This is a genomic window from Comamonas piscis (assembly GCF_014109725.1).
In the GTDB taxonomy this organism is placed as follows: domain Bacteria; phylum Pseudomonadota; class Gammaproteobacteria; order Burkholderiales; family Burkholderiaceae_C; genus Comamonas; species Comamonas piscis.
Window position 1 is genome coordinate 564,435 of sequence record NZ_CP058554.1, and the last position, 57,671, is coordinate 622,105.

Annotated in this window: 49 protein-coding genes (2 of these 49 cut by a window edge); 36 read left to right on the top strand and 13 right to left on the bottom strand. The window is 62.0% G+C overall.

Annotation, left to right across the window (positions count from 1 at the left end; genetic code table 11):
• A protein-coding gene (locus tag HS961_RS02610) for a Zn-dependent hydrolase (protein WP_182326243.1) crosses the window boundary here: on the bottom strand, positions 1-874 show its 5' portion. It extends 380 nt beyond the left edge of the window; the window shows 874 of its 1,254 coding nt (coding positions 1-874); its start codon is at positions 872-874; its stop codon lies off the left edge, out of view.
• Positions 875-1,037: 163 nt separating this feature from the next.
• Here HS961_RS02610 and HS961_RS02615 point away from each other — a divergent pair, with 163 nt between their 5' ends.
• The 6 genes from HS961_RS02615 to HS961_RS02640 all read left to right on the top strand — a co-directional run bounded on the left by HS961_RS02615 (position 1,038) and on the right by HS961_RS02640 (position 8,033).
• On the top strand, positions 1,038-2,708 hold the full coding sequence (locus HS961_RS02615) for an ABC transporter substrate-binding protein (protein ID WP_182326244.1): 1,671 nt from the start codon (positions 1,038-1,040) through the stop codon (positions 2,706-2,708).
• A 125-nt stretch (positions 2,709-2,833) separates the two neighbouring features.
• Positions 2,834-3,784, top strand: a complete 951-nt coding sequence (locus HS961_RS02620; protein WP_182326245.1) for an ABC transporter permease — start codon at positions 2,834-2,836, stop codon at positions 3,782-3,784.
• Positions 3,785-3,811: 27 nt separating this feature from the next.
• Positions 3,812-4,714 (top strand): ABC transporter permease, encoded by a 903-nt coding sequence (locus tag HS961_RS02625; RefSeq protein WP_182326246.1) that lies wholly within the window; start codon positions 3,812-3,814, stop codon positions 4,712-4,714.
• A gap of 3 nt (positions 4,715-4,717) precedes the next feature.
• Positions 4,718-5,767, top strand: coding sequence for an ABC transporter ATP-binding protein (locus HS961_RS02630; RefSeq protein WP_182326247.1), 1,050 nt, complete (start codon positions 4,718-4,720; stop codon positions 5,765-5,767).
• Positions 5,768-5,782: 15 nt separating this feature from the next.
• Positions 5,783-6,799, top strand: coding sequence for an ABC transporter ATP-binding protein (locus HS961_RS02635; protein WP_182326248.1), 1,017 nt, complete (start codon positions 5,783-5,785; stop codon positions 6,797-6,799).
• A 46-nt stretch (positions 6,800-6,845) separates the two neighbouring features.
• Positions 6,846-8,033 (top strand): amidase, encoded by a 1,188-nt coding sequence (locus HS961_RS02640; RefSeq protein ID WP_182326249.1) that lies wholly within the window; start codon positions 6,846-6,848, stop codon positions 8,031-8,033.
• A gap of 3 nt (positions 8,034-8,036) precedes the next feature.
• Here the strand turns inward: HS961_RS02640 and HS961_RS02645 are convergent, their stop codons facing one another.
• The 3 genes from HS961_RS02645 to HS961_RS02655 form a co-directional block, all read right to left on the bottom strand.
• Positions 8,037-8,570, bottom strand: a complete 534-nt coding sequence (locus HS961_RS02645) for an ureidoglycolate lyase (RefSeq protein ID WP_182326250.1) — start codon at positions 8,568-8,570, stop codon at positions 8,037-8,039.
• Between the two features lie 59 nt (positions 8,571-8,629).
• Complete coding sequence (locus tag HS961_RS02650) at positions 8,630-9,001, bottom strand: hypothetical protein (protein WP_182326251.1); 372 nt, start codon at positions 8,999-9,001, stop codon at positions 8,630-8,632.
• A 98-nt stretch (positions 9,002-9,099) separates the two neighbouring features.
• Positions 9,100-9,732, bottom strand: a complete 633-nt coding sequence (locus HS961_RS02655) for a hypothetical protein (RefSeq protein ID WP_182326252.1) — start codon at positions 9,730-9,732, stop codon at positions 9,100-9,102.
• Positions 9,733-10,053: 321 nt separating this feature from the next.
• Between HS961_RS02655 and HS961_RS02660 the strand changes: the two genes are divergently transcribed.
• From HS961_RS02660 to HS961_RS02670, 3 genes are all read left to right on the top strand, one after another.
• Positions 10,054-12,366, top strand: coding sequence for an NADP-dependent malic enzyme (locus HS961_RS02660; protein WP_182326253.1), 2,313 nt, complete (start codon positions 10,054-10,056; stop codon positions 12,364-12,366).
• 165 nt (positions 12,367-12,531) lie between these two features.
• Positions 12,532-12,942, top strand: coding sequence for a ribonuclease domain-containing protein (locus HS961_RS02665; protein WP_182326254.1), 411 nt, complete (start codon positions 12,532-12,534; stop codon positions 12,940-12,942).
• Positions 12,943-13,077: 135 nt separating this feature from the next.
• Entirely contained in the window at positions 13,078-13,503 is a 426-nt protein-coding gene (locus tag HS961_RS02670) for a barstar family protein (RefSeq protein ID WP_182326255.1), read from the top strand.
• Positions 13,504-13,569: 66 nt separating this feature from the next.
• On the opposite strand, the gene rsmA is transcribed toward HS961_RS02670, so the two are convergent.
• The 3 genes from rsmA to HS961_RS02685 all read right to left on the bottom strand — a co-directional run bounded on the left by rsmA (position 13,570) and on the right by HS961_RS02685 (position 18,180).
• Positions 13,570-14,346: a 16S rRNA (adenine(1518)-N(6)/adenine(1519)-N(6))-dimethyltransferase RsmA gene (gene rsmA, locus HS961_RS02675; protein ID WP_182326256.1), complete on the bottom strand. Its 777-nt coding sequence runs from the start codon at positions 14,344-14,346 to the stop codon at positions 13,570-13,572.
• Positions 14,347-14,473: 127 nt separating this feature from the next.
• Positions 14,474-15,856 carry a peptidylprolyl isomerase gene (locus tag HS961_RS02680; RefSeq protein WP_182326257.1) on the bottom strand — a complete coding sequence of 461 codons (1,383 nt, stop codon included), beginning with the start codon at positions 15,854-15,856 and terminating at the stop codon, positions 14,474-14,476.
• Between the two features lie 14 nt (positions 15,857-15,870).
• On the bottom strand, positions 15,871-18,180 hold the full coding sequence (locus HS961_RS02685; RefSeq protein ID WP_412101648.1) for an LPS-assembly protein LptD: 2,310 nt from the start codon (positions 18,178-18,180) through the stop codon (positions 15,871-15,873).
• A 279-nt stretch (positions 18,181-18,459) separates the two neighbouring features.
• On the opposite strand from HS961_RS02685, the gene HS961_RS02690 reads away from it, so the two are divergent.
• Entirely contained in the window at positions 18,460-19,605 is a 1,146-nt protein-coding gene (locus tag HS961_RS02690) for an aminoglycoside phosphotransferase family protein (RefSeq protein WP_182326258.1), read from the top strand.
• Between the two features lie 55 nt (positions 19,606-19,660).
• Positions 19,661-20,395 carry a 16S rRNA (uracil(1498)-N(3))-methyltransferase gene (locus tag HS961_RS02695; RefSeq protein ID WP_182326259.1) on the top strand — a complete coding sequence of 245 codons (735 nt, stop codon included), beginning with the start codon at positions 19,661-19,663 and terminating at the stop codon, positions 20,393-20,395.
• 995 nt (positions 20,396-21,390) lie between these two features.
• On the opposite strand, the gene HS961_RS02700 is transcribed toward HS961_RS02695, so the two are convergent.
• Together HS961_RS02700 and HS961_RS02705 are read right to left on the bottom strand one after the other, a co-directional pair.
• A complete protein-coding gene (locus HS961_RS02700) occupies positions 21,391-21,717 on the bottom strand; it encodes a hypothetical protein (protein ID WP_182326260.1) in 327 nt (108 codons plus the stop codon).
• 5 nt (positions 21,718-21,722) lie between these two features.
• Positions 21,723-26,516 carry a DUF6973 domain-containing protein gene (locus tag HS961_RS02705; protein ID WP_182326261.1) on the bottom strand — a complete coding sequence of 1,598 codons (4,794 nt, stop codon included), beginning with the start codon at positions 26,514-26,516 and terminating at the stop codon, positions 21,723-21,725.
• 283 nt (positions 26,517-26,799) lie between these two features.
• Between HS961_RS02705 and HS961_RS02710 the strand changes: the two genes are divergently transcribed.
• The 13 genes from HS961_RS02710 to HS961_RS02770 all read left to right on the top strand — a co-directional run bounded on the left by HS961_RS02710 (position 26,800) and on the right by HS961_RS02770 (position 38,927).
• A complete protein-coding gene (locus HS961_RS02710; RefSeq protein WP_182326262.1) occupies positions 26,800-27,579 on the top strand; it encodes an IclR family transcriptional regulator in 780 nt (259 codons plus the stop codon).
• 44 nt (positions 27,580-27,623) lie between these two features.
• Positions 27,624-28,364, top strand: coding sequence for a transporter substrate-binding domain-containing protein (locus HS961_RS02715; RefSeq protein WP_182326263.1), 741 nt, complete (start codon positions 27,624-27,626; stop codon positions 28,362-28,364).
• A 65-nt stretch (positions 28,365-28,429) separates the two neighbouring features.
• Positions 28,430-29,098 carry an amino acid ABC transporter permease gene (locus HS961_RS02720; RefSeq protein ID WP_182326264.1) on the top strand — a complete coding sequence of 223 codons (669 nt, stop codon included), beginning with the start codon at positions 28,430-28,432 and terminating at the stop codon, positions 29,096-29,098.
• Positions 29,095-29,871 (top strand): amino acid ABC transporter ATP-binding protein, encoded by a 777-nt coding sequence (locus HS961_RS02725; RefSeq protein WP_272956285.1) that lies wholly within the window; start codon positions 29,095-29,097, stop codon positions 29,869-29,871. Before HS961_RS02720 ends, HS961_RS02725 begins: the two co-directional genes overlap by 4 nt.
• A gap of 10 nt (positions 29,872-29,881) precedes the next feature.
• On the top strand, positions 29,882-30,478 hold the full coding sequence (locus tag HS961_RS02730) for a HutD family protein (RefSeq protein ID WP_238347755.1): 597 nt from the start codon (positions 29,882-29,884) through the stop codon (positions 30,476-30,478).
• Between the two features lie 4 nt (positions 30,479-30,482).
• Positions 30,483-31,880 carry a formimidoylglutamate deiminase gene (locus HS961_RS02735; protein ID WP_182326265.1) on the top strand — a complete coding sequence of 466 codons (1,398 nt, stop codon included), beginning with the start codon at positions 30,483-30,485 and terminating at the stop codon, positions 31,878-31,880.
• A gap of 3 nt (positions 31,881-31,883) precedes the next feature.
• A complete protein-coding gene (hutG, locus tag HS961_RS02740; protein ID WP_182326266.1) occupies positions 31,884-32,711 on the top strand; it encodes an N-formylglutamate deformylase in 828 nt (275 codons plus the stop codon).
• Between the two features lie 133 nt (positions 32,712-32,844).
• Entirely contained in the window at positions 32,845-34,272 is a 1,428-nt protein-coding gene (locus HS961_RS02745; protein WP_182326267.1) for an FAD-binding oxidoreductase, read from the top strand.
• A 240-nt stretch (positions 34,273-34,512) separates the two neighbouring features.
• Positions 34,513-35,745, top strand: coding sequence for an ammonium transporter (locus tag HS961_RS02750; RefSeq protein ID WP_182328089.1), 1,233 nt, complete (start codon positions 34,513-34,515; stop codon positions 35,743-35,745).
• 191 nt (positions 35,746-35,936) lie between these two features.
• Positions 35,937-36,254 (top strand): hypothetical protein, encoded by a 318-nt coding sequence (locus HS961_RS02755; protein WP_182328417.1) that lies wholly within the window; start codon positions 35,937-35,939, stop codon positions 36,252-36,254.
• A gap of 170 nt (positions 36,255-36,424) precedes the next feature.
• Positions 36,425-37,765, top strand: coding sequence for an aspartate aminotransferase family protein (locus HS961_RS02760; RefSeq protein ID WP_182326268.1), 1,341 nt, complete (start codon positions 36,425-36,427; stop codon positions 37,763-37,765).
• A 36-nt stretch (positions 37,766-37,801) separates the two neighbouring features.
• Complete coding sequence (locus tag HS961_RS02765) at positions 37,802-38,371, top strand: carboxymuconolactone decarboxylase family protein (protein WP_182326269.1); 570 nt, start codon at positions 37,802-37,804, stop codon at positions 38,369-38,371.
• Positions 38,372-38,399: 28 nt separating this feature from the next.
• Entirely contained in the window at positions 38,400-38,927 is a 528-nt protein-coding gene (locus tag HS961_RS02770; protein ID WP_182326270.1) for a GNAT family N-acetyltransferase, read from the top strand.
• Between the two features lie 66 nt (positions 38,928-38,993).
• Here the strand turns inward: HS961_RS02770 and HS961_RS02775 are convergent, their stop codons facing one another.
• Complete coding sequence (locus tag HS961_RS02775; protein WP_182326271.1) at positions 38,994-39,512, bottom strand: PepSY domain-containing protein; 519 nt, start codon at positions 39,510-39,512, stop codon at positions 38,994-38,996.
• Positions 39,513-39,728: 216 nt separating this feature from the next.
• Between HS961_RS02775 and tkt the strand changes: the two genes are divergently transcribed.
• On the top strand, positions 39,729-41,768 hold the full coding sequence (gene tkt, locus HS961_RS02780) for a transketolase (protein WP_182326272.1): 2,040 nt from the start codon (positions 39,729-39,731) through the stop codon (positions 41,766-41,768).
• Positions 41,769-41,880: 112 nt separating this feature from the next.
• Here tkt and HS961_RS02785 read toward each other — a convergent pair whose 3' ends face one another.
• Positions 41,881-42,879, bottom strand: coding sequence for a glycosyltransferase family 2 protein (locus tag HS961_RS02785; RefSeq protein ID WP_182326273.1), 999 nt, complete (start codon positions 42,877-42,879; stop codon positions 41,881-41,883).
• Positions 42,880-43,244: 365 nt separating this feature from the next.
• Between HS961_RS02785 and gap the strand changes: the two genes are divergently transcribed.
• Together gap and HS961_RS02795 are read left to right on the top strand one after the other, a co-directional pair.
• Complete coding sequence (gene gap, locus HS961_RS02790) at positions 43,245-44,246, top strand: type I glyceraldehyde-3-phosphate dehydrogenase (protein WP_182326274.1); 1,002 nt, start codon at positions 43,245-43,247, stop codon at positions 44,244-44,246.
• Positions 44,247-44,384: 138 nt separating this feature from the next.
• Positions 44,385-44,792, top strand: a complete 408-nt coding sequence (locus HS961_RS02795; protein WP_182326275.1) for an OsmC family protein — start codon at positions 44,385-44,387, stop codon at positions 44,790-44,792.
• Positions 44,793-44,862: 70 nt separating this feature from the next.
• Here HS961_RS02795 and HS961_RS02800 read toward each other — a convergent pair whose 3' ends face one another.
• A complete protein-coding gene (locus HS961_RS02800; RefSeq protein WP_238347756.1) occupies positions 44,863-45,105 on the bottom strand; it encodes a hypothetical protein in 243 nt (80 codons plus the stop codon).
• 312 nt (positions 45,106-45,417) lie between these two features.
• Between HS961_RS02800 and HS961_RS02805 the strand changes: the two genes are divergently transcribed.
• On the top strand, positions 45,418-46,326 hold the full coding sequence (locus HS961_RS02805; RefSeq protein ID WP_182326277.1) for a pirin family protein: 909 nt from the start codon (positions 45,418-45,420) through the stop codon (positions 46,324-46,326).
• 9 nt (positions 46,327-46,335) lie between these two features.
• Here the strand turns inward: HS961_RS02805 and dinG are convergent, their stop codons facing one another.
• Positions 46,336-48,519 (bottom strand): ATP-dependent DNA helicase DinG, encoded by a 2,184-nt coding sequence (dinG, locus tag HS961_RS02810; RefSeq protein WP_182326278.1) that lies wholly within the window; start codon positions 48,517-48,519, stop codon positions 46,336-46,338.
• A 298-nt stretch (positions 48,520-48,817) separates the two neighbouring features.
• Here dinG and HS961_RS02815 point away from each other — a divergent pair, with 298 nt between their 5' ends.
• The 8 genes in view from HS961_RS02815 to HS961_RS02850 are tightly spaced (at most 38 nt apart) and all read left to right on the top strand, a layout consistent with a single transcriptional unit that may run on beyond the window.
• Positions 48,818-49,171, top strand: a complete 354-nt coding sequence (locus HS961_RS02815; RefSeq protein ID WP_182326279.1) for a DUF2304 domain-containing protein — start codon at positions 48,818-48,820, stop codon at positions 49,169-49,171.
• A 38-nt stretch (positions 49,172-49,209) separates the two neighbouring features.
• Positions 49,210-50,670, top strand: a complete 1,461-nt coding sequence (locus HS961_RS02820; protein ID WP_182326280.1) for a mannose-1-phosphate guanylyltransferase/mannose-6-phosphate isomerase — start codon at positions 49,210-49,212, stop codon at positions 50,668-50,670.
• The gene (locus HS961_RS02825; RefSeq protein WP_238347757.1) at positions 50,667-51,476 is read left to right on the top strand and encodes an ABC transporter permease; all 810 of its coding nucleotides are present in this window, start codon (positions 50,667-50,669) and stop codon (positions 51,474-51,476) included. The genes HS961_RS02820 and HS961_RS02825 overlap by 4 nt, the downstream gene beginning before the upstream one ends.
• Positions 51,476-52,690 (top strand): ABC transporter ATP-binding protein, encoded by a 1,215-nt coding sequence (locus tag HS961_RS02830; RefSeq protein ID WP_182326281.1) that lies wholly within the window; start codon positions 51,476-51,478, stop codon positions 52,688-52,690. Before HS961_RS02825 ends, HS961_RS02830 begins: the two co-directional genes overlap by 1 nt.
• Positions 52,687-53,946, top strand: coding sequence for a class I SAM-dependent methyltransferase (locus tag HS961_RS02835; RefSeq protein WP_182326282.1), 1,260 nt, complete (start codon positions 52,687-52,689; stop codon positions 53,944-53,946). Before HS961_RS02830 ends, HS961_RS02835 begins: the two co-directional genes overlap by 4 nt.
• A complete protein-coding gene (locus HS961_RS02840; protein WP_182326283.1) occupies positions 53,946-56,492 on the top strand; it encodes a glycosyltransferase family 4 protein in 2,547 nt (848 codons plus the stop codon). Before HS961_RS02835 ends, HS961_RS02840 begins: the two co-directional genes overlap by 1 nt.
• A gap of 32 nt (positions 56,493-56,524) precedes the next feature.
• Complete coding sequence (locus HS961_RS02845) at positions 56,525-57,505, top strand: glycosyltransferase family 2 protein (protein ID WP_182326284.1); 981 nt, start codon at positions 56,525-56,527, stop codon at positions 57,503-57,505.
• On the top strand, positions 57,502-57,671 hold the 5' end (the start) of the coding sequence (locus HS961_RS02850) for a class I SAM-dependent methyltransferase (protein ID WP_182326285.1). Its footprint extends 475 nt past the window's final position; 170 of the gene's 645 nt are visible here — the first part of the coding sequence; it begins with the start codon at positions 57,502-57,504; the stop codon falls past the right edge of the window. Before HS961_RS02845 ends, HS961_RS02850 begins: the two co-directional genes overlap by 4 nt.

Consider the following 57,671-nt stretch of genomic DNA (forward strand, 5'->3'; position numbering starts at 1 on the left):
CTACGCTGAACTTGACCTGGCCCGGGATCACATTGCGCGAGTTGGGCAGCACCTGCAGATGGCCGACGGTGCCGCGCCCGTGCGGCGCCTGCTCCAGCGCAATGCGGTTGACGGCATCGACCATGCGAGCAGCGGCCAGCATCGCATCATGGCGCAGGTCCATCGGCGTGGGGCCGGCATGGGCGTCCATGCCGGTTACGGTCACGTCATACCACTGCTGGCCCAGCGCGCCGCTGACGATGCCGATGGGCTTGTCATAGGCTTCCAGCACGGGGCCTTGTTCGATATGCGCTTCAAAGTAAGCGGCAAAGGCGCCACCGGGCACATCGCCACAGGCCACATCGCCCAGGTAGCCGATGCGGGCCAGCTCGTCGCCCACGGTGATGCCTGCACCATCTTGTTGCGAGCGGATGTGGTCTGCACCAAAAATTCCCGCAAATGCACCAGAGCCCATCATCACTGGCGTGAAGCGCGTGCCTTCCTCGTTCATCCAGAAGGCCACTTCCAGTGGCGCAACGGTCTGGATGCCATGGCTGTTGAGCGTGCGCACCACCTCCAGCCCGGCGAGCACGCCGTAGTTGCCATCGAACTTACCGCCCGTGGGCTGGGTATCGATATGGCTTCCGGTGGCCACGGCGCGTGCCTGCGGATCGGTGCCGGGGCGGCGGCCAAACACATTGCCTACTTCATCCACGCGCACCTGCAGGCCTGCGTCGCGGAACCATTGCACGACCTGGTCGCGGCCGGCCTTGTCCTCATCGGTCAAGGCGATGCGGCAGACGCCACCTTTGGGCGTAGCCCCTATCTGGGCCAGGGCCATCAGCGATTGCCAGAGGCGGTTTTCATCAATGCGCAGGCTGTCTATTTGGGTCATGCGGGTACTCCTTGGGTTGGGGCGAACGATGCGCAGAGCGTTCGCATAAAGCATGCCAAAAATATCGATGAATCAATCACTTGTATCGATTATCGATAGCTGTGATGTGGCACGCAGCTTGCTTTGCAGTTGTCATCCCCCCACTCCTTGGAAAGGTCCTGTAATGCAAGCGTCTTCCGGTTTCTCCGTCTCCCGCCCCGCGCTCAAAAGCCTGGCTCTGGCTGTCACCCTGGCGCTGGGCGCTGGTGCTGCCATGGCCCAGGAAAAAGTGCTGCGCATTGCGATGACTGCGGGCGATATCCCGCGCACCTCGGGCCAGCCGGACCAGGGTTTTGAGGGCAACCGTTTTACCGGTATTCCGATGTACGACGCACTGACCCAGTGGGACCTGAGCAAGGCCGACAAGCCCACTGAGCTGGTGCCGGGCCTGGCGCCGTCCTGGGAGGTGGATGCCAAGGACAAGACCAAGTGGCTGTTCAAGCTGCGCCCCGGTGTCAAGTTCCACGACGGTAGCGCGTTTACGGCCGATGCCGTGGTCTGGAACGTGAACAAGGTGCTGGACAAGGAGGCCGAGCAGTTTGACCCGGCCCAGGTAGGGGTGACCGCATCGCGCATGCCTACGCTCAAGTCCGCCAAAAAGATCGATGACCTGACCGTCGAGCTGACCACCACCGAGCCCGATTCCTTCTTGCCGATCAACCTGACCAATCTGTTCATGGCATCGCCCGCGCACTGGGCTAAGAAGCTGGCTGCGGTGCCGGCCTCCGTCAGCGGTAAGGCCGAGCGCAGCAAGGCCGCCTGGACGGCGTTTGCCGCCGACCCATCGGGTACCGGCCCCTTCAAGGGCGCACGCCTGGTGCCGCGCGAGCGCTTCGAGATGGTGAAGAACGCCAGCTACTGGGACCCCAAGCGCACGCCGACCATCGACAAGGTGGTGCTGCTGCCGCTGCCCGAAGCCAACTCGCGCACCGCTGCGCTGATGAGCGGCCAGGTGGACTGGATTGAGGCACCGGCGCCTGATGCGATGGACGCCATCAAGGCGCGCGGCTTCAAGGTCTATTCCAACCTGCAGCCCCACATCTGGCCATGGCAGTTCTCCTTTGTCGAGGGCTCGCCCTGGTTGGACAAGCGCGTGCGCCACGCCGCCAACCTGTGTGTGGACCGCGCCAGCATGAAGCAGCTGTTGAATGGCCAGATGGAGCCGGCCACCGGCATCTTTGAGCCCGGCCACCCTTGGCGCGGCAGCCCCAGCTTCCAGATCAAGTACGACGTGAAGGCCGCGCAGGCGCTGATGACGCAGGCGGGCTTCAGCGCCAGCAAGCCGATCAAGGTGAAGATCCAGACCTCGGCCTCGGGCTCGGGCCAGATGCAGCCTTTGCCGATGAACGAGTTCATCCAGCAGAACCTCAAGGAATGCTTCTTTGATGTCGAGTTCGATGTGGTGGAGTGGAACACGCTGTTCTCCGGCTGGCGCCTGGGCGCCAAGGACCCGGGTGCCAACAAGGCCAGCGCCACCAATGTGACGGCAGCCACGATGGACCCGTTCTTTGCGATGGTGCGCTTTGTCAGCACCAAGTCCTTCCCGCCGCTGTCCAACAACTGGGGCTTCTACAGCAACAAGACGGTGGATGCGGTGGTGGACAAGGCCCGCACCACCTTTGATGCCAAGGAGCGCGACAAGGCACTGGCCGAGCTGCACACCCTGGTGGTCGATGAGTCGCCGTTTCTGTTTGTTGCCCACGATGTGGGCCCACGCGCCATGTCGGCCAAGGTGGGCAATGTGGTGCAGCCGCAAAGCTGGTTCATCGATATCGCGACGATGACGATGAAGTAAGCCGGTCACCGCGGCGTGCGGACGGCGCCCAGACGCCGCTGCACGCCGGCTGCATGCTTCTGCGCATGCCTCGCCAGTGCGACCCCGCATGGTCCGCTTCTCCCCCCACGAACCTTTGATCCGCCATGCTTGCCTACCTGTTCAGACGCATTGTCTACACCCTGCCCATCATGCTGGGCGTGGCCCTGCTGTGCTTTGCCCTGGTGCATATCGCCCCGGGTGACCCCTTGGTGTCGGTCTTGCCCGCCGATGCATCGGCCGAGCTGCAGGCGCAGATGCGCGAGCTGTATGGCTTTAACCGCCCTTTGCCCGAGCAGTTTTTGCGCTGGGTATGGCGCGCGCTGCAGGGTGATCTGGGCCAGTCGATTGCCACCAGCCGGCCGGTGACGACCGAGGTGATGACGGCCGTGGTCAACACCTTGCGCCTGGCCGTGGTGGCCACCTTGATCGGCTTTGTGCTGGGCAGTTTGTTTGGTTTTGTGGCGGGGTATTTTCGCAACTCCTGGGTGGACCGCAGCTGCTCCATGCTGTCGATGCTGGGCGTCAGCGTGCCGCACTATTGGCTGGGCATGGTGATGGTCATCATCTTCTCGTCGCAGCTGATGTGGCTGCCCGCCACCGGCGCGGGGCCGGGCGGCTCGGGCGACTGGGCCTGGGACTGGGCGCATGTGCAGTTCATGATCCTGCCGGCCATCACCATGTCGGTGATCCCCATGGGCATCATCGCGCGCACCGTGCGGGCGCTGGTGGCTGAGTTGCTGGACCAGGAGTTCATCCTCGGCCTCAAGGCCAAGGGCCTGGGACATCTGGGCATCTTCCGCCATGTGCTGAAGAATGCGGCGCCTACGGCGCTGGCGGTGATGGGCCTGCAGCTGGGCTACCTGCTGGGCGGCTCCATCCTGATCGAGACCGTGTTCTCCTGGCCGGGCACCGGCTTTTTGCTGAACCAGGCCATCTTCCAGCGCGACCTGCCACTGCTGCAGGGCTCCATCCTGGTGCTGGCCGTGTTCTTTGTGCTGCTCAACCTCATCATCGATGTGGTGCAGACCCTGCTTGATCCCCGCATCGCCCGCTGACCGCAGACCCCCGGAGGTTCCGTCCCCATGACCAGTCTTTCCCTTCCCGATGCAGCAGCGGCCCAGGTGCAGCCGCTGCCGGCCCAGCGCTCACGCGGCTATTGGTCCTCGGTGCTGCAGCGCCTGCTGCATGATCCGGTGGCGATGGCCGCGGCCGCGGTCATCCTGCTGCTGATTGCGGTGGCGGTGTTCGCGCCCTGGATCACGCCCGCCGATCCCTACCTGGCCTCGATCCTCAAACGCCTCAAGCCGATTGGCACGGCGGGCCTGCCGCTGGGCAGCGATGAGCTGGGCCGCGACATGCTCTCGCGGCTGATGATGGGCGCGCGGCTGTCGCTGTTCATGGGCATCACGCCGGTGCTGCTGGCCTTTGTCATCGGCACGGGCATCGGCATCGTGGCCGGCTATGCCGGTGGCCGCACCAACACGGTGATCATGCGCACCATCGATGTGTTCTATGCCTTCCCCTCGGTGCTGCTGGCCATTGCGCTGTCGGGTGCGCTGGGCGCGGGCATCTTCAACTCGCTGGTGTCGCTGACGATTGTCTTCATCCCGCAGATCGCCCGCGTGGCCGAGAGCGTGACGGCCCAGGCCCGCAACCGCGACTATGTGGAGGCGGCGCGCGCCACCGGCGCCAACGCCTTCACCATCGTGCGGGTGCATGTGCTGGGCAATGTGCTGGGCCCCATCTTTGTCTACGCCACCAGCCTGATTGCGGTGTCGATGATCCTGGCCTCGGGCCTGTCGTTTCTGGGCCTGGGCGTGAAGCCGCCCGAGCCCGAGTGGGGCCTGATGCTGAACACCTTGCGCACGGCGATCTACACCCAGCCCTGGGTGGCGGCCTTGCCGGGGCTGATGATCTTCATCACCTCCATCTCCTTCAATCTGCTCTCCGATGGCCTGCGCACCGCCATGGACAACAAGGGTTAAGCCATGCTCCAGCATTCTTCTATAGCCCCTGCCGCAGCGCTGGCCGCCGATGTGGGTGGCCCGGCCCAGCCGCTGCTGACAGTGCGCGGTTTGACCAAGCATTTCCCGCTCAAGCAAGGCAAGCTGGTGCGCGCGGTGGATGGCGTGGATTTTGAGGTGCTCAAGGGCGAGACCCTGGGCGTGGTGGGCGAGTCCGGTTGCGGCAAGTCGACTACCGCGCGCCTGTTGATGCACCTGATGGACCCGACCGCCGGCGAGCTGGTGTTCGATGGCCGCACGGTGGGATCGCGCGACCTGAGCCTCAAAGAGTTTCGCCGCCAGGTGCAGATGGTGTTCCAGGACAGCTATGCCTCGCTCAACCCGCGCCTGACGATCGAAGACTCGATCGCCTTTGGCCCGCAGGTGCATGGCGTATCGCGCAAGGAGTCGGTGGCCCGCGCCCACCATTTGATGGACCGGGTGGGCCTGGCGCCTGCCCGCTTTGCCGAGCGCTACCCGCATGAGCTGTCGGGCGGCCAGCGCCAGCGCATCAACATTGCCCGCGCGCTGGCCTTGCAGCCGCGCATGGTGATCCTGGACGAGGCGGTATCGGCGCTCGACAAATCGGTGGAAGCCCAGGTGCTGAACCTGCTGGCCGATCTGAAGCGCGAGTTTGGCCTGACCTATGTCTTCATCAGCCACGACCTGGGTGTGGTGCACTACATCAGCGACCGGGTGATGGTGATGTACCTGGGCCAGGTGGCCGAGATCGGCCCGTCGGATGCGCTGTTTGCCGCACCAGCCCACCCCTACACCAAGGCCTTGTTGTCGTCGGTACCGTCGATGGACCCGAGCAACCGCACCTTGGTAGCACCGCTGGCGGGCGATCCGCCCAACCCCATCAACCCGCCCACGGGCTGCCGCTTTCACCCCCGCTGCCCCCAGGCGGCACGGGTCTGCGCCCAGGCCATGCCGGCCGTCACCACGGTGCAGCTGCACCATGCCGCGCGCTGCCTGGTGCATGAGCCCGGCAGTGGCCACCCCCTGGCTGCCGCTGCTGCGCTGGCCGCCTGAACCAGGAGCAACCCGATGAACACAGCCTCTCCCACCCTGGTGCAGATCCAGGACCTGAATGTGCAGTTTGCCAGCGGCAAGAAAGTGGTCCAGGCCGTCAGCGGCGTGAGCCTGTCGGTCGCCAAGGGCGAAGCGGTGGCGCTGATTGGCGAATCCGGCTCCGGCAAGAGCGTGACCCTGCGCAGCCTGCTGCGCCTGCACCCGGAGCACAAGACCACCATCAAGGGCCAGATCCAGGTCGCAGGCCAGGATGTGCTGGCGCTGCGCGGCGGCGCGCTCAACGACTTCAGGGGCAAGACCTGCGCAATGATTTTTCAGGACCCCTTGCTGGCGCTGGACCCGGTCTACCCGGTGGGCGCGCAGATTGTGGAAGCCATACGCAGGCACGAGCGTGTGAGCAACAGCGAGGCGCAGCAGCGCGCGCTGGCGCTGTTTGAGCGGGTGCGCATTCCCAGCCCCGAGCAGCGCCTCAAGGCCTACCCGCATGAGATGTCCGGCGGTATGCGGCAGCGGGCGATGATTGCGCTGGCCCTGGCCTGCAACCCCCAGGTGCTGCTGGCCGACGAGCCCACCACCGCCCTGGATGCCACCGTGCAGATCCAGATCCTGCTGCTGCTGCGCGAGCTGCAGCGTGAGCTGGGCCTGGGCATTGTGTTTGTGACCCACGACATTGGTGCGGCGGTGGAAGTGGCCGACCGCATTGCGGTGATGTATGCGGGCCGTATTGTGGAAGAGGGCACGGCCGAGCAGCTGATCCGCAGCCCGCGCCACCCCTACACCATGGCCTTGCTGCAAAGCCGCTCGCATGGCGCGATGGAGCGCGGCCAGCCGCTGCAGACCATTGCTGGCGCGCCGCCGGATCTGACCGCCATCCCACCGGGCTGCGCCTTTGCGCCCCGCTGCCACCTCGCCACGGCCGCTTGCCTGCAAGCGGTGCCGGAGCCGGTCACGCTGGCGCCTGGCCATATGGCGCGCTGCGTACACACTGCTACAGCAGCGGCCTATGCACCCCAAATCTTGGCTGCTGCCTAGGCCACTGCGTTTCTACCGTCTTTTTTTGCTCTGGACTGATCTCACCATGCCCTTGCACGACCCTGCCCACGCCTTTGTTCCCTACCCCGATGTGCCTGTGCGCCATGCGGCAACCGGCCCGCTGAGCGGCCTGTATTTTGGGGTGAAGGACCTGTTCGACATTGCCGGCTACCCGACCGGTGGCGGCAACCCGCTGTTGCTGGCCATGTCCGGCATCAAGACGCAGACGGCGCCCACGGTGCAGAAGCTGCTGGATGCAGGCGCGGCGCTGGCCGGCAAGACGGTGACCGATGAGCTGGCCTTTTCGATGAACGGCAACAACGCCCACTTTGGTGCGCCGATCAATGGCAGTGCGCCCGAGCGTATTACCGGCGGTTCGTCATCGGGCTCGGCCTCGGCGGTGTCCAGCCGGCTCTGCGATTTTGCGCTGGGCACGGACACGGGCGGCTCGGTGCGCGCGCCTGCCAGCCACTGCGGCCTGTATGGCATACGGCCCACCCATGGCCGGGTGAGCCTGGAATCGGCGCTGGCGCTGTGCCACAGCTTTGACACCTGCGGCTGGTTGGCCCGCGATGCCCATACCTTTGCCCGCGTGGCCGATGTGCTGCTGACGCCGGATGCCACGCCGCTGCCTGCGCGCCCACGCCTGCTGATGCCCAGCGATGTCTGGGGCCTGGTGGACAGTGCCGTGCGCCCGGCCTGGGATGGCGCGCTGCAGCAGATCACGCAGCTGCTGGGCAGCGCGCAGGATTGCGAGGCCGTCCTCGATTCCTTCGATGCGATGTACTGGAGCTTTCGCTATATCCAGGGCCGCGAGGCCTGGATGACCGATGGCGCCTTTATCAGCCGCTATGCGCCGGTGCTGGGCCCGGGCGTGAAGGAGCGCTTTGACTGGTCGAGCAAGGTGACGGATGCGCAGATGCAGGAGGCCGAGCAGTTCCGCGCGCGCTTCCGCCAGCATCTCGCCGATCTGCTGGGCAGCGATGGCGTGCTGGTGATGCCGAGCATGCCGGATATTGCGCCGCTGCGGACGGCCGACGAGGCATCGCTGGAGGCCTACCGCAACCAGGCGGTGCAGATGCTGTGTCTGGCGGGGTTGGCGGGCTTTCCGCAGATCTCGCTGCCGCTGGCGAGCCGCGATGGCGCGCCATTGGGTATATCGCTACTGGGGCCGGCAGGCAGCGACCGCAGCTTGATTGCGATTGCGCAGCAGCTGGCGGCGGCTGCTGCTTAAGTCTTAGACCAGGTCAGCGGGCAGGCTGACCTGCAGCGGCTCGCTGATCGCTTCGCAGCGGCAGTCCAACGCACCTGCGCGCCGCTCGATCACGGCAAAATCCCCGCCCTCGACGGCCAGCAAGGCATGGTGCCAGGTGCCTGGCGCCAGCACGATGCCCTGGCGGCCATCGGTCACAAAGGCCTGCAGATCCTGAGCTTGGGGAGCCGGGCCAGCAGAGGCCACCACCACGACAAAGCGCTGCGTGCCCAGTGGCACAAAGCTCTGGCTGCCCAGTGCATGGCATTCCACCTCGGTCACGGCCAGCGGAAACTGACGCGCCTGCGCACGGAACAGCGCCAGCATCGGCCAGCCGCCTTGCGCGGTGAGCTGCAGATCGAGCATCAGGTCATAGCGCAGCGCATTGCCCTGGTTGATGGACTGGCTGGGCAGGCTGGGGTCGGCCAGGCCGATGACGGTGCCAAAGGCCGAGAAATTGTGCGCCGTCAGAGGGCGGGCCTCCAGGATCAGCGCGGGGGTATGCAGAGGGTGGGTCATGGCCAGCTAGCTAGCAAGGACGGTGCCTGATCGGTCAGCCGAAGACCGTCCGACAAGCGTTAAGGCTTGCCGTCCGCTTCGTGCTGCGCGCCCTTGCTGTCGGTAATCACAGCGCCCATGCCTGCAGAGGGGTTCACGCTGCCGCCTTCGGGCGTCGTGCCGCCATTGGAGGGCTTGGGGTCATCGGCAGAGGCCAGTGGCACCGCCGGGGGCAGCGGATCGTGTTTGTCCGCCTTGGCGTGGGGCAGAACTGAGTGCGTGTCGATGATGGGTGCGTTGAACAACGGCTTGTCGGGCAGGGGCTGGCGCGATGCCGCTACTGTGCCGGATATGGGCTTCATCGGGCCGGGGCGTTCGTCACAGGCGCTGAGCAGGCTGGCGGTGGCAACGACGGCTGCCAGTGCGGCAAGTCGGGTTGGAATGGCTGGCATGGGCTTCCCCTGGGTTGGTGGTGTCAATCCGCTGATTGTCGCCGCTGTGGCTGCGGCCAGGTGTCAGCCAATAACGGAAACCGCCAAGCCCCGTCGGCTTAGCGCTCGCCCAGCAGGGCCAGATAGGCATTGCGCGTCTCGGGCGACACGCTCTGGATGACCTGCTCGTACGTGGTCTGGTTGCGCAATTGCATGCGCGCCGAGGCCACGGCCTTGGATTTGCAGTACCAGTGGCAGGTGTGCTGCATCAGATACATCTCCGCCAGCAAGGTGAAGGCGCGCTCTTTGGGGCTGCGGCCCGCAGTGTTGGCGACCACGCGGGCAATGCCATCGGCATGCACGCGGATGGCAGTGCGCAGGTCAAAGGACTTGCCGCTGCCCAGCAGTTTCTCGATCAGGTGCGCGAATGGGAAGTAAAACGCCTGGGTGCTGATCTTGAAGCTGGCGCCATTGGCCGGCTCGGGCGCCTTGGCCAGCGTGTCGGCAAAGCTGCTGAACTGGCTGGCCAGGCTGTTTTCCACCGTGGTCTGCAGTTCCCAGATTTGCTGCTGGCGGCTGGCGTCTTTCTCATCGAGCGCCCGCATGTAGCTGCTGACCAGGCGCTCCATCAGCTTTTCGATGTCGTAATTACGCAAATACTGGGCCAACAAGGCGATCCGCTGCTTTTGGGCCTTGGCGCGCAGCACAAAGCTCACGCCCAAGATGAGAACGACCAGAAGCATTAAATCCATGACAAATGAGGCCTTGCAGAGCCTATATAGCGCAAACGTTAGCCATTGTAGACCTTCGGTTTCGGCACCGGTGGGGTGCTTTGTGCGATCTATGCACCAACTGCAAAAAGTCATAAATCTTTTTCATAGTTCTAGTCGGTGACTGGAATACTTGATTTTTAGCCTGCGCCTAGAATGGAGAGTCCCTTGTATACGATCCACAGGCTTTGGCCGTCGGAAAATCGTTTTGGGCCCTTGGACACACTGTTGAGACATGCATGCAGATGGCAGCATGTTCCAGATGTTTTTCGTAGTGAATGCTGCGTGATGCCGGAGACCGCCATGACTGATAAGAATTCCACCCCCGTCACTTTGGACAAACGCGCACTGCTGCGCCAGTCTGCCCTGGAGTACCACCAGTTCCCCCGCCCCGGCAAGGTAGCGATTGCGGCCACCAAGCCCATGGCCAACCAGCATGATCTGGCGCTGGCGTACTCGCCTGGCGTGGCGGCGCCTTGCGAAGAGATCGTCAAGGACCCAGCTGCTGCCTTCAAGTACACCAGCCGTGGCAACCTGGTGGGCGTGATCTCCAACGGCACGGCGGTGCTGGGCCTGGGCGATATCGGCGCGCTGGCCTCCAAGCCGGTGATGGAGGGCAAGGGCGTTCTGTTCAAGAAATTTGCCGGCGTTGATGTGTTTGACATCGAAATCGACGAAAAAGACCCCCAGAAGCTGGTGGAAGTGATCGCGGCGCTGGAGCCAACCTTTGGCGCCATCAACCTTGAAGACATCAAGGCGCCAGAGTGCTTCTATGTAGAGCGTGAGCTGCGCAAGCGCATGAAGATCCCCGTCTTCCACGACGACCAGCACGGCACGGCCATTACCGTGGCTGCGGCCATGGTGAACGCGCTCAAGGTCGCCAACAAGCGCATGGATGAAGTGAAGCTGGTCGCATCGGGTGCCGGTGCTGCGTCACTGGCCTGCCTGAACCTGCTGCTGGAAATCGGCCTGAAGCGCGAGAATGTCACGGTGACCGACATCGTCGGCGTGGTCTACAAGGGCCGTACCGAGCTGATGGACGAAGATAAGGCGCTTTTCGCGCAAGAAACCGACAAGCGCACCTTGTCCCAGGTGATTGATGGCGCTGATGTGTTCCTGGGCCTGTCGGCGGGCGGTGTGCTCAAGCCTGACATGGTGCAGCGCATGGCAGCACGCCCCATCATTTTCGCGCTGGCCAACCCCAATCCCGAGATCGCTCCCGAAGATGCCAAGGCGGTGCGCGACGACATCATCATGGCGACTGGCCGTTCGGACTACCCGAACCAGGTCAACAACGTGCTGTGCTTCCCCTATATCTTCCGGGGGGCGCTGGACTGCGGCGCGACGACGATCACCACCGAGATGGAAATCGCTGCCGTGCATGCGATTGCCGACCTGGCGCAGGCTGAGCAGACCGAAGAGGTGGCGAATGCCTATGTGGGGCAGGACCTGTCCTTTGGCCCCGAGTACCTGATTCCCAAGCCCTTTGACCCGCGCCTGATGATGAAGATCGCGCCAGCGGTGGCCAAGGCGGCGGCGGAATGCGGTGTGGCCGAGCGCCCGATCGAAGACATGGATGCCTACAGCGAGCATCTGCAGACCTTTGTCTATGCGTCGGGCACGGCGATGAAGCCAATCTTTATGGCGGCCAAGCGGGCGGCGAAGAAGCGCATTGCCTATGCCGAGGGCGAGGAAGAGCGCATTCTGCGTGCCGCGCAGATTGTGGTGGACGAGCGCATTGCACGCCCCACCTTGATTGGCCGCCCGGCCATCATTGCCCAGCGCATCGAGAAGTTTGGCCTGCGCCTGAAGGAAGGCACAGACTACGACGTGGTGAACGTCGAGCATGACGAGCGCTACCGCGATTTCTGGCAGTCCTACCACCGCATGGCCGAGCGCAAGGGCGTGACGGTGCCGATCGCCAAGATCGAAATGCGCCGCCGCCTGACCCTGATTGGCTGCATGCTGCTGCACAAGGGCGAGGTCGATGGCCTCATCTGCGGCACCTGGAACAACACCGCCATCCACCTGCACTACATCGACCAGGTGATTGGCAAGCGCGCCGGCACCGCTACCTACGCCTGCATGAACGGCCTGTTGCTGCCCGAGCGCCAGGTGTTTCTGGTCGATACGCATGTGAACTACGACCCAACCGCCGAGCAATTGGCCGAGATCACCATCATGGCGGCCGAGGAGATGATGCGCTTTGGCATCAAGCCCAAGGCCGCGCTGCTGTCGCACTCGAACTTTGGCTCCAGCAACCAGCCCAGCGCCGTCAAGATGCGCCAGACCTTGGAGCTGCTGCGCATCCAGGCCCCTTGGCTGGAAGTGGATGGCGAAATGCACGGCGATGTGGCGTTGGACCAAAAGCAACGCGCCAGCATCATGCCCGAGAGCCCGCTGGTGGGTAATGCCAACCTGCTGGTGCTGCCTAATATTGATGCGGCCAATATCAGCTACAACCTGCTCAAAACCGCTGCGGGCGGCAATATCGCCATTGGCCCGATCCTGTTGGGCGCCGCCCAACCGGTGCATATTTTGACCCCTAGCGCCACGGTGCGCCGCATTGTCAATATGACGGCGGTTGCGGTCGCGGATGCGAATTTTGCACGATGATGATCGTATTTGTAGCTAAGTGGCCTGCATAAAGCCGCAGTTGCTACTGTAAAATACCAAGAAGCCTGCTCAAATTTTGGGCAGGCTTCTTGCATTTTGGGGCCCAATCCGTCACACTGACCGGCTGAACTTGCGGAAGATCCCTGGTTCTGAAAGGTGTTGTTGATGCTGAACGCATGGGGTTTTATCGCCCGGTCGTCTGTGAAGGCTGCTGTGGTGGCTGCGGTCATCGCTGTGTCGCCGCCGGTTGTGCAGGCGCGTGGCAGTGGGCCTTCCGCCTTCGATGGGCCGGTGGTGTCGCTGGCAGATTTGCCAGCCCAAGGCCGAAAAACCTATGCACTCATTCTCGATGGCGGCCCTTTTCCTTATGACAAGGACGGTTCGGTATTTGGCAACCGGGAACGCATTCTGCCCAGGCAGCAGCGCGGTTACTACCGGGAATACACCGTCAAAACACCCGGTTCCCGCGATCGCGGGGCACGTCGCATTATTTGTGGTGGCCAGGTCGCCACAATGCCCGATACTTGCTACTACACCCAGGATCACTACAGCAGCTTTCGGCGTATTGTGAATTAGCCAGTCAGATTCCTCCTATGTCGCTTTTCCGCAAGAGATGTCTTGCGCAGAGTGATGTGCTAAGTCAACAATGCCCAATGAGCCCCAGGGATGGGGCGTGGTTTTTAAAAAATGCTAATGGAAAGAGCAACGGAGATGGACAATCCACTTCGTCAGGTACAAGATACATCGCTGCGATTCGTGCGTCCGAACATCGTGCAGGCCATCCGCGCCTACCGGTTGGAAGACCTGCGCACCGCAGCCCAGAACCTGGGGCAGCATTTTTTGTACGCCAACCTGGCCCACGCCTTGTCCAAGGCCGATGTGCTGGAGCTGATCGGCATGCAGTTTTACTTCCCATCGCACTACGGCAAGAACTTCGATGCGCTGTTTGACTGCCTGACTGACCCTTTGCACAAAAGCGGCCCACAACCTGGCTTTGTGGTGGTGCTGGACCAGATCCCCACCGCAATGAAGTTTGACCGCGAGGCGCGCGAGCAGTTGCTGGATGTGTTCCGCGATGCGGCCGAGTACTGGGCCGAGCGCAAGGTGCCGTTTCGCTGCTTCTACTCTTTCCTCTGATCCGTTTTCCATGCAAAAACGCCCGGTGAGTACCGGGCGTTTTGCTTTGTGCGGCGGGCGCTTGGCTCAGGCGGCCTTGGGTGCCGATACGCTGGCAGCCAGCGCCTCGTACTCGGCCACCGGCACTTCTTCGGCGCGGCGCTGCGCATCAAAGTCGCCGTTGAAGCCCTTCTCATCCAACCATTTGCCCAAGGTGTTGCGCAAGATCTTGCGGCGCTGGCTGAAGGCGACGCGCACCAGCTCTTCGAGCAGCTTGGCATCGAGTTGCGCGGGCTGTTCGCGCGGGACCATGCGCACCACGGCGCTGTCCACCTTCGGCGGCGGGTCAAAGCTCTCGGGGGGCACAAACAGCACATTCTCCATCGCATAGCGCCACTGCAGCATGACGGTGAGGCGCCCGTAATCGGACGTCGCCGGCTTGGCCACCATGCGGTCGATCACTTCTTTTTGCAGCATGAAGTGCTGGTCTTCCACCACATCGACCTGTTCGAGCAGGTGGAACAAGATGGGGCTGGAGATGTTGTAGGGCAGGTTGCCGGCCACGCGCAGTTTGGCGACACCCAGGCGCTGGGCGAGGGCGCGGAAATCCACCTTCAGCACATCGGACTCGACCACGTCGAGCTGCGGATGCGTGCGTAGGCGCACGGCCAGGTCGCGGTCCAGCTCGATGACGCTGAGCTTGCCAACGCGTTCAACCAGTGGCTGGGTGAGCGCCATCAGGCCGGGACCGATCTCGACCACCGTCTGGCCGGGCAGCGGGTGGATGGCGTCGACAATCGCGTCGATGACGGCGCGGTCGGTCAGAAAGTTTTGGCCAAAGCGCTTGCGGGGAATGTGTTTCATGCAATGACAAAGCGGTGCGAAAGCACCGCTCTAAGAGTTGGAGTCCCTGGGCCGGATGATGACACTGCCGCATCGCCAAAGCGCTGGGCAGGGTCATGCTGCCAAGGCAGCGGCCAGCACCGGGAGATTACAGAGGTGGATCGCGGTATTCCACGTAGGCGCGGGCACGGGCTTCTTGCGCCCAGGTGCTGAAAGCTTGCTCCAGCTTGTTCTCGCGCACGATGGAGCGCACCATGTCGCGCTGCTCACGCTGGTTGAGCTTGGCTTCGCGGCGCTCCAGCAGCTGGATCAGGTGGATACCGAAGCGGCTGGCAATCGGCTGGCTGATCTCGCCAGGCTGCAGCGCGTTGAGTGCTTCTTCAAATTCGGGCACAAACTTGCGTGGGCTCGCCCAACCCAGGTCGCCGCCTTCCTTGGCGCTGCCGTCTTCCGAGTAGCGCTTGGCCAGGTCGTCAAACGTGTCTTGCTGGGCCATCACGCGGCGGCGGTAGTCTTCCAGGCGCTCGACGGCCTGGGCTTCGCTCAGCTGGGCGCTGGGGCGCAGCAGAATGTGGCGCGCATGGCTTTGGGTGACGATGGCGGGAACCTCGCCGCTGCTCTTCTCCAGTACCTTCAGGATGTGGAAGCCGGCAGGCGAGCGCACGGGGCCGGCAATGCTGCCCACGGCGGTGGATTGGGTGGCCTTGACGAACAGCTCGGGGTAGCGGTCTGCTGGGCGCATGCCCATGGCACCACCGCCCTTGCCGTCGGGCACGTCGGAGAACTCGGCCACAGCCGCGTTGAAGTCTTCGCCGGCGCGGATCTTGTCTGCCGCCTGCTGGGCCTTGGCCTGCAGCTGCTTGACCTGGTCTTCGCTGGCGTTTTCCGGCACGGTGACCAGGATGTGGCCCAGGTTGAGCTGGGTGACCGAATTGGCCATGCCGGCCTTGGCCTTTTGCTCGCGCAGGTACTGGTCGATATCGAGGTCGCTGACGCGCACCTTGGAGTCGACTTCCGCCTCGCGCAGCTTCTGGATCACCAGCTGCTTTTTCAGATCAGCGCGGAACTGGGTCTCCGGGATGCCTTCGCGCACCAGACGGGCGCGCAGCTCGGTCATGGTCATGCTGTTTTGGCGCGCCACCGATTCTTCGGCCTGTTGCACGGCAAAGTTGTCGACCTGGAGGTTGCGCTCGGCAGCCATCTGCAGCTGGATCTTCTGGCCGATCAGCATCTCCAGCGCCTGGCGGCGCAGTGCTTCGGCCGGCATGTTGCTGGCTTCGGCCTGGGCGCGCAGGCGCTCGACCTGTTGCTGCACCTCGACATTGGTGACGGGCTCGGAATTGACCACCGCGACGATGAAGTCCGCAGAGCGGGGGCCAGCCGGCACGGCGCTGGCTGCAGGTGCAGCGGCAGGGGCGCGCATGCCAGCGCGGGCGTTGTCGTTGCTAGCCTTGAAGCCTTGTGCCGCGCTGGCGCCGGCCAACAAGGCCAGGCCGCAGGCCAGGCTCAAAGAGAGGATGCGTTGTGTCATGGTCAGGGAATGCTTCAATCGTAATTGCTGAAACGGCTGGGCACCGCAGCGCCGTTGGCATTGGACAGGGACTGGTAGCCGGGCACGTTTTCGCGCATGCTGGCCAGCGGATCCGCGCCCAGGGTGAGTTTGGTCAGACCGGTGAATTCCATCTGGAACAGCAGCTTGGTGTTGGACTGCACCAGCGAGTTCTGCAAGCGCTGGAGCACGATACGGCTGCTCCAGCAGCAGCCGGCGTATTCCACACCCACCACAGAGTCCACCAGTTTCTTGTCGCGCATGCTGTAGTTCAGGCGGCCCACAGTGTACCAGCGGCCCTCTCCCTTGGCTTTTTTGCCGCCGGAGCCAAAGATTTCGTCGACCGGCCATTGCCAGCCCAGGTCCATCTGTTCGCTGTTCTGTGCCTGGTAGCGGTAGGCCAGCGCCAGGGTTTTGTAATCGCCGGGCTTGTAGCGCGCCTGCATGGTGGAGCGCACCGAGCGACCGCTGTCCGGGTTGAACTGCACCGTGGTGTCAAAGCCCCACTTGGGCGTCCAGTTGATGCCTGCGCCCAGCATGATGTCCGACCAGCGTTCGTTGACCGGGTTGGCACCGGGCATGACCACTTGCTGGTCCGAGAAGCGCAGGCGCTGGGCGATGCCAAAGCGCGCCGCCTCGGTGCCGGTGTCGGCATCGAGGAAGCGCGTGGTGGCGCCCACGGTCAGCATGTTGTTGTCGGCAATGCGGTCATAGCCGCTGAACGAGTTCGAGCTGAAGATGGTCGCAAAGCTGAAGTCATAGGGCGCCGTGTCATACACGGGCACCATGCCCTGGTCGCGGTAAGGCGTGTAGGTGTAGAAGGCGCGCGGCTCCAGCGTCTGGATCAGGTTGCGGCCAAACAGGCGCGTGTTGCGCTCGAAGGTCAGGCCGCTGTCCAGGCTGACGGTGGGCACGGTGATGCTGGCGCTGTTGACGCTGGACAGCCCCGAGTTGTCAAAGTTGTAGTGCCGGGTATTGAGCATCAGCTTGGGCGTGATGAAGCCCTGCGGCGCAATGAAGGGGCGGCTCAGCTCGGCCTGGATATAGCCCCGGTCGGCATTGGGTTGGTTGAGCAGGGTGGTATCGGCCCGAAAGCGCGTGGCATCGGCCTCGATCGAGGCCTCAAGGCCCAGAGGCAGGTCTTGCGGCGTATAGCGGTACTGCAGCTGGGGCATGCGGTCGTACGGCGGCACGATGGGCGAGAGCGGGTCTTGCAGTGTCTGCCACTGCTGGGCGCGCAGCAGCAGGCTGTGGTCGTCGCGCGACCAGCTGGCCGAGGCCTCGCTGTTGAGCAGACGCTCGTTGAGCTTGTAGCTGTTGCCTTGGAAGTCGCGCCAGTAATCCGAGTCGCTCACGCGCTTGGCATTGATGTTCAGCCCCAGGCCGCCGATGGGGGAATCGATGCTGCCGTTGTGCTGCCACAGCCAGGACCAGCGGTCGCGGTCGCGCAGGCGGTCGCCCGGCATGTACAGACCTGCCAGGGTGCCGCGGTAGCTGGGCTCCAGGTAGCGGAACTCGCCGCCCAGCGCCAGGCCGCGCTTGACCATGGCCGTCGGCGTGATGGTGGCATCGCGGTTGGGCGCAATGTTCCAGTAGTAAGGCTGGGCGTAGGTAAAGCCGCTGTCGCTGTCGAGCGACATGGTGGGCGGCAGCAGGCCCGATTTGCGCTTTTCCGACAGCGGAAAGCTCATCTTGGGGATGGGGATGATCGGCACGCCCTTGAATTCGAGCACGCCGTTTTCGGCCACGCCCACTTCTTCCAGGTTGTCGATGCTGATTTTTTCAGCACGGATGATCCAGTCCGGCTGCCAGCTGGCCTCGTCATTGCGCTGGCAGGTGGTGTAGGTGCCTTCATGGATCACCGAGCGCTCCCGGTCGATGAAATCCACCCGCGACGCGACACCATAGCCGTTGTTGGGCAGCAAGCGGTAGTTCGCGTCCTTGAAATAGCCTTCGTTCGAATCGAGCTGCATCTGCAGCTCGCTACCGTCAAACACACTGCCCGCGCGGTTGATGTGCACATTGCCTTCGGCGTACGCCGTGTTGCTGGGCTCGTAGAAGCGCAGGCGGTCGGCGCGGATCATGGTGTCGGCGCGGCGCAGGCTGGCATTGCCGGTGACGGTGGTCATGTCCGCCGTCTGGCCCGTCAGGTCGTCGCCTTCGATGAACACCGGCATCTTGCCGCGCTGGTCCGAGCTCAGGCTCTCTTGCAGACGGGTGCTGGAGCGCAGCACCAGGCCAGCTTCATCGCTCTCAGCGGGCGTTTGGGCCAGCACGAGGGCGGGCGAGGCCCAGAGCATGGCCATGCAAAGCCGGGCAATGGTGGTGGGCGAAAAGCGGGGTGGAGTACGGGACAAGGTGCGGGGCGATGTGTTGGTGGTTGCATGCGCACGCAGCCCTGCGGCGGCGCCAGCAGGGCGGGGCGAGGCTGGCGCCACATCGGTGAAAGCGTGAATATCCATGGGAAATAGCCACTGGCCTGTGCATCTGCGGTGCATACCTGCACACGGATCTGGATCTGGGGCCCAGCCGGACGGCGGGGCTTTGTAGAATCTGCATTATCCATGAGCCACTCTATTTCCCCCATGTCTGACCCTATTGCTGCATCTTCTGTAGCACCCCAGCCTGACAGCACCGCGCAATCTTTACAGGGCGTTACCCCTGTAGTGTGGGCCGACGCGGACCGCGCCGCCCAGTTTGCCCAGTGGCTGGCCGCCACATCGGCCAGCCATGGACTGCTGCCCGAGACCTTGCGCCTGGCCTCGGCCGATGCCAGTTTTCGCCGTTACTTGCGGGTGGATGACCAGCAGGGTGGCACCCGCATCATCATGGATGCGCCGCCAGACAAGGAAAACAGCGAACCCTTTGTGAAGGTGCAGGCGCTGCTGGCCCAAGCCGGGCTGAATGCGCCGGAGGTACAGGCCTGGGATGCTCCCCATGGTTTCATGCTGCTGTCCGATCTGGGCACGCAGACCGTGATCGAAAAGCTCCAGCCGCCCGATTCCCAGGCCGCTTACCAGTGGTACATGCAGGCTGTGGATATCTTGGTGGACTGGCAAAAGGCCTCGCGCGAAGGCGTGCTGCCGGTGTATGACGAGGCCATCCTGCGCCGCGAGCTGCAGCTCTTCCCCGATTGGTACATCGCCCAGCACCGCCAGGTGGTGCTCAACGACAAGCAGCAAGCCGTGCTCAAAAACGCGTTTGATGCGATCGTGGCGCAGAACCTGTCGGTGCCGCGCGTGTTTGTGCACCGCGACTTCATGATGCGCAACCTGATGGTGCCCGCCCGCGAAGGCGCGCCGCTGGGTGTGCTCGATTTCCAGGATGCCCTCTACGGCCCTATCACCTATGACATTGCCAGCTTGATGCGCGATGCCTTCATCACCTGGGAAGAGGATTTTGTCGTAGACATCACCATTCGTTACTGGGACAAGGCGCGCAAGGCCGGCCTGCTGGGCGCCGACAGCCCCTCGGGCTTTGGCGCCGACTTTGGCGATTTCTACCGCGCGGTGGAATGGATGGGCATCCAGCGCCATCTGAAGGTGGCCGGCATTTTTGCCCGCCTGACCCTGCGCGACGGCAAGCCCCGCTACCTGGCTGATGCGCCGCGCTTTCTGCACTACATCCGCTCTACGGCATCGCGCTACCGCGAGCTGGTGCCGCTGATGCGCCTGATCCACGAGGTGGAGGGCATTGAAGAGCAAGGCGGCTGGATGGTGGGCCGGGGATAGCCCGCGCTCTGCAACACACCCAGCCTGTCACTGCCATCCATCTGCACCAAGCACCATGCCCCGTTTTTATTGCCCCGTTGAGCTGCGCGTAGGCGCCACCCTGGATTTGCCGGCCGAGGCCGCGCGCCATGTGCAGGTGTTCCGCATGCAGCCCGGCGAGCACATCACCCTGTTCAACGGCGAGGCCGGTACACCTGCTGGCGAGTACGACGCCAGCATCGTGCAGATGGGCCGCAGCCATGTGACTGTGCAGATTGAGGGCCACACGGCCATCGAACGCGAAGCCGCGCGTGCCGTACACCTGCTGGCCGGCATTACCGCCGGTGACCGCATGGAATGGCTGGTAGAGAAAGCGACCGAGCTGGGCGTGGCCAGCATCACACCGCTGGAGGCCGAGCGCTCGGTCACCCGCCTCAAAGGCGACCGCGCCACCAAGCGGCAGGAGCGTTGGCAAGCGATTGCCGCCAGCGCCTGCGAGCAATGCGGCCGCAACCAGGTGCCACGCATCCATGCCCCCATGGACCTGGCGCAATGGATCAAGGCCGGCAGCCTGGCCGATGCGCAGCGCCTGGTGCTGTCGCTGGCCGACGGCACGCAGCCGCTGGCCCAGGCGGTGCAGCAAGCGGGCAACCAGCCCCTTGTCTTTCTGTCTGGCCCGGAAGGCGGCCTATCGCCCGCCGAAGAGGCCCTGGCACGCAACAACGGCTTTGCACCCGTCACCCTGGGCCCCCGCGTGCTGCGGGCCGAGACCGCGCCGCTGGCGGCTTTGGGATATTTGGCGGCGCTCTGAGCGCTGGCTCAGTACGGGCTATCACGTTCTGCTGTGCATCACCTTCGTAGCGGATGACGGAGGTGGCACTTGCCTGCACGCTCCAATATCCATGGCAAAAGCTCAGCCCCGTCTCGGTGCAGTGCTGAGTTTCTCTGCCCAGTCCCAGGGTGTTGCGGCGCTATTTGGCAATTGGTGCAGAGCAAATCCGCATTAGTGTTTGAAACTGTGAAATCCCGCGTAGTCTTCACCGTTTAAGAGAACTCATTCCGATGACCTCGCTTCACTGCGTGAAGTTGCTCTCGGACTTTCGCGTTGCAGAAATTTTGCTTTTAATGCTATCTGAATACCAAGGCCGCCATTGGGTAATTAGTCATGCCTATTCATTTTTCGCCTGAAGAAAAGATAAACCTTTATCGCAATAAAATGATATAAAGCTTGAGTGCTCATATATATAGCAAGATGTCTAAGGGATGGATTTGACGCACCCCCGTTGTTTTCAATATAAAAGTATGCAGGGCTAAGAACTATAAGTATATATATTCCAGAATGAATAAATGCAAAGCCCACTTTTAACATGGCGATCGAAATTGCAAATGACACTGTGAAGTAAACAAATAATTTTTTGCTTAACATGATCGATATCAGTGAATATGAGGCTGGGGCGATTTTAACTCTGCAAAATATAAAGCCTGCTGATTTTAGTTCTTATTTAATGATGGAGCTTCTATTCAAAAGATTTTTTAATAATCTGTTGAATAAAGTTATTTGTCGTATTGCATGACCAATTTTGATGCTGATTGGGGTATTTGTCTTCTATGTCATGTATGAGGAAATCAGCAATTGCAATGTTCTGCAGCCAATCAAGGAGAGGGTTAATGTTGACTCGTGGTTAATGAGGAGTTTTCATTAGCTGATGATTTTTTATCTGCTGAGCTTAATATATAAACTGCTTTCGCTAATGCGTGCAGGTTGATGTTCTCGGCACTTGTCTTCGTTTGCGTGTCGGTGATCTATCAATGTAGAGATGCGGTGGGCGTGGCTTCTCGATTTTTGCGACAACCCTCTTCATGCTTCAACCAGTTTTTTCTTTTTTCGGTTCTTATTAATATTAGTTTATTGTTATGAATTACTGCATGAGTCACTTTTACATCGCTTATAGAAGGCTCAAAATAGCGCATTATCTTAAATGATGTTGCATATTTTTTTATTTCCTTTTCTATGTCTGATTTTTCGGCATATGGAGGAAAAATGCAAATATAATCGGTTTCATTTAAATCGATCGTGGAATCCTGAATCAACAAAAGCAATGAAAGAAAAATAACTAGAGAGCTTTTTGTCATAATAATCACGGTATTTTTATCGCCGTATCAAGCAATCCTGTTGATTTATCGATAAACCATAGCTCTCCATTGCCTAATTTTTCGTCGCATTTCATTTCACAGTCGTTTTTATCTTTTGATAAAACGGAGCACTCTCGACCTTTACTGTTATTGTGATAATCCATAATTTCTTCTTTTTTCGGCTGTAATTCTTTTGTACCATATACCTCGTGTGTGTCACCCACCTTTTTAGCTTGATCCACACCCATCCTTATACTCATCAAGCAAGACCAATAGCAATGTCTGAAAGCGTCTCCGGTACCATTATGGCGTTCACTTGGAGGAAATTTTTCTCTAGTCCTTTTAAATGCTTCTGAATTATCAGCTCTTGTATTCCATGCATCTAGCGGACCGATATTCCAAATGTGAGCGAGCTCTTCTATCAGCCCTAAAGAATCATATTTCGTTAATGGATTACGAACATACCCACTCGCATGAAGTCCTCCAAGTAAACCGATTGGGTCTTGGTTAATATAATCACCTTCTCCCGAATCATAATACCGATGCCGGTTGTAATAAAGCCCCGTCGCCCCATCCGCATGCTGCCCCGGCAACCGAATCGGCTGGTACAAATCACCCGGGTTATGCTCCGCCCGCACATTCCCCCAAGCATCTAATTGCACTGCCCAATCCAGCCGGCTGTCTTCCCGGATCAAGGCGTTGGGCGTGCCCAGGTGGTCACACAGGTAATGGCGGATCTCTACTTTTTGTGCAGCCTCTTTGCGCTGGGCGCTCACCGTTTGCTCGTAGTCCTGCAGCTGCTCGCGCATAAAGGCCTGCACATCCTTGGACATGGAGAGATAAGCGATGTTCTGGGGCAAGGAGGCGTTCAGCGCCTTGATATCAGCAAGGGCGCTACGCAAGGCGTCTTGCACCACGCCTGGTGAGGTGTTGGCCAGCAGTTGTTCGCCCAGATCGGGTGCGGCTTTGCTGGCTCTGTGCAGCTGGATGAGCGGAGTAAAGGACCCAGGCTCGTAGATGGTGTGGACGACTTCGGGTTGGGCTGCACCGGCTTCATCTTTGACGTTCGCGCTGTTGAACCGCTCGGTGTGGATCAAGCGATCTCCGTCCCAGCCGAAGTAATCGGTGCCTTTCTCTTCGCTTGAGCTGCCATTGCTCGGCGCGTTGTACTTGGCAAGACGCCGCCCAAACGCGTCGTATCGGTAGCTTTGAGTGTTTCGCTGGCCAGCTTCTTCAACGACTACCTGCACCAGCTGGTTGCCACTGTCATACATCAGCTCCAGCTTGCGGCCCGTTGCTTCATCCAAGCTTTGGGTGCGGTTGCCTCGGCTGTCGTACTGGTAGTGGATTTTTGCCCCCTGGCTGCTCGCGTCTTCCTGATTCTCGTAATACGCCACGCGATTGCCGGCCCAGCGTTTGCTGGTGTGCAGGGGCTGGTTGTGGGCGGGGTCTGGGTCCGCTTGCAACGGGTTGAAGTCGCTGCGCAGCAGTTGCTCTTTGGTGATGGGGTTGGCTTGAACTGCAGCACGTTGCTGGGCGCGCAGGCGGTCGGTTTCGTTGAGGTGGCCGGTGATGGCGTCTGGGGTGGCGGGCTTAGTCTCGGGGCCTGCGATGGGCAGGCGGTTGCCTGCGGGGTCGAATTGCCAGCGTTGCGATCCGGCATGCGGCGTGTGGGCGCCGGTCAGGCGTCCTGCCCCGTCGTACGCAAAGCGGCTGATGCCGGCATGACTGCGCATGCTGACCATTTGGCCCAGGCTGTCGTAGTAATACTGCCGGGCGCTCATGGCGCCTAGCAGGGTTTGCGCGACGCGGGTGGTAGTAGCACCGCCCTGAGATGCCCCTGGGATGGAGAGCATGTCATCCAGAGCACTGCCTTGCTCCAGGCCCATCCACTGCATCGTTTCCATGCGCCCTGCAGCATCCCAGCCGAGCTTGCGGTAGAGGGGCTTGGCGGTGGTCTCGCCGGGTGTTTGGTTCTTGATGTCGGTGAGGACTTGACGGTGTATCTCTCGGTGCAGCGCGTCGCGCTCAAAGTTGACAAGGCTCTCGCCTTGCCAGGTGATGTCGTGGACATGGCCTGCGCCGTAGAGCAAATAGCCCACCTCGCCCAGGCCTTGGAGCTGGCTGCCTTGGCGGTTGCCCAGGGTGTCTAGCTGGTGGCTAATGCGGTGCTCGAACTCGATCTCGGGAGAAGCGAAGGGATTGGTCGTTGGGTCTGCGGTCGGCGCTTTGTACAAGCGCTGGACTTCGCCAATGACTCTCCCTGCCGCATCGCGCTCGATGACGGCCTGGCTTTGCAAGATGCCTTCTGTGGCTGGATGGCGTCTTGGCCCCACGTCATCGGCTTCAATTTGGTGCCAAACACTTGCTTGCAGCAACTCACCGACCTTGCCCCATTCATACCGCTGGGTGGTCGCGGGAAGCAGGTCTGTCGCTGGCAGATGTCGGGCAGCGAGTTGGCCGCTGATCGTCCATTCGTAATGGCTGGTGTGTGCAGCCAGGCTTTGCTCAGCAGCCCAGCCGTCTGCGGATTGGACAAGCTGGCCCGCTGCGTCGTATTCGTAGCTTTGCACCCGGGCGTCAAAGCCTGTCTCTTGGCTAAGCCGGTCCATCACATCCCAAGCAAATAGGGTGTGCTCGCCGTTCTCGTTGGTCAGCTGGGTCAGGCGGCCAGCCGTGTCGTAGGCAAAGCCTAAATGCTGACCGGCATGGCTGCGGCTGGTAAGCCTGCCCCACAGGTCATAAGCCATCCGCACGCTGGCGGCGGTGGTGCTAACGGGGGTTTTACCGTCTCTGTCATTGCTACGACCCGCTTTGACTTCCACCACCTGGCCCTGGGCGTCGTACTGGTAGTGCTCCGTGCTCCCATCGGGGTAGTAAACCCAGCGCAGTTGGTCCTGCTCGTTGTATTCGTAGGCCACCCGCTCGCCCAGTGCGTTGCGCACCGTCGTGGTCTGGCCCCAGCGGTTGTATTCGTAGTGGGTGCTCTGACCCGAGCAGTCGGTGTAGCTGGCGGTCTGCCCGGTGGGGGTGTAGCTGATATGTTTGTCGCGGCCATTGGCATCGGTGATGCGGATGGGCTTGTCGGCATTGGCGCGGATCGCTAGATCTGAGGGGCTGCCGGTGATGTTGGGGTAGTGGTATTGCTCGCTGCTGCCGCCGGGTAAGGTTACCGCCGTCAACCGGTGGTGGTAGTCGTGGTCGTAGTGGGTGGTACGGCCAGCTGCGTCGGTGCTGCTTTGCAGCAGGTTCGTCGTGTCATCAAAGCGTTGGCTGCTGCGCGATCCGTCTGGGCCTTGCGTAGCAAGTAACTGGCCCATGGGGCTGACTGCCATATATACGCTGCGGCCGAGCGGGTCGGTCACTTGGGTGAGGTGGCCGTACTGGTTGTACTTGCGTTTGATGGTGCTGCCATCAGCGCGGGTGTGTTCCACCAACCTTGCAAGGCCGGCTTCGCCTTGAAAGATGTATTTATCTACCCGGCCCAGGCTGTCCCTCACCACGCAAGCCCGGCGCGGCTGGCCATCTACCTCCGGCAAGGCTTCGTATGCAAAAAGGTAATCCAGCCCGTCTTGGTTGCGCTGCTCAATCGCTTGGCCTCCCGGCTCATAACGGTCATACGCATAGTGATGCTCAGGCCCACTTCGTTCCTGGTGGGCAATCATCAAATGGTTGCGCCAGGCAAAGCGGCGCACCACTTGGCCGTGGCGGTTGGTGACGGAGGTCAGGTCGCCCTGGTCGCTGTAGCCGTACTTCACCAAGGTGAGGGATTCCGTTTGCAGCATGGGGGCAGACGGGTCGCGGCGCAAATCTACCCGCGTCAGGCGCACACCGGTGTCGGCTTGCCAGAAGAAGTTGCCATCTGCATGGGTGTAGTGCTGGGCATCCTGCGCGGCAATCACCTGCGTGTAATGCAGCGCGTAGCCACGGCTCACGCCATCGTCAATGGACGTGATGCGCTCCTGACCCAACACTTTGGACCAAAAGTAGCGCTGGGAGCGGCCCAAGCGGTCTACCTTGCCCAGCAAGATCCAGTTTGAATCGATGTCCGGTTCCTGCACCGTCACAGGCTTGCCTTCAGCCTTCTGCGCTTTCATCGCCTTGCGGGCTGCTTCAATCTCTTGCCAGTTGGCGGGACCAAACACCCACACCGTATCCCCGCTCCCATTAGCCGCCAGAATCATCAAATCCCCGCAAGCCATATCGCGACGGATCCAAGAAAAGCGCCCCTGCCACCATAAAGGCGCCTGCTCGCTGTACGGCGGCGGGGCTTCAAAGCTATCTGCGGCGCCGCGCTCGTTGAACTTGGCGGGCCCCGTCATAGCGGCAAGATCGTTAGCCAGGTTGCCCGGATGCCTGCCCGAGCGCAGCAGCCAGATATCTTCGCTGGGGCTGTAGATCGACTCCCCTGCTGCTAAGGCATCAAAGGTGATCGTTCGCCCTTGGCTGTCATGCAGCAATGTGGCGCTGGCTTCCACCTTGATGCGCAAGTCCGTTGGCAGGCCCCAGCCATAGCCCAACACCCCGCAATGCCCGCCGTGCTGCGCGTTGACGTAGCTGCTGTATTGGCGCTGCCAGACGATGGGCATGGCGCCGGGTAGGGCGAAGTCCAAGTCAGAAGACCCAGACAACACTTTGGCGCCAAGCTGCGGGTTGACGGGGTTGCCGACTGCCTTGCCGCCGGGGCAGACCGAGCATGCGACGCCGCCCTGGGTGCCGATCAGTACCGTCCGTGAGCCGGTGACGATTCGCGCGTATTTGACCTTGTCATCTATTCGGGCTGCGGGCTTTCCGGACATGCGAACTCCTATCAAAAGTTGAAAAATGATAGTTCATAACTACCAATTTAACAATTTCAATAGCGTTTCACATGGCATCAACAAGATGCAGGAAGATTCGCCTTGAATGCAAATCCCTCAAGAGAATTTACATTTCAAATTCCCATTTGATGGGAATCGAATTCCCCAGTCAATTCCGACCAAGGGTTTGCGCTAGGTGGAGTTCTAAAGAGCAATTCGACAATTCTGGCATTGATCTTGCAAGATCAGCTTTGTCATTAGTCCCGAGGAATGGGAATTGCGAATGGATGCTTCAGAGTTTTTGCCCAGCGAAGGTGCAGCGACCGATACCCCGGGTTCCGAGGTGTCGGCGGCCGACCGGGTGTTGCAGGTGCTGGCGGTACTGGCCTGCGCCGGGCGGCCGCTGTCGGCCAGCGAGCTGATGCAGGGGACAGGTTTGCCCCGTAGCAGCCTGTACCGGCAGTTGGCGCGCCTCAAGCGCTTTGGTTTTGTGGCCGACAGCGGTGCCTTGTATGCGCCGGGGCCGCTGGGCCTGCAGCTGGCGCGTGGCTTTGATGATGGCTCCCATTTGGTGCATGTGGCACGCCCCGTGCTGGTGCAGCTGTCGCAGCAAACCCAGGAAAGCGCTGGTCTGCTGGTGGCAGCCAATGGCCAGGCGGTGTGCCTGGACATGGTGGAAAGCCCGCTGTCGCTGCGCTGCTCTTTCGACAAAGGCAGCAGCGTGCCTTTGAAGGTGGGTGCTTCGGCCAAGTGCGTGCTGGCTTATCTGCCAGCGGTGCAGCGCGATGCGCTCTTGAGCCAGCACTACGGCGAAGGCACCTCCGCCCGCGCCGAAGCCGCTGCCGAGCTGCAGGAGCTGCGTACCCAGGGCTACATCACCACGGTGGGCCAGGTGGATGCGGGTGTCTGGGGTTGCAGCGTGCCGGTGTTTGCCAGCGGTCGCCGCGCCGTGGCCGCGCTCAGCCTGATGGCGCCCCAGCAGCGGGTGCAGGCGCAGCAAGCCCAGCTCGTGCAGGCGACGTTGGCAGCGGCGGCCCGCATCTCCCGCAGTCTGGCTGGATGACATTGAAATTTTGCTTGGTACTTGAATTGAAAAAGGACTCTCCCATGAACTTCCGTCGCCTGGTCTTGAAGACCTCCTTGATCGCCCTGGCCTGTGGTGCAGGTGCAGCTTTTGCACAGAACAACGTGCTGCGTGTGGCCACCGATGCCACCTTCCCGCCGATGGAGTTTGTCGAAAACGGCAAGAAGACCGGCTTTGATGTGGAGCTTGTCGAAGCGGTCGCCGCCAAGATGGGCAAGAAGGTCGAATGGGTGGATATCGACTTCAAGGGCCTGGTGCCCGGTCTGATCGCGCGCCGCTACGACATGGCCGTCTCGGCCATCTACATCACCGACGAGCGCAAGAAGGTGGTGGACTTTACCCAGCCTTACTACGCCGGCGGTCTGGTGGCCATGGTCAAGGAAGGCAGCCCCATCACCAAGCTGAGCGATCTGGACGGCAAGAAGGTTTCGGTGCAGGTGGGCACCAAGTCGGTGGGCTACCTGACCGAGCACTTCCCCAAAGTGCAGCGCGTGGAAGTGGAAAAGAACCAGGAGATGTTCAACCTGGTGGATATCGGCCGCGCCGATGCCGCCGTGACCGGCAAGCCCGCCGCGTTCCAGTACAACCGCACCCGTGGCGGCATGAAGGTGCTGCCCGAGCAGATCACCACCGAGGAATACGGCATGGCCATCCGCAAAGACACGCCCGAGCTGACCGCCGCCGTGAACAAGGCGCTGGAGCAGCTCAAGGCCGACGGTGGCTACAAGGCCATCGTGGACAAGTGGTTCCCCAGCAGCAAGTAAACGCATGGCTGACACAGCGCGTGGCCCCGGTGGCTGCGCGCTGATCTGAGACGACAGGATTGACTATGGATTTGGATTTTTCGCCCGTCTGGGCAGGCTGGCCCGATCTGCTGCGCGGTGCGGCGGTGACGGTGGAGATCACCGCAGCGGCCTTGGTGCTGGGCTGCGTGATGGGTTTGCTGGTCGGCATCGGCCGGCTCAACCCCAAGAACAGGATCATCTACGGCATCTGCACGGCCTATGTGGCCGTCATCCGGGGCACGCCGCTCCTGGTGCAGCTGTTCATTCTGTTCTTCGGCCTGCCGCAGTTCGGCATCATGCTGCCGGCCTTTGCCTGCGGCGTGCTGGGCCTGGGCATCTACTCGGGCGCCTATGTGTCCGAGGTGGTGCGTGGCGCCATCCAATCCATTGACCGTGGCCAGATGGAGGCGGCGCGCTCCATCGGCATGTCGTCCGGCCAGGCCATGGCCTCGGTGATCCTGCCCCAGGCCGTGGTGCGGATGATTCCGCCGCTGGGCAATGAGTTCATTGCGCTGATCAAGAACTCGGCGCTGGTCTCGCTGCTCACCATCCACGATGTGATGCACCAGGGCCAGAAAATCATCAGCGTCTCTTACCGCTCGCTGGAAGTGTATTTGGCGATTGCCCTAATTTATTTTGTGTTGACCGGCGTGACCACCTTGGCACTGCGCCATTTTGAAAAGCGCATGCGCGCTGGAGGCATGGTGCAATGACCGCAGCTCCGTTGAATTCCGAATCCATGGTCCGCATCCGTGGGCTGCGCAAGGCCTTTGGCGAACATGTCGTGCTCGACGGCATCGACTTTGATGTGCTGCCCCAGCAGGTGGTCGTCGTCATCGGGCCTAGCGGCTCGGGCAAGAGCACCTTCTTGCGCTGCTGCAATGGCCTCGAAGTGCCGCAAGGCGGCAGTGTCGAGATCTGCGGCCGCACCCTGGTGCAAGACGGCCAGATGCTGCCCGAAAAGGCCCTCAACGCGCTGCGCGAAGAGGTGGGCATGGTGTTCCAGTCCTTCAACCTGTTCCCGCACCTGTCGGTGCTGGACAACGTGACCCTGGGCCCGCGCAAGCTCCACGGCCTGGGCCGCAAGGATGCCGATGCGCTGGCGCATGACCTGCTGAAAAAAGTGGGCCTGGGCCACAAGGCCGATGCGATGCCGGGCAGCCTCTCGGGTGGGCAAAAGCAGCGCGTAGCCATTGCACGTGCGCTGGCCATGCGCCCCAAGGTGATGCTGTTTGACGAGCCGACCTCGGCCCTCGACCCCGAGCTGGTGGGCGAGGTGCTGCAGGTGATGAAGATGCTGGCCGCCGAGGGCATGACCATGATGGTGGTGACCCATGAAATGGGCTTTGCCAAGGAAGTGGCCGATGTGGTCGTCGTCATGGATGGCGGCGGCATCATCGAAGCCGGTGACCCACAGACCATCTTCAGCAACCCGACCAAGGAGCGCACGCGCAGCTTTTTGCAGGCCGTGTTGACCAAGCAATAAACGGGTAGCTATGAGCATGCAATTTTTCAGCAGCAGCGCGCTGCCCGCTGCGCCATGGAAGAACGGCGGCGGCACCACCCAGGAGGTGCTGTGCTGGCCGCCTGGCGCGAGTATCGACAGCTTTGCCTGGCGCATCAGCATTGCGCAGATCGCCAGCAGCGGGCCGTTCTCGGCCTTTGCCGGGGTGGACCGCATCATCACCCTGCTGGGTGGTGATGGCGTGCATCTGCAGGCCATTGACCGCAGCGTGGACCATCTGCTGCAGCACTGCCTGCAGCCCTTCGCCTTCTCAGGCGATGTGGCGCTGGACTGCCAGCTGCTGGGCGGCGCCTCGCAGGATCTGAATGTGATGACCCGGCGCGGCCGGGTGCAGGCGCAGGTGACGATCCACCGGGGTGGCAGCCTGCAAGTGGATAGCGCCCAAGGCATGCTGCTGGCGCAGGCCGGCAGCTGGCGCTTGTCGGCGCAGTCGTCAGCGTTGACGGCCGGTGGCGATGACGGCCTGTACTGGACTGCCGCGCTGGGCCAACCCTTGCAGCTGGACGCCAGCAGCGACGATGCCCTGTTGATCGCCGTCGCGCTGCAGGAGGTAGCACCCGGTGTCTGATGCGATGAATACCCACCACCAATTGTTTGCGCCCCAGGCCTTGCTGCCCAGCGGCTGGGCCCAGAACGTGCTGTTGCGCTGGGATGCGCAAGGCCGCTATACCTCCATCGAAACGGGAGTGGATGCGGCCCGCTGCGCCGGCGTGGCGCAGGCCTCCGGCCCGGTGCTGCCGGGCATGCCCAACTTGCATTCGCATGCCTTCCAGCGCGGCTTTGCCGGGCTGTCGGAGTTCCGGGGCCAGGCGCAGGACAGCTTTTGGAGCTGGCGCAATCTGATGTACCGCTTTGCGGCCCGGCTGGGGCCCCAGCACCTGGAGGCGATTGCCACCTGGCTCTACATCGAGATGCTCGAAGCCGGCTACACCAGCGTCTGCGAGTTCCACTACCTGCACCACCAGCCTGACGGCCAGGCCTATGCGCCTGATGGCGAGCTGAGCCAGGCGTTGTTGCGTGCCGCGCAGACGGCGGGCATCGGCATGACCTTGCTGCCGGTGCTGTACCAGAACAGTGGCTTTGGCGGCCAGCCGCCCAATGAGGGGCAAAAGCGCTTTATCCGCAGCACCGACAACATGCTGCGTCTGCTGGAGAGCTTGGCCCCCGCCTGCAGCGCCCAAGGCGCCGCCCTGGGCCTGGCACCGCATTCGCTACGCGCCGTGGCGCCCCAGGCCTTGCAGGAGGCCGTGCAAGGCCTGCATGCGCTCAATGCCCAGGCGCCGGTTCACATCCACATCGCCGAGCAGATGGCCGAGGTGAACGCCTGCGTCGCCTGGAGCGGCCAGCGCCCGGTGGCCTGGCTGCTGGACCATATGCCAGTGGACGCGCGCTGGTGCCTGGTGCATGCCACGCACATGGACGAGGCCGAATACGCGGCAGCAGCGGCATCGCAAGCGGTGGCCGGCTTGTGCCCGCTGACGGAAGCCAACCTGGGCGATGGCATCTTTGACCTGCCCCTCTGGCAAGCCAGCAATGGCCGCTGGGGCATTGGCTCGGACAGCCATATCGGCGTGAATGCCGCCGAAGAGCTGATGATGCTGGAGTACAGCCAGCGCCTGCAATCGCAGCAGCGCAATGTGGCGGCCAGCGCCCAGCAGCCCCATGTAGGCAGCCATATGCTGCTGGCAGCGGTGCAGGGCGGCGCGCAGGCCAGCGGCCGTGCGGTGGCCGGCCTGGCCGTTGGCCAGCAGGCGGATTTGGTGGTGCTTGACGGCCAGCATCTGGCGCTGGCCGGCTTGCCGGCGGCCGAGCAGCTCGATGCCCATGTGTTTGCCAGCAGCCGCAGCAGTGCGGTGGCCAGTGTCTGGGTGGGCGGCCAGTGCCGCGTGTCCGGCGGCAGCCACCCGCTGCACCACAGCGCGCAACGCGGCTTTGTGGCCGCGCGTACCGAACTTCTTCAGGAGCCATGATCCATGCATTTTGAAACCGACCGCGCCGCCTTTGAGTTCCGCCAAGGCACGGAGCCGCTGCTGATCTCCTTGCCCCACGTGGGCACCTATGTGCCGCCCGCGCTGGCCGAGCGCTTTACGCCCGAGGCGCGCGAGGTGCATGACACCGACTGGCACCTGCCGCTGCTCTACGCCTTTGCGCAAGAGATCGGTGCCTCGACCCTGGTCGCCACGCATTCGCGCCTGGTGGTGGACATGAACCGCTCGCCCGATGGCGCCAGCCTCTACCCCGGCCAGAGCGTGACCGGCCTGTGCCCGGTGGACACCTTTGCCGACACCGCCATCTACCAAAGCGCCGCGTTGCAGCCCGATGATGCCGAGATTGCCCAGCGCCGCGACCAGGTCTGGAAGCCCTACCACCAGCAATTGGCCGCCGAGCTGGCCCGCATCAAGGCACAGCACGGCGCTGCCGGCTTATGGGATGCGCATTCGATCCAGTCGGTGCTGCCGCGCTTTTTTGAGGGCAAGCTGCCCGATCTGAACCTGGGTACCAACCAGGGCGCCAGCTGCGGCGAAGGCCTGGGCGAGGCGCTGCTGGCCGAGGCACGCAAAGGCGAGGCCGACGGCTTTAGCAGCGTGCTCAATGGCCGCTTCCAGGGCGGATACATCACGCGCCACTACGGCCAACCTGCGCAGAACGTGCATGCCATCCAGCTGGAGATGACGCAAAGCAGCTATATGCAGGAGCACATGCCCTTTGACTACCTGCCGGCCGTGGCCGCCAAGGTGCAGCCCCATGTGCGCCGCATGGTGGAGACCTTGCTGGCCTACGTGCAGCAATCGGCACGCTGATTTCAACTGCGCCACAACGGCATCCCCGGCTTGCACTGCAGGCCTGAGATGCCGTTTTTTGCTTTACTGGCCCAGCAGGTTTTGAGGCCGGCAGCTAACGCCTGCAACGCAAACCGCCCGACAATAGCGGGCTATGAACACCTCTCGCACCGACAACGCGGCAGCCGCTCCTGCGGCGGCTTTCTGGACCGACCTGCAACAAGCGCTGGGGCCACAAGGCTTTACCCGTGGCGCGGACGCCATCCCCGAGAAGTACTGGACCGACTGGAGCGGCACGCCACCGGTGCCGCCGCTGGCGCTGCTGCGCCCACGCAGCACAGACGAGGTCAGCGCTTTGCTGCGCATCTGCCATGCCCACCGGGTGCCGGTGGTGCCCCAGGGCGGCCTGACCGGGCTGGCGGGGGCGGCCGTACCGGTGGCCCAAGGCGTGGCGGTGGCTATGGACCGCATGCAGCAGATCGAAGATGTGAATGCGCGCACCGGACTGATGACCGTGCAGGCTGGCGTGAGCCTGCAGACCGTGCAGGAAGCGGCCGTGGCGGCCGGCTGGGTGTTTGGCGTGGACCTGGGCGCGCGGGGCAGCTGCCAGATTGGCGGCAATGTCTCCACCAATGCGGGCGGCAATGGCGTGCTGCAAAACGGCATGATGCGCGAGCAGGTGCTGGGGCTGGAGGTGGTGCTGGCCGATGGCACGGTGCTGCCGATGCTGCGGCCCATGCTGAAGAACAACACCGGCTACGACCTCAAGCAGTTTTTTATCGGTGCCGAGGGAACCCTGGGCATCATCACCCGCGTGCTGCTGCGCCTGCGGCCCGCCCCACAGGCCAAGGCCACCTGCATGGTGGCGCTGCCGGGCTTTGACGAGGCGCTGGCGGTGCTGGCGCGCATGCAGGCCCGCTTTGGCAACAGCGTGGCCGCGTTTGAGCTGATGTGGAGCGACTTTGTGCAGACCTCCATCCAGTGGCAAAAGCTGCAGCCCGCGTTTGCCGAGCATCATCCGCTGCAGGCGCTGATTGATGTGGATGGCAAGGACGAGGCCGCCCTGCGCGCTGCTGTGGAAGAGGCCCTGGGCGAGGCCATGGAAGCTGGCGAGGTGGTGGATGCGGTGATCGCGCAGTCGAGCGAGCAGGCCAAGAGCCTGTGGAAGCTGCGCGAGGCACCAGCCGAGATGACCGCGCACATGCACCCGCCTGTGAACTTTGACGTGAGCCTGCCCCAGGTGGACATTGGCCGCTTTGCCGCCGCTTGCCGCGCTGCCTTTGATACGCGCTGGCCTGGTCACCACAGCCTGTTTTTTGGCCATGTGGGCGATGGCAATTTGCATGTCACCACCGACAGCAAAACCATCAATGGCGAGGATGAGGCGCTGGAAGCCGTGCTCTACGGCCTGGTGCAGCAGTTCCAGGGCAGTGTCTCTGCCGAGCATGGCATTGGCCTGCACAAGATGCCCTATCTGGCCTTTAGTCGCACGCCGCAAGAGCTCGCTGCCATGCGGGCGATCAAGCTGGCGCTCGATCCGCTGGGGTTGATGAACCCGGGCAAGGTGTTCGCGGCGGACTGAAGCCCGTCTTAGTCCCTTCATACGGAGCCGGCGCCTGCAGCAATGCAAGCGCCGGTTTTCCTTTGGATGGGCGACTGCTCAGGGCACCGATGTGGTGCGATCTGGCTCTAGCCGACGGCGCCGCCATCGCTCCACAGGCGCGCAGAACCCCATATCCAGGCGCTTTCCCGCCCCATGGCATAGAAACTGCTACCTTTTGAAACAAACCCGCAATGGATGACAACGTACAAAGGGGATGGCATGCAAATGGTGCAGATGGCAGCGATTGACAAGGCCGATACGGCCTGGATCTTGGTCTCTACGGTGTTGGTATTGCTGATGACCCTGCCGGGCATTGCACTCTTCTATGCCGGGCTGGTGCGGCGCAAGAACGTGGTCAACACGATGGTGGCGGTTTTTGCGGTGGCGGCGGTGGTCTCACTCACCTGGTTTGCACTGGGCTACTCGCTGGCCTTCAGCAAGTCGTCGGCCTGGCTGGGCGGGCTGGACCGGGCCTGGTTCTCGTCCATGCGGCTGGATGCGGCGGCGGGCACGGTGTCGGTTAGCCACCTGGCGCCTAATATCCCCGAAGCGCTGTATGCGCTGTTCCAGATGGCCTTTGCCGTCATCACCACCACCTTGATCATTGGCGCCGTGGTCGAGCGCATGCGCTTTTCAGCGCTGCTGCTGTTCTCGGCGCTGTGGAGCGTGCTGGTCTACGCGCCCATCGCCCATTGGGTGTGGGAGAGCGATGGTTGGCTCAACAAGCTGGGCGCGCTGGACTTTGCCGGTGGCGCGGTGGTACACGTCAATGCGGGTGTGTCGGCCCTTGTCTGCGCGGCCATGCTGGGGCGGCGCCAGGGCTATGGCCGCCAGGCCTTTGAGCCGCACAGCCTGGGCTGGACGGCGATGGGCGCCGCGCTGCTGCTGATTGGATGGTTTGGTTTTAACGCCGGCTCGGCGCTGTCGGCCGATGGCCGGGCCGCGCTGGCCATGCTGGTAACCATGGTGGCGGCTGCAGCCGGTGCGCTGTCCTGGATGCTGGTCGAGTGGTGGGTGCGCGGCGCCCCGACCTTGCTGGGTGTGCTCTCGGGCCTGATTGGCGGCCTGGTGGCCATCACCCCCGCTGCCGGTTTTGTGCAGCTGGGCGGTGCGGTGGCGATTGGCCTGATCGCCGGTGTGGCCTGCTTTTGGGGCGCCACCTGGCTCAAGCGCCGCCTGGGGGTGGATGACTCGCTCGATGTATTTGGCGTACACGGCGTGGGTGGCATTGCCGGCTCGCTGCTCACCGCCTTGTTTGCCGACCGCGCCATTGCCGGCGTGGACGCCACGGTGCTGAACCAGCTGGTGGCTGTGGCGGCCGTGGCTATTTACAGCGCGGCGGGCACTGCCATTTTGCTGACCGTTATCCGCGTGGTTCTGCCTTTGCGGGTGACGGCGCAGCAGGAGCTGGATGGTTTGGACCAAAGCCTGCACCAGGAAAGCCAGCATTGAGAGCCGCCAACACGCCCCTTGGTACGTCGTTGCAAACCCTTGTCGTACGCGTTGTACTGCCTACGGATTTGCGCCTCGTCTTAACCGCAAAACTGCGGTTTGCTGGGCGCTGTTAGCGCCTCTTATTGAGTCAGGCTGCGCCGCATGGGGCGCGCAGCCTGCCCATCAGGTTCTGCCATGGAGGAGCTTGTATGAACGACAGTGAACGCGTGGCCATTGCCGCACATTTGCATGTGGCCCTGCGCCGCAAGACGGGCCGGGTGACCGATACCGAGTGGATGGCCAGCGATACCACCTATGGCCAGGCGATGGCCCAGTTTGCGCTGAACCATGCCCGCAGCAACCAGGATGCAGAGCTGGAGCGGCTGGCGCTGCGGTTTGCGGCCAGCCTGCCGGGCGCGGTGGTACCTGCAGCCGCCGTTGCTGCCGTGGTCGCAGACCCTGTAGCGGATCCCGCTGCGCCCGGCCTGCTGGCATCCGCCAAGCGATATGTGGGCGGGTTGCGCTGAATCGATAAGCAGAGAGGGAGGGAAGGGGAAGCTTGGCACCAAAGATGGATGGACATGGATCGACACGGATCAAATGATCCAATAATGTATTGAAAAAATACAAATGTTCCTTATACTGTGCGTATCGCTGCCGGCGCAGGGCTGGTGTCGCATTGTGAAGGAGTGCTCGCATGAGCCATGTCATCCATCGTTCTCTGGCCCAGGTTCCTCTTGTCGCGGTGGGCGGCAAAGGCGTGGCCTTGTTTGACCAGGCCGGCAAGGCCTACCTGGATGCGAGTGGCGGCGCGGCGGTGTCTTGCCTGGGCCACGGCCACCCGGATGTGCTGGCAGCGATGCACCGCCAGCTGGACCAGTTGGCCTATGCCCACACCAGCTTTTTCACCACCGAGGTGCAAGAGGCGCTGGCCGACCATTTGGTGGCGCATGCGCCCGCAGGCATGACGGAGGTGTACTTTGTCTCCGGTGGATCGGAAGCGGTGGAAGCCGCGCTGAAAATGGCGCGCCAGTATTTTGTCGAAATCGGCCAGCCCGAGCGCACGCACTTTGTCGCGCGGCGCCAAAGCTACCACGGCAATACCCTGGGTGCCTTGGCTGTGGGCGGCAATGAATGGCGTCGCAAGCAGTTTGCCCCGATCCTGATGGACGTGGGCCGCGTGGCGCCAGCCTATGAATACCGCGACCGCCGGGACGGCGAGAGCCAGCCCGCCTATGTGGCGCGTTTGCTGGCCGAGATTGATGCCCAGTTCCAGGCACTGGGCCCGGACAAGGTGATCGCCTTTGTGGCCGAGCCGGTGGTGGGCGCCACCTTGGGCGCGGTGGCGGCACCGGCTGGTTACTGGCAGGGCCTGCGTGCGCTCTGTGATCGCTATGGCATCTTGCTGATCGCCGACGAGGTGATGTGCGGCATGGGCCGCACCGGCAGCCTGCATGCGGTGGAGCAAGAGGGCATCAGCCCCGACCTGATGACCATTGCCAAGGGCTTGGGTGGCGGCTACCAGCCGATTGGCGCGGTGCTGGCGCAGCACAAGATTGTGGACGCCATGCGGCGCGGCAGTGGCATGTTCCAGCATGGCCATACCTACATCGGCCATGCGATGGCAGCGGCCGCCGCACTGGCAGTGCAGCAGGTGATTCAGCGTGACCAGTTACTGCCCCAGGTGCTGGCGCGTGGCGCCTACCTGCAAAAGCAGCTGCATGCCCGCTTTGACGCGCACCCGCATGTCGGCGATATCCGGGGCCGGGGCCTGTTCTGGGGCGTGGAGCTGGTGCAGGACCGCAGCAGCAAAGCCACGTTTGATCCGGCGTTCAAGCTGCATGCCAAGGTCAAGGCCCAGGCCATCGCCCATGGCTTGCTGTGCTATCCCATGGGTGGCACGATTGACGGCCTGCATGGCGACCATGTGCTGCTGGCGCCGCCCTTTATCAGTAGTGAAGCCGAGCTGGACCAGGTGGTGGAGCGCCTGGGCGATGCCATCGACAAAGTGCTGGCCCAGCAGCCCGTGGCTGCCTGAGAACGCTCCCGATCACCGATCTGAAAGACCCGCCTGATGACCCCCTCCCAGGACCGCATGCCGCCCTTGTCCCCAGAGGCTTGGAACGAAGAGCAGCGCCGCTATGCCCAGCCCATCATCGATGGCCCGCGCGGCGCGCTGATATCGCCCTTTGTGCCCTTGCTGCGCAGCCCCGAGCTGATGGACCACACCCAGCGGCTGGGCGAGTACCTGCGCTACCGCAGCGCCATCGGCGTGCGCCTGACGGAGCTGGCCATTTTGGTAACGGCCCGCCAGTGGACGCAGCAGGTGGAATGGGCCATCCATGCGCCAATTGCGCTGCGCGAAGGCGTGACCCAGTCGACCGTGGATGCCGTGGCCCAAGGCCGCCGCCCCGAGGCCATGCCCGAGGACGAGGCCGTTGTGCATGACTTCTGCATCGAGCTGCATCAGCAGCGCCAGGTGAGCGACGCCACCTGGGCGCGCGCGCAGCAACTGTTTGGCGTCAAGGGCGTGATGGACCTGATTGGCATCAATGGCTACTACAGCCTGCTGTCGATGGTGATGAATGCCGCCCGCACCAGCGTACCGGCATCTACGGCGCAGCCGCTGGCACCTTTGGGCTGATCGCAGCGGCATCGCCGACAATCGGCCGATGCGTTTCTCTTCCCACGACCAGCCCAACTGGTCTCTAGAACCTCTCACCGCGCAGCACCTCGATGGCCTGATGCAGGTGCAGCTGGCCTGCTATGGCGCGGACTTTATGGAGAGCGCCGCGCTGTATGCGGCGCGGCTGGCCAGCCCCGTGCAGTGCTCGCTGGTGGTCGTGCAAGGCAGCGAGGTGCTGGCCTATCTGGCCGCCTACCGATCTGTGCTGGGCAAGGTAACGCCCTTGCATGGCGGCTTTGCCTGTGCATCCCCAGCCGATACCCTGTACCTGCATGACATGGCCGTGGCCCCGGCGCGTGCTGGCGAGGGCCTGGCCTCCGCGCTGCTGCAGGCGATGCTGCAACAGGCACAGGCCGATGGGCTGCGCTACTCGGCCTTGGTGTCCGTGATGGGCTCACAGCCGTACTGGCAGCGCAAGGGCTATGCGCCGCTGATGCCGGTGTGCCTGCAGCACCAAGCAGCTTTGCAGAGTTATGGAGACGATGCGCAATACATGGCGCAAGCTTTGCTCTAAGGCCAAACTCCAGACGCAAAAAAGGCCAGCGCATGGCTGGCCCGGAGGCTGGAACCTACCAGTGAATTACTGGTGGATATTGCCTTCGATCGCGTGCACGCGCACTTCGATTTCGGTATTGGCGGCATTGATGATCTTCACGTCATAGGTCAGCACGCCCAGGTGGTCGTCCAGATCCACTTCGATGGCCTTGCCGGGGGTGTGCTTCAAGGCGGTGGCAATGGCGTCGTTGATGCCGATCTTGGCAGCAGCCAGGCGGTCGGTGTCCTTTTTCTCGGCGGCGCCGTCGTCCTTGTTTTCCAGCACCTTGGCGGCGTCCAGCGCGCTGAACTTGAGCTTGATCTCACGGCCTTGGGCATTGATGCCGCTGACTTCGTAGACGGGCTGCTTTTTCTTGGTGTCGATCTCGGCTTGCAGGACCTTGAGGCCATGCTGGCTCTGTGCGCTCTGGATGGCCTGCGTCAGGTCAAAACGGGCGGCCTGCACGGCAGCGATCTTCTCTGCGGTGCTGGCAAAGGCGCTGCCGCTCAGCGACGCCAGGGCGAGGGTCAAGGCCAGGGCGGTGTTAGAGAGGGTGCGTTGCATGGTCAATCCTTTCAAGCAGTCAATGACAAACGATAGTTAGTATAAATAATATTAATAGATTTTTATTGGCGATAGCTTGCGCATTGTCAGTGTTTGCAAAAGGTGCTGGGGTAGGGGGTGGCCCTGCATGGCCGTAGGCCAAGACTGGCATACCGGACGCAGGGCGCGGCAGGCCGCTAAAATGCGGCCTTTGTCGCTTCTTTCTCCTCCACTCCCATGGTCAACAATCAGAATATGGCGAATGCGATCCGCGCACTCGCAATGGATGCCGTTCAACAAGCCAATTCCGGCCATCCCGGCGCCCCGATGGGCATGGCCGATATGGCAGTGGCCTTGTGGAGCAAGCACCTCAAGCACAACCCCTTGAACCCCCAGTGGATCAACCGCGACCGTTTCATCCTGTCGAACGGCCACGGCTCCATGCTGATTTACGCGCTGCTGCACCTGACCGGCTACGACCTGCCGATCAGCGAGCTGAAGGACTTCCGCAAGCTGCACAGCAAGACCCCGGGCCACCCTGAAGTGGACATCACCCCCGGCATTGAAACGACCACCGGCCCGCTGGGCCAGGGCGTGACCAATGCAGTGGGCTTTGCGCTGGCAGAAAAGCTGCTGGCCGCTGAGTTCAACCGCCCCGGCCACGATGTGGTGGACCACCACACCTATGTTTTCCTGGGCGATGGTTGCCTGATGGAAGGCATCAGCCACGAAGCCTGCGCCTTGGCTGGCGCCTGGAAACTGAACAAGCTGATCGCGCTGTATGACGACAACGGCATCTCCATCGACGGCAAGGTGCAGCCCTGGTTTGTGGACAACAGCGCCCAGCGTTTTGAAGCCTATGGCTGGAACGTGATCGGCCCGATCGACGGCCACGACCCCAAGGCCGTGAGCGACGCGATTGCCAAGGCCAAGAAGGTGGCTGACAAGCCGACCTTCATCATCTGCAAGACGTCCATCGGCAAGGGCAGCCCCAACCGCCAGGACACCAGCAAGGCCCACGGCGAGCCCCTGGGTGCCGAAGAAATCGGCCTGACCCGCGCGGCACTGGGCTGGACCTCGGCACCGTTCGAGATCCCTGCCGATGTGTACCAAGCCTGGGACCACAAGACCTTTGGCGCCAAGGCCGAATCCACCTGGGATGCGCAGTTTGCCGAATACGCCAAGGCCTTCCCCGAGCTGGCCGCCGAGCTGAAGCGCCGCATGGCCGGCGACCTGCCCAAGCAGTTTGCCCAAGTCGCGGTGGAAGCCGTGGCCCAGGCCCACACCAAGGGCGAGACCGTGGCCAGCCGCAAGGCCAGCCAGTTGGCACTGGAAGACTTTACCGCCGCGATGCCCGAGCTGCTGGGTGGGTCGGCCGACCTGACCGGCTCCAACCTGACCAACACCAAGTCGACCCCTGCTTTCCGCGTGGACGACAGTGGTGCGGTGGTGAAGACCGAAGACGGCAAGATCGGCCGCCACATCAACTACGGTGTGCGCGAGTTCGGTATGGCCGCGATCATGAACGGCGTGGCGCTGCATGGCGGCTTCCTCCCCTACGGTGGCACCTTCCTGACCTTCAGCGACTACAGCCGCAATGCCATCCGCATGGCCGCGCTGATGAAGCGCCGCGTGATCCATGTCTTCACCCATGACTCCATCGGTCTGGGCGAAGATGGCCCCACCCACCAGTCGATCGAACACGCAGCCAGCCTGCGCCTGATCCCCAACCTGGATGTGTGGCGCCCTGCTGACACCGCTGAAACCACGGTGGCCTGGAGCGTGGCATTGACCAACCGCAACAAGCCTACGGCCCTGCTGCTGTCGCGCCAGAACCTGCCTTACGCACCCAAGAATGGCGACGCCATCGGCAATATCAGCCGTGGTGCTTACGTGCTGTCCGAGCCATCGGACATCGGCCTGAACAAGAAGGCGCAAGCCGTCATCATCGCCACCGGCTCTGAAGTGCAGCTGGCCTTGAAGGCCCAGCGCCTGCTGGCCGAGCGCAAGATTGCCGTGCGCGTGGTCTCCATGCCCAGCACGACCACGTTTGACCGCGAAGATGTCGCCTACAAGAGCAGCGTGCTGCCTGCCGGCCTGCCGCGCGTGGCCGTTGAAATGGGTGTGACCGACTTCTGGTGGAAGTACGGCTGCGCTGCCGTGGTGGGGATCGACACCTTTGGTGAATCGGCCCCTGCTGGCGTGCTGTTTGAGCACTTTGGCTTTACGCCTGAGAATGTGGCCAATACGGTGGAAGTGGCACTGCAAAAGCGTTAATCGCTCAGCGCCTCAGCAACCAAATAACGCAGGAATGCGGGCCGCAGGGCCTGCAGCCTGCGTTTTTTTATGGCTGCTTGGTGGGTGATGGCGGTAACGGGCGGGGCAGCGCTTATCGGCCCAGGCCCTCGCCATCATGGCGGTGCGATTGGGTGGGCTCGGCGGCCACATCAAAGGCGATAAAGGCGAGCACCAGCTGCACGCCCAGGATGATGGGCAGGGCGCTGACCATGACCGTGCCCGCCGTGGTGGCGACATTGGAGACGATGGAGTGCATCCAGTGGTAGAGGCCAAACACGGTGCCCCAGCTGATCAGCACCAGGCCCAGGGGCAGCTCCAGCGAGGCGACGGACATGCCGCGCAAATAGTAGTTGTAGAAGATGCGCTTGCAGAAATTGCGCAGGTGCCCGGCCATGAACTCGGTCAGCACCTTGGAGATCTTGAGGTTGCTGACCTCGTCCTCGTAGCGGGAATCGATGGGAATGTCCAAGACGACGGCGCGCACCGTGTTCAGACGGAACAGCATGTCGGTCTCAAAAAAGTAGCGCTGGCTGACCTTGTGCAGCGGCAGCTGTGCTGCCGTGCTGGCCGCAATGGCGGTAAAGCCATTGGTGGGGTCAAAGCTGCTCCAGTAGCCCGAGGAGAACTTGGTCATGAACGACAGCACCGCATTGCCAAAGATGCGGATGCGCGGCATACGGGTGATCTTCTCCAGGTGAAAAAACCGGTTGCCCTTGGTGTAATCAGCGCGGCCGCTGGCAATAGGGGCGACAAAGCGCGGCACCAAGGTGGGATCCATCTGCCCGTCGCCATCGATTTTGACGAGCACGCCGTAGCCGTCTGCAATCGCTGCGCGGTAGCCAACCATCACGGCGCCGCCTACGCCCAGGTTGACCTCGTTGAACAGCACCCGCACCCGTGGGTCCTGGCAGTGTTCCTGCACAAAGCGGCCGCTGCCATCGGGGCAGCAGTCGTCAACGATATAGATGCCATCGACCTCAGGGCCGATCTCGGCAATCACGGCCAGAATGTGGCGCGTCACCTTGTAGCAAGGGATAACGACGGCGATACGCTGGGCCGCAGAGGGGGAAGGCGGGAGTGGCAGACTCATGGCGTTGTAGTGGGCGGCCCGGCATTTGGGCGGTATTGCAACGGAGCTGGTCATCGGCGGGGACCATTCCCTGCCTGCCAAAGATTGTTGCACAGCACTGCCGCTGGCCTGCGGCGCACTGTCAGAGGATGTATCTCCCCCCAGCAGTCATACCGGCAATACCAGCGGGTGCCGGGCAATGGCCCACTATTCCATGGCCCAGCCAGTGTTCTCTACAATACGCGGCAAAATCAAACCGCCCCGCCCCTGCACCTTGCCGGGCTGCAGAGGGTTTGCGTGTTTGGCCAGTCCGGCAGGCGGCGTTTGCAGCAGCAAGCGCAGCCCAGGCCGGAGGGCATGCAGCATTTCATTACTTGGAGATCACTATGACAATCAAGGTAGGTATCAACGGTTTTGGTCGTATCGGCCGCAATGTGCTGCGCTCGGCAGTGCAGAATTTTTCCGATATCGAAATCGTGGGCATCAACGACCTGCTGGAGCCCGACTACCTGGCCTACATGCTGCAGTACGACAGCGTGCACGGCCGCTTCCAGGGCACCGTGGCCGTCGAAGGCAACACCTTGATCGTCAACGGCAAGAAGATCCGCCTGACCCAAGAGCGCGACCCCGCCAACCTGAAGTGGGACGAAGTCGGCGCCGATGTGGTGATCGAATCCACCGGCCTGTTCCTGACCAAGGAAACGGCGCAAAAGCACATCGATGCGGGCGCCAAGAAGGTGATTCTGTCGGCTCCTTCCAAGGACGACACCCCCATGTTCGTGTTTGGCGTGAACTGCAAGACCTATGCCGGTCAAGCCATCATCTCCAACGCATCCTGCACCACCAACTGCCTGGCCCCCGTGGCCAAGGTGCTCAACGACAAGTGGGGCATCAAGCGCGGCCTGATGACCACGGTGCACGCAGCGACTGCCACGCAAAAGACCGTGGACGGCCCGTCGAACAAGGACTGGCGCGGCGGCCGTGGCATTCTGGAAAACATCATCCCATCGAGCACCGGCGCTGCCAAGGCCGTGGGCGTGGTGATTCCTGAGCTGAACAAGAAGCTGACCGGCATGTCCTTCCGCGTGCCTACGTCTGACGTGTCCGTGGTCGACCTGACCGTGGAGCTGAACAGCGAAGCGACCTACGAAGAGATCTGCGCCGAAATGAAGGCCCAGTCGCAAGGCGCCCTGAAGGGCGTGCTGGGTTACACCGAAGACAAGGTGGTGGCGACCGACTTCCGTGGCGAGACCTGCACCTCGGTGTTCGATGCCGAAGCCGGCATTGCCCTGGACAAGACCTTTGTGAAGGTTGTCTCCTGGTACGACAACGAGTGGGGCTACTCGAACAAGTGCCTGGAGATGGTGCGCGTTATCTCCGCCAAGTAAGGCGGACCGGGCACAAGCCCGGCGCAGCACCCAGACCACCAGCACCGACCCCGGTGCTGGTTTTTTTGTGCCCGTTCGCAAGCACCAGCAGGCGGGAAAGCCTATATTGCGCCATCAACCTCATGGAGACGCAGCAATATGGCACAACAGGCACAAGCCCAGGCACAGAGCACGACGACCCCCTACCGGGTGGATCTGGTGAACCCCCAAGGCCACACTTGGCATGGCGATGAACCCCAAGCGGTGGGCGGTGGCGATACGGCACCCAGCCCCATGCAATTGCTGCTGTCAGCCTTGGGCGCCTGCACGACGATCACGGTGCAGATGTATGCCCAGCGCAAAGCCTGGCCGCTGACAGCGGTGAAGGTGGCGCTGGCGCTGAACCCGAACGGCGGCGCCGCATCGGGCAACGACATTGTGCGCAGCATTCAGCTGGACGGTGATTTGAGCGAGGAACAGCGCAGCCGGCTCCTGCAAATTGCGGAGGCCTGCCCAGTACACAAGTTGCTGGTGGGGGAAGTGCGGGTAGCCACGACGCTCGCTTGAAGCCGGGTCGGACACCCAAGAAAAAAGCAGGCCGTGGTGGCCTGCTTGGGTGGTAGCGCCTGACAACGCTTTAGCGCACAACAATGTTGTTGTGGTCGATGTGGTAGTCAAAGTCGGGCTTGGCCAGCGATACAGTCACGGGCTGGCCTTCGATGGTCCAGGACAGCACAAAGCTGGCGATGGCTGTCGAGACGTCGACTTCCATCGGGGAGGGGATGGTTTCCAGCTGGCCGTCTCCGATACGGTGCTGCACGATGCCTACCACGCGGGCTTTGAAGTTCTCGGGGTAGTTATGGGAGTGTTGAGTCGTCATTGGTTGTCTCCTGTCCATGAGGGGGCACCGACATCTAGCCTCACAGACTAAGCTGCATAGCCGGGATGGTGGAAGCCGCCAGCACGACCTGGCACATCTGAGAGTTGCACCGGCTGCCAGAGCGAATCCCTGGGAGCCTGTAGTCGCGCCGACTGCTGCCGGGCGCTAACACGTTGGATATGTGGCGGTCATGCCCTCTCTGGTCACAACTGCCTCACCGCTTGTTTGTACCATACTGCCAAGGCAGCACTGTGTAGGTCTGTTTCGGCGGAACTTGCGCGCGCTTTGCACCCCCACTGAGGAGTTTTAGATATGGATACCAAAGTATTGAGGCACTATCCCGGACGCATGGCCGATGTCGGCGGTGTGCCGGTTTTGCGCGCCCTGCCGCAGCGCGGCCGGCGCATGGTGGGCGCCTGGTGTTTTCTGGACCACGCCGGCCCCTCGCATTTTGAGTCCGGCCCCGGCATGCAGGTGGGCCCGCACCCGCACACCTGCTTGCAGACCTTTACCTGGATGATTGAGGGCGAGATCCTGCACCGCGACAGCCTGGGCAGCGAGCAGCCGATCCGCCCCGGCCAGGTCAACCTGATGACCGCTGGCAAGGGTATTGCGCACTCGGAAGAGAGCCTGGGCAAGCCAGACTTTCATGCCGTACAGCTGTGGATTGCATTGCCCAAGGACCAGCGCTTTATGCCCCCGCGTTTTCAGCACTACCCGCAGTTGCCCCGCTTGCAGTCGCAAGGTGTGCAGATGACGGTGCTGGCTGGTGCCTGGATGGGCGAGCAGGCGCCCACGGAGGTACACAGCCCCCTGGTCGCCGTGGATATGGAGGCCGCGCAAGCAGCCAGCGCCACCTTGGACTTGCGACCAGATTTTGAATACGCGGTGCTCTGCCTCTATGGCGATCTGCAGGTCAACGGCGAACTGGCACCAAGCAACGAGCTGGTCTACCTGCCCGATGGCCAGACCACCGTAGATCTGCAGTGCGGCGCCGGCAGCCGCTGCATCTTGCTGGGTGGCACGCCCTATGAAGGCGGCGTGATGATCTGGTGGAACTTTGTTGGCCAGAGCCAGGAAGAGATCGAAGGCTTTTTGCGCGACTGGCACAACGGCGAAGGTTTTGGCGCGCCAGTGGCCTCGCCCTTGCCGGCGCTGGTGGCACCTTCGCTGGAAGGCGTGCACCTTCGCAGCCCAGGCGAGGCAGCTGCTGCGGACTGAACGTCGCTGCTAGGACGGCTGCGCCGTGCGGCGGTGCAGCGCAAACGGCGGCAGGCTGGCCAGCAGGCGCTGGCCGTAGCCGGTGCGCACCAGGCGCTTGTCGTAGCAGTAGACATGGGCCTGGTCCACCTCGGTGCGTATCGCGCGGCCCACCCATTGCGCCAGGCGGATGGCGGTGGCGGGCACCACAATCTCGCTGAAGGGGTCGCGGCCTGAGTTTCTGAGCCATTCGGCGCGGGCCTCGTCCACCGGGTCGTCGGGCGGTGCAAAAGGCAGCTTGGTGATAAATAGCGACTCACACAGCGCGCCGGGTAGGTCCAGCCCTTCCCCAAAGCTTTGCATGCCAAAGATGATGGAAGGCAGGCCAGCGGCGACCCGCTCGCGGTGCTGCTGCAGCAGCTGGCTGCGGGGCAGGGTGTTTTGTACCAGCACATGCTGGCGCATCGCGGTGGGCAGCGCATCAACGGCCAGGCGCATTTGCTCGCGCGAGGTGAACAGCACCAGCCCGCCCGATTGCACCTGGGCCAGGTCTTCCAGCAACGCATCCACCATCTCGCTGGCGAACTGCTGGGGCGTGCGCGGGTCGGCCTGGGTCTCGGTAACGACCAGGCTGCCTTGCTCGGCGTAGTTGAAGGGGCTGGCGACTTCCAGCGTGGAGACGGCCGGGTCGTTGTAGAGGCCCGATTCGCGCAAAAAGAAATCAAACTGGCCGCCGCTGGTGAGCGTGGCCGATGTCAGCACGGCGCCGCGCACCTGGTTCCACAGATGGTGGCGCAGGGTGGAGCCGGGAATCACCGGGCTGGCATAGGCCTTGATCGCGACAAAATCGCCGACGACATCCAGGGTGAACCACTTGGCGGCTGGCACGCTGCCCTGAGGCGCATCCTGCAGCAGCAGCTGGGTGGTGTCATGCACGGCCTCCAGGCGGGGGGCCAGGCTGCCGACCTGGGCATACAGGGTGGACAGGCGCTTGGCCTCGTCGGGCCGGTCCCGCATCTGCGCGCGCAAGGCCTTGGAGATGGCCTGCAGCACATCCAGAAAGGCGCTGGCATGGTGGGCGGCCTGCGCCAGCGGCTCCAGCAGCGCAGGCGGCAGCTCACCCCGGGGCAGGCGCACGCGGGCGGGGCCACGGCCGCCCGATTGCAGTTGCTGGCGCATGCCCTCGCCATACTCGTCCATTACCAGCCGTGCGCAATCCTGCAAATGCTGGCGCAGTTGGCCGGAGTGGCGGGGGATGTCCACTATCTCGCTGACCTCGACCAAGGCGCCCACGCGCTGCGCGCGGCTGGCGAGCTTGTCGATCCAGGTGAGCTGGCTCAGGTTCATCTCGCAGGCGAACTGCGACAGCGCGGTGGCCGGCAGGTGGTGGGCCTCGTCGAGGATCAGCAGGCAGTTGTCCAACTCGGGCAGCAGGCGCGCGCCCAAGGTGGACAGCAGCAAATCATGGTTGGCCACCAGCACCTGGGCCTGGACCAGGTCCTTGCGCTTTTCGTAATAGCTGCAGCTGCCGAACACCGGACAGTGCTTGCCAGTGCAGGAGCTGCCTTCTGCTGCCACGGGGCTCCAGACCTCGGGCTCAGGCGGGGTGTCCAGGCTGTCGCGGTCGCCATCCCAGCCCCGGGTGGCCAGCGCATCGGCCATGCTGGTGTAGAACTGCAGCCGCGCGGCGTTTTCTTGCGGGCTGCGCTGCGCCTGGCGCGCCTGCGCGGCCTCTTCGGGGAAAAAATCGTCGTCAATGGGCTCCGCGCCATCGGCGCCATCGCCCTGGGCCACACTGGCCAGCCGCTCCAGCTTGAGCTTGCAGACATAGCGGCCCCGGCCTTTGGCCAGCGCGTATTTGAAGGGCTGGTCCATCTGCTTGGCGAGCGCCGGCAAATCCTTGCTGACCAGCTGCTCTTGCAAGGCTACCGTGGCTGTGGAGATCAGCACGCGCGTGCCCCGCTCCAACGCCATCGCAATCGCAGGCAGCGCATAGGCGAGCGACTTGCCGACCCCCGTGCCCGCCTGAATCACCGCAATCGCGCGCTGTGGCTCTTCGTCCTCTTCGAGCTTGCCCAGCTGGGCCGTGGCAAAGGTCTCGGCCACTTTTTCAGCCATCAGCCGCTGGCCAGGGCGCGAGCGAAAACCGCCCTCGACATTGACCATGCGATCGAAGGCGGAGACAGCGTTGCGGGCCCATTCAGAACTAGACATAGGCGGGGAGTGTGGCATGGATCGACAGGCCAGCAGGATACTGGGGTTTTATCCTGTATTTTGAAAATGTTAATAAATATTAAATAGATTATTTTTATGAAATTAGAAGCATGCAGTGACACTGACATTTGGCTGCATTTTCTGGCCTTTATGCACAGTAGAATGGTTCGCTTGTTCAAGTCTATTTGAGCGGGGTAAAAGAATAATCTATACCGAGCAGTAAGACGCACCAGTAAGGCGCACGCTTTGAGAGTCACACCGTGGCTCTTGTACGTTGCCCGTATGAATCAAGGTTGGAATGGCCAATTATCAAATTACGACCACAGTCCTTGGCGTGCTGTTTGCCGCTGTGATTTTGTTTCTGATCCGTGGTGACAGGTTGTATCTGCGCCTGGGCCTGTTCTGGATGGCCGTGGCCTTGCTGGCCGTGTTGCTGGGAGTGTGGCCGCGCCTGCTGGACAACTTTGCCGATAGTCTGGGGATTCGTTATTCGCCCACCTTGCTGCTGGTGTGTGCGGTCGGGGTGCTGTTTATCAAGGCCCTGCATGCGGATATGGTGAATACCCGTATAGAGCGGCAAGTGCGCCGCCTTCATCAGAGCCTGGCGCTGCTGCAAATCAAAAATCAGCAAGCCGCCCCTGAAAAGCGCTGAGGCACTGCCCCAGACTTCCCTCTACCGAGATTATCCGAATGTCCAAACTCACGCCCGTCATCCTGTGCGGTGGCAATGGAACTCGCCTGTGGCCTTTGTCACGCGAGCACTATCCCAAACAGTTCTTGAGTTTGGCCAATGATGGCCAGTCCATGTTGCAGAACACGGCGCTGCGCCTGGCCGGCGTCAACCCGGACATTGCGCAAACCTGCCCCGTGCTGGTCTGCAATGCCGACCACCGCTTCCTGGCCGCGCAGCAGTTGCAGGAGCAGGGCATTGCCGGTGCCAAGCTGGTGCTGGAGCCCGCTGGCAGAAACACGGCACCCGCGCTGACCCTGGCGGCCCTGGTGGCCGAGCCCAGCGCCGTGCTGCTCGCCATGCCCGCTGACCATGTGATGACGCGGCCGGAGCAACTGCACCGCGCGGTTGAGGCGGCCTGGCCGCTGGCCAGCGAAGGCGCAATGGTGACCTTTGGCATCGTGGCCAACCGGCCTGAGACGGGTTATGGCTATATCCAGAAGGGGGTGGAGGAGCGCAATGGCTCCTTTCGCATCCAGAGCTTTGCTGAAAAACCCACTTTGGAACTGGCTGAACAGTACCTGCGCAGTGGTGATTATCTGTGGAACAGCGGCTTGTTCATGGTGCGTGCCGACCAATGGCTGAAGGCGATGGGCGCGTTGCAGCCCGAGATGCTGCGAGCCTGCGAGCAGGCCATGGCCCAGAGCAGTCAGGACATGGACTTTATCCGCCCTGATAGCGAGCTGTTCGGTGCTTGCCCCGCAGACTCCATCGATTACGCCGTGATGGAAAAGCTGCCAGTGCGCCCCGAGCTGGGCGTGCCCGCGCGCGTTGTGCCGCTGGATGCCGGTTGGTCCGATCTGGGTGCTTGGGATGCCCTGTGGGATGTGTTGCCCCGCGATGCGCAGGGCAATGCTGGCAGCGGCGAGACCTTGGCCATTGATACCCGCAACAGCCTGCTGTTCTCGGAAAGCCGTTTGATTGCAGCAGTGGGTCTGGACAATGTGGTGGTGGTCGAGACGCCCGATGCCGTGCTGGTGGTCGACAAATCCCGCACCCAAGACGTGAAGAAGGTGGTGGCTGAGCTCAAGGCCCAGAACCGCAGCATGGCCTCGGCCCACCGCAAGGTGCACCGCCCTTGGGGCTGGTACGACAGCATCGATGGCGGCAGCCGCTTCCAGGTCAAGCGCATCGTCGTCAATCCGGGCTCGCAGCTGAGCCTGCAGATGCACCACCACCGCGCCGAGCATTGGGTAGTGGTCAAGGGCACCGCAGAAGTGACTAAGGGCGACGAGACCTTTCTCCTCAGCGAGAACGAATCGACCTATATCCCGCTGGGCCATGTGCACCGGCTGGCCAATCCCGGCATGGTGCCGTTGGAGATCATCGAAGTGCAGTCGGGCAGCTATCTGGGCGAGGACGATATCGTGCGCTTTGAAGACACCTACGGCCGCGCGCCCGAGCTGGTGAGCGGCAAATGAACCTGCCCGGCCTGTCCATGCTGCGTGCGCTGTGGGCCTACCGCAGTTTTGTGTGGAGCAGCGTGATGCGCGAGTTCCATGGCAAATACCGAGAGTCGTTGTTCGGGGCATTCTGGTCGGTGGCCAACCCGCTGACGATGATCGTCATCTACACGGTGGTGTTTGGGCAGCTGATGCGCAACACCTTGCCTGGCCATGAGCAGACGCCGTTCGCCTTCAGCATCTACCTTTGCGCCGGTGTCGTCACCTGGAGCCTGTTTGCCGAGATGCTGTCCCGGCTGAACCATGTGTTCCTGGAGCATGGCAACCTCATCAAGAAATCCAATTTTCCAAGGATCTGCCTGCCTGCCATCGTCACCGTCTCGGCGCTGATCAACTTTGGCATTGTCTTTGCGCTGTACCTGGCATTTCTGGCCCTCATCGGCCATTGGCCGGGTGTTGCGCTGCTGGCGGTGTTGCCGCTGCTGGCATTGCAGGTGCTGTTTGCCTTGGGCCTGGGCGTTTTTCTGGGGACGCTCAATGTGTTCTTCCGGGATGTGGGCCAACTCACAGGGGTGGTGCTGCAGTTCTGGTTCTGGTTGACGCCGATCGTCTACACCTTGCCTGCCTTGCCAGAAAAGGTTCGGAGTCTGATCGTCTGGAACCCCATGTATGCGCTGATGGCTGCGTACCAGCAGATCTTTTTGGACAAAGCCTTTCCCGCGTTCAGCTCTCTGCTGCCACTGGCTGTCTTGACGCTCTTCTTTCTGATGCTTGGCGCAGTTTTTTTTATGGCCCGCGTGGGTGAACTGGTGGATGAGCTGTGATGACCGTGCTGACAGTTACCAATATCGGCAAGGCCTATAAACGCTACCCCAGCAAATGGCTGCGGGCCTGGGAGTGGGTCAGCCGCCGCATCACGCATGAAAAGACCTGGGTATTGCGCGATATCAGTTTTGTCGTGCAACCCGGAGAGGCGCTTGGCATCATCGGTGTCAACGGTGCGGGCAAGAGCACGCTGCTCAAGATCATCACCGGAACGACACAGCCAACACAAGGCAGTGTGGCAAGCCAGGGCCGGGTAGCAGCGCTGCTGGAGCTGGGCATGGGATTTCACCCTGATTTCACAGGTCGACAGAATGTGTTCATGGCTGGCCAATTGCTGGGATTGAGCCACGAAGAAATAGTCAGCCAGTTCTCTGCGATACAGGCCTTTGCGGAGATCGGCAATTACATGGATCGCCCGGTTCGCATGTACTCCAGTGGCATGCAGATGCGACTGGCTTTTAGCGTGGCGACGGCGGTCCGGCCCGATGTGCTGATCGTCGATGAAGCCCTGTCCGTCGGAGATGCCTATTTCCAGCACAAATGTTTCAACAAGATCCGAGAGTTCCGGGAGCAGGGCACCTCACTGCTGATTGTTTCGCATGACCGGGGGGCCATTCAGAGTCTGTGCAGCCGTGCGCTGCTGTTGGAAAAAGGACTGGTTATCAAGGACGGTAAACCGGAAGAGGTGATGGACTATTACAACGCCTTGATCGCAGAGCGTGAAACGGCCACGGTCAAGCTGACTCGCCTGGCGGACGGCAGAGTCCAAACCACATCCGGCACTGGAGAGGCACGTGTCCATGCCATAGCGCTTTTTAACGCGCATGGAGAGGCCAGCGAATGTATCCATGTGGGTGAGCAGGTCCAGCTCAAGGTGACGATCGATCTGGCGTCGGATCTGCCGGACCTGGTTTTTGGTTACATGATCAAAGACCGTCTAGGCCAAGCTGTTTTTGGCACCAATACGCACCATCTCAAACTGGATTTGAAATCTCTGCAAAAAGGCAGCCAATTCACGCTGATATTTAGCTTTGCAGCCAATCTTGGCGTGGGTTCTTACGCCATATCGACCGCATTGCATTTGGCGAGCACCCATATGGCGGCCAATTTTGAATGGAAGGACTTGGCCTTGGTCTTCAATGTCATCAATGTCAATCACACGCAGTTCATCGGCGTCAACTGGATTCCGCCCCAAGTGGAGTGCCAGCGGTGAGCGCCTCTCATTTTTACCGAGCATTTGAAGACCGTTATCGAGGATCACGTGAGCTCATACGGAGGCGGCTGGAGGTCTATCGTCCTTTTATTCGCCCTCTGGCTGCATTGCACCAGGACGTTTCAGCGATCGATCTGGGCTGTGGCCGGGGAGAATGGTTGGAGCTGTTGCGTGATACCGGCATTCAGGCGCATGGCGTGGACAGCGATGCGCAGATGCTGCGCGCCTGTAGCGAGCAGGGATTGTCCGTGTCGCAGGAAGATGCCGTCGTGCATCTTCGTCTCCAGGAGAGTGAATCGCAAGCGCTCATCTCAGGCTTTCATATTGCCGAGCACCTCTCGTTCGAGCTGCTGCAGACGCTGATCGCTGAGGCGCTGCGCGTGCTCAAGCCAGGGGGGATCCTCATTCTGGAGACACCTAATCCAGAAAACCTGATGGTCGGTGCCCATAGCTTTTATCTTGACCCCAGCCATCAACGCCCTCTACCGCCCTTGCTCCTGTCCTTTTTGGTCGAGCATGCCGGGTTTGAGCGCCTGAAAGTATTGCGTTTGCAGGAGGCGCCTGGCCTTCGCCATGATCCAGACGTGAGCCTGCTGAATGTGATTGACGGGGCCAGCCCTGATTACGCGGTCGTGGCGCAGAAGTCTGGCGCGGTGCAAGCGGTGCCAGCACTCGAGGTCGCTTTCTCCAAGTCCTATGGCATCACCTGGCAAGCGCTGGCGAATCGTTATGACCACAGCCTGAACCAGAAACTGCAGGGTTTTGAGCAGCAACTGAAGACCTATGCGGACCTGGCCAAGTCCACGCAAAGCCGCCTCAGCGCAGCGGCAGACTCCATGTCGGCCATGCAGGCGCTGCTGCAGGCGCGCGAGGCCGAATGCACGGCCTTGCGCCAAAGCTGGTCATGGCGCATCACCGCGCCATTGCGCAAGGCCATGGCGCTCCTGGCTCCCGCAGGGCAGATGCTGGGCCGGGCCCTTCCCTCGGTGCTTGGTTTGCTCCACCGCCCTCTCTCCCGGGTGATCGCGGTCGTTCTGAGGGACCCCGCGCGCAGTGCAAGTCTCAACCGTTGGCTGCTGTCCCATTTCCCGAGCCTGCAAGCCCAGCTGAGGGCACTGGCACTCCGCGATCAACTGATGCCTGATCTGGAGGCGGAGCGGGGAGGCTTCAGCCATCCTCAGTCTTCCAATAACCTGTCATTGCGCGCACGTGAGATGCATGCCCGTCTTGAAAACCTCAGGAAAGGATGTCATTGATGCGTATTGTCATCGACATGCAAGGTGCGCAATCTGCAGGAAATCGCTACCGTGGTATAGGCCGTTATGTGCATGATTTTGCCAAGGCCATGTGTCGCAATCGAGGGGAGCATGAGGTCATTCTGGTGCTCAATGGGGCTTTCAAGGAGGCCTGCATCTCCATCCGCGATGACTTCAAGGATTTGGTGTCACAGGACCATATCCGTGTCTGGCAGGCGCCCGGGCCGTTTGACCATATACAGGCAGATGCGGAGGGACGGCGCGGTATCGCCGAGCAAGTCCGCCTGGCATTCATCCGTTCCTTGCAGCCATCGGTCCTGATCAATGGCGCCCTGTTCGACAGCGTGGATGACGAGTCCGTGGTCACGGTGGAGGCGGAAGATCGTGCTGGGTATATCACGGTCGCTGTGTTGCACGACCTGATACCGCTCATCTATCCAGATCTGTATCTGAATGCCAGCGCTTCATTGAGGCAATGGTATTTTGCGCAATTGGACCACCTCAAGGCCTGCCGCTATTTGCTGGCCAATTCTCAATCCACACGCGCTGAGGCCATTGACTATCTGCAGTGGCCTGCCAACCGGATTGAAAACATATCGTCCGATGTGGCAGAAGCCTTTTCGGTAGGTACGGTCATGCCGCAAACCGCGGCCGGGTTGCAGGCACGGCTGGGCTTGTGCAGACCCTTTGTGATGTACACCGGCGGCATGGACCACCGCAAAAACGTCCATGGTCTGATCGAAGCCTATGCCGCCATGCCGCAGGACGTCCAGGCGCAGCACCAATTGGTCATCGTGGGCAAGCTCTCGCTGGAGCAGATCAAAGACATGCGTCAACTTGCGCGGCTGCATGGCCTGCCAGATGAAACATTGGTTCTCACTGGTTTTGTGTCTGACGAAGACCTGCTGGCGCTCTATCGGCTCTGCAAGCTATTTGTCTTTCCTTCATGGCACGAAGGCTTTGGCCTGCCCTTGCTGGAAGCGATGCGATGCGGCAAAGCGGTTCTGGCGGGCAACACATCGGCCATGCCTGAAGTGGTCGGCAGGGCGGATGCCTTGTTCAATCCCCAGGATGTATGGTCTATCGCCGAAAAAATGGCCTTGGCTTTGCAGAACGACGGGTTTCGGGCTGAACTGGAGGCACATTCTCTGCAGCACAGCCGCCAGTTCTCCTGGGACCTCTCGGCGCAACGCAGCATAGTGGTACTGGAGCAGCAACAAGCACCCGCGATGCTTCCGGATGCCGAGCCTTGGCAAGCCCTCATGGCCCGGCTTGAGGCACTTCCCCGGCGCCCGGCACCGGAGACCTATGGTCTGGCATTGGCGCAGATGGTGGATCGGGCTTTTCCTCCACCGTCCACTGCAAAGCGTATGTTTGTCGATGTGACCGAGCTGGCCCGGCATGATGCGCGCACGGGGATTCAGCGCGTCGTACGCAGCATTCTCAAACAGTGGCTGTCATCACCGCCTGCGGGGTATGTGGTATTGCCGGTGCGTGCTGGCCAGGACGGGGGCTATCTGCTGGCCCATGCATTTACCCAGGCCTTTCTGGGAGCAGCTACCAGACCCGAGGCGGACACGCCCGTGGCCTTCTACGGCGGCGATACTTTTGTGGGTCTGGACTTCCAATCGGACGACGTGCCCAGATGCTCCGCCTTCTTTGAGCAAATGCGGGTCTGGGGTGTGGCAGTCTATTTTGTGGTCTATGACCTGCTGCCCTTGCAACTGCCCGAATGCTTTCAGGACGGGGCGGCCGCCAGCCATGCACGCTGGCTCAGCACCGTTGCCCGCAGCGATGGCGCGATCTGCATTTCCGCTGCGGTGGCGGACGAGCTCAAGGCCTACTTGCAGACCCAGTCTCCGCCTCCTCCTGACAGTTTCCGCGTGGACTGGTTCCACCTCGGTGCCGATATCGAGGAATCAGCGCCATCCGCAGGCATGCCGGTCGATGCGAATCAACTGATCTCCAAAATCCAGCGCCTGCCGAGCTTTCTGATGGTGGGGACGGTAGAGCCACGCAAAGGCCATGCGCAGGCTTTGGATGCCATGGAGCAGCTCTGGGCCTCCGGGGTGGAGGCCCAATTGGTGATTGTCGGGAAATCAGGCTGGAAGACCGAGGCGCTTGCCGAACGGATCCAGGCGCATCCTGAACGGGACAAACGCCTCATCTGGCTCCAGGGCATCAGCGATGAATATCTGGATGCTGTCTACAAGGCCTCCAGCGCACTGTTGGCCGTGTCCCAAGGGGAGGGCTTTGGCTTGCCCCTCATTGAGGCCGCTCAGCGTGGCTTGCCCATTGTGGCGCGCGACCTGCCGGTTTTCATGGAGGTGGCCGGTGCGCATGCCTTTTATTTTCAACAGGAACAGCATGAGGACCTGGCACAGGCCCTGAGGGAGTGGCTGGCGCACTTTGCCAGCGCAAGCCATCCCAGTTCTGCGCAGATGCCCTGGCTGACCTGGCGCGAGAGCGCGAATGGTCTGCTCGCGCTCATCGGGCAGACCTCCGCCAGCCCTAGGTGGGCAACCGCTGAGCACCTCGCTCCCTAGTAAAAAAACCTGCGCCGAGAGGAAAGCACCCCGTGAAGCTGATCATCCAAATACCTTGTCTCAATGAAGCAGGCACCTTGGCCATTGCACTACAAGCACTGCCCCGTCAGGTCCCCGGATTCGACGCCGTGGAATGGTTGATCATCGACGACGGCAGCTCGGATGACACCGTGCGTGTGGCCCAGGAAAATGGCGTGGACCATATCGTGCGCCACACCCGCAACCAAGGCCTGGCACGCGGCTTCATGACGGGTCTGGATGCCTGCCTGCGTCTGGGCGCCGATGTCATCGTCAACACAGACGCCGACAACCAGTACAACGCGCAAGATATTCCGCTGCTGACCGCCCCCATCGTGGCTGGCACCGCCGACATCGTGGTCGGTGCGAGGCCGATCGAAACCATTGCGCATTTCTCACCGCTCAAGAAGATGCTGCAGAAGCTGGGCAGCTGGGTGGTGAGGGTGGCTAGCAATACCGATATTCCGGATGCACCCAGTGGCTTCCGTGCGATGGGCCGCATGGCTGCGCAGCGCTTGGTGGTCTTCAACGACTACACCTACACGCTGGAAACCATCATCCAGGCGGGCCAAAAGAACATGGCCATCACCTCGGTGCCCATCCGCGTCAATGGTGATCTGCGCCCCTCTCGTCTGGTCAAGAGCATCAGCTCCTACATCAAGCGCAGCATTGTCACCATCATTCGCATTTTCATCATCTACCAGCCCTTCAAGTTTTTCATTTCGATCGGGTCGATACTTTTTGGCTTGGGGTTTTTGATTGGTCTGCGATTTTTATGGCGGTACTTTCACGGGGAAGGCTCTGGAAACATCCAGTCGCTGATTCTTTCCGGCGTATTGCTGGGGATGGGTTTTCAGACCTTCCTGGTGGCCTTCCTGGCAGATCTGCAGGCGGCCAACCGCAAACTGATGGAAGACATGCGTTTTGAATTGAAGCTGCAGAGCAGTGCGAAGGCTGTATTGCACAGCGACAGCGAAAGGAACACCCAGGGATGAAGATTTCCGGAGGCTTGCAGGAGCAGGGTATTGTCGTGGGGAATAACTATGATAAATATTCCTCGAAAAATCCGATAGCGCGTCGCATGGTGCAAGGTTTCTCCAATACCTTGTCATCGCTGGTGAAGAAGACCGGTGCGCAGACGATCCATGAGGTGGGCTGTGG

Coding starts and splice junctions, on each gene's coding strand:
- HS961_RS02720 (WP_182326264.1), top strand. CDS start 28,430: ATGGATTTGGATTTTTCGCCCGTCTGGGCAGGCTGGCCCGATCTGCTG.
- HS961_RS02685 (WP_412101648.1), bottom strand. CDS start 18,180: ATGGCCATGCTCTGGGCCTCGCCCGCCCTCGTGCTGGCCCAAACGCCC.
- HS961_RS02820 (WP_182326280.1), top strand. CDS start 49,210: ATGTCCAAACTCACGCCCGTCATCCTGTGCGGTGGCAATGGAACTCGC.
- HS961_RS02710 (WP_182326262.1), top strand. CDS start 26,800: ATGGATGCTTCAGAGTTTTTGCCCAGCGAAGGTGCAGCGACCGATACC.
- HS961_RS02750 (WP_182328089.1), top strand. CDS start 34,513: ATGCAAATGGTGCAGATGGCAGCGATTGACAAGGCCGATACGGCCTGG.
- HS961_RS02620 (WP_182326245.1), top strand. CDS start 2,834: ATGCTTGCCTACCTGTTCAGACGCATTGTCTACACCCTGCCCATCATG.
- HS961_RS02650 (WP_182326251.1), bottom strand. CDS start 9,001: ATGCCAGCCATTCCAACCCGACTTGCCGCACTGGCAGCCGTCGTTGCC.
- rsmA (WP_182326256.1), bottom strand. CDS start 14,346: ATGAAACACATTCCCCGCAAGCGCTTTGGCCAAAACTTTCTGACCGAC.
- HS961_RS02770 (WP_182326270.1), top strand. CDS start 38,400: ATGCGTTTCTCTTCCCACGACCAGCCCAACTGGTCTCTAGAACCTCTC.
- HS961_RS02745 (WP_182326267.1), top strand. CDS start 32,845: ATGAACACCTCTCGCACCGACAACGCGGCAGCCGCTCCTGCGGCGGCT.
- HS961_RS02635 (WP_182326248.1), top strand. CDS start 5,783: ATGAACACAGCCTCTCCCACCCTGGTGCAGATCCAGGACCTGAATGTG.
- HS961_RS02735 (WP_182326265.1), top strand. CDS start 30,483: ATGAATACCCACCACCAATTGTTTGCGCCCCAGGCCTTGCTGCCCAGC.
- HS961_RS02655 (WP_182326252.1), bottom strand. CDS start 9,732: ATGGATTTAATGCTTCTGGTCGTTCTCATCTTGGGCGTGAGCTTTGTG.
- HS961_RS02630 (WP_182326247.1), top strand. CDS start 4,718: ATGCTCCAGCATTCTTCTATAGCCCCTGCCGCAGCGCTGGCCGCCGAT.
- HS961_RS02830 (WP_182326281.1), top strand. CDS start 51,476: ATGACCGTGCTGACAGTTACCAATATCGGCAAGGCCTATAAACGCTAC.
- HS961_RS02700 (WP_182326260.1), bottom strand. CDS start 21,717: ATGACAAAAAGCTCTCTAGTTATTTTTCTTTCATTGCTTTTGTTGATT.
- HS961_RS02670 (WP_182326255.1), top strand. CDS start 13,078: ATGGACAATCCACTTCGTCAGGTACAAGATACATCGCTGCGATTCGTG.
- HS961_RS02805 (WP_182326277.1), top strand. CDS start 45,418: ATGGATACCAAAGTATTGAGGCACTATCCCGGACGCATGGCCGATGTC.
- HS961_RS02665 (WP_182326254.1), top strand. CDS start 12,532: ATGCTGAACGCATGGGGTTTTATCGCCCGGTCGTCTGTGAAGGCTGCT.
- HS961_RS02690 (WP_182326258.1), top strand. CDS start 18,460: ATGTCTGACCCTATTGCTGCATCTTCTGTAGCACCCCAGCCTGACAGC.
- HS961_RS02725 (WP_272956285.1), top strand. CDS start 29,095: ATGACCGCAGCTCCGTTGAATTCCGAATCCATGGTCCGCATCCGTGGG.
- gap (WP_182326274.1), top strand. CDS start 43,245: ATGACAATCAAGGTAGGTATCAACGGTTTTGGTCGTATCGGCCGCAAT.
- HS961_RS02660 (WP_182326253.1), top strand. CDS start 10,054: ATGACTGATAAGAATTCCACCCCCGTCACTTTGGACAAACGCGCACTG.
- HS961_RS02760 (WP_182326268.1), top strand. CDS start 36,425: ATGAGCCATGTCATCCATCGTTCTCTGGCCCAGGTTCCTCTTGTCGCG.
- HS961_RS02785 (WP_182326273.1), bottom strand. CDS start 42,879: ATGAGTCTGCCACTCCCGCCTTCCCCCTCTGCGGCCCAGCGTATCGCC.
- HS961_RS02765 (WP_182326269.1), top strand. CDS start 37,802: ATGACCCCCTCCCAGGACCGCATGCCGCCCTTGTCCCCAGAGGCTTGG.
- dinG (WP_182326278.1), bottom strand. CDS start 48,519: ATGTCTAGTTCTGAATGGGCCCGCAACGCTGTCTCCGCCTTCGATCGC.
- tkt (WP_182326272.1), top strand. CDS start 39,729: ATGGTCAACAATCAGAATATGGCGAATGCGATCCGCGCACTCGCAATG.
- HS961_RS02825 (WP_238347757.1), top strand. CDS start 50,667: ATGAACCTGCCCGGCCTGTCCATGCTGCGTGCGCTGTGGGCCTACCGC.
- HS961_RS02840 (WP_182326283.1), top strand. CDS start 53,946: ATGCGTATTGTCATCGACATGCAAGGTGCGCAATCTGCAGGAAATCGC.
- HS961_RS02645 (WP_182326250.1), bottom strand. CDS start 8,570: ATGACCCACCCTCTGCATACCCCCGCGCTGATCCTGGAGGCCCGCCCT.
- HS961_RS02730 (WP_238347755.1), top strand. CDS start 29,882: ATGAGCATGCAATTTTTCAGCAGCAGCGCGCTGCCCGCTGCGCCATGG.
- HS961_RS02755 (WP_182328417.1), top strand. CDS start 35,937: ATGAACGACAGTGAACGCGTGGCCATTGCCGCACATTTGCATGTGGCC.
- HS961_RS02625 (WP_182326246.1), top strand. CDS start 3,812: ATGACCAGTCTTTCCCTTCCCGATGCAGCAGCGGCCCAGGTGCAGCCG.
- HS961_RS02775 (WP_182326271.1), bottom strand. CDS start 39,512: ATGCAACGCACCCTCTCTAACACCGCCCTGGCCTTGACCCTCGCCCTG.
- HS961_RS02640 (WP_182326249.1), top strand. CDS start 6,846: ATGCCCTTGCACGACCCTGCCCACGCCTTTGTTCCCTACCCCGATGTG.
- HS961_RS02795 (WP_182326275.1), top strand. CDS start 44,385: ATGGCACAACAGGCACAAGCCCAGGCACAGAGCACGACGACCCCCTAC.
- HS961_RS02695 (WP_182326259.1), top strand. CDS start 19,661: ATGCCCCGTTTTTATTGCCCCGTTGAGCTGCGCGTAGGCGCCACCCTG.
- HS961_RS02800 (WP_238347756.1), bottom strand. CDS start 45,105: ATGACGACTCAACACTCCCATAACTACCCCGAGAACTTCAAAGCCCGC.
- hutG (WP_182326266.1), top strand. CDS start 31,884: ATGCATTTTGAAACCGACCGCGCCGCCTTTGAGTTCCGCCAAGGCACG.
- HS961_RS02715 (WP_182326263.1), top strand. CDS start 27,624: ATGAACTTCCGTCGCCTGGTCTTGAAGACCTCCTTGATCGCCCTGGCC.
- HS961_RS02615 (WP_182326244.1), top strand. CDS start 1,038: ATGCAAGCGTCTTCCGGTTTCTCCGTCTCCCGCCCCGCGCTCAAAAGC.
- HS961_RS02705 (WP_182326261.1), bottom strand. CDS start 26,516: ATGTCCGGAAAGCCCGCAGCCCGAATAGATGACAAGGTCAAATACGCG.
- HS961_RS02680 (WP_182326257.1), bottom strand. CDS start 15,856: ATGACACAACGCATCCTCTCTTTGAGCCTGGCCTGCGGCCTGGCCTTG.
- HS961_RS02815 (WP_182326279.1), top strand. CDS start 48,818: ATGGCCAATTATCAAATTACGACCACAGTCCTTGGCGTGCTGTTTGCC.